This is a genomic window from Pseudomonas sp. HMSC057H01 (assembly GCF_001836405.1).
In the GTDB taxonomy this organism is placed as follows: domain Bacteria; phylum Pseudomonadota; class Gammaproteobacteria; order Pseudomonadales; family Pseudomonadaceae; genus Pseudomonas; species Pseudomonas aeruginosa.
The window spans coordinates 309,135-362,990 of the sequence record NZ_KV828512.1 but is presented as its reverse complement, the minus strand read 5'-3'; the positions used below and the strand labels follow the sequence as shown (position 1 = coordinate 362,990).

Genomic DNA, 53,856 nt, shown 5'->3' with positions numbered 1-53,856 from the left:
GCAGCAGAGCGCTTTCGCCAGCCGGCCCTGGCCGACCCTGCGGCTGGCCGGCGGGCTGTTGCTGCAGGCGCTGCCGCTGATGCTCCTGCTGTTCCTGTTCTTCCCCCGCCTGGGGCCGCTGTGGTCGTTGCCGATGCCCGGCAACAAGGGGGTCACCGGACTCTCGGAGAGCATGGCGCCAGGGGATATCGCCGAGCTTGGGCGCTCCGCCGAACTGGCGTTCCGGGTCCGCTTCGAGGGCGCACCGCCGCCGCGCGAGCAGCTCTACTGGCGCGCCTTGACCATGGAGCGTTTCGACGGACGACGTTGGGCTCAGGCGCCGCAATGGTCGGGCGAGGATGCTCTGCACTGGCAGAAGCGTGGCCCTGAGCTGCGCTACGACGTGATCATGCAGCCCAGTTCGCAGCCCTGGCTGTTCGCCCTCGACGTGGCGCAGACCGACCAGACCGACACGCGCCTGATGAGCGATTTCCACCTGCAGCGACGGCAGCCGGTCGAGCAACGTCTGTTCTACCGAGTCAGTTCCTGGCCACAGGCGCTGCGCGAGTCCAGCATCGATCCGCGCATGCGCTGGCGCAACCTGCAGTTGCCGATGCACGGCAATCCGCGCGCGCGCGCCCTGGCCGAGCAACTGCGCCAGGCACATGCGCAACCGCAGGCACTGGTCGCGGCCCTGTTGCAGCGCTTCAACCACGAGCCCTTCGCCTACACCCTGAAACCGCCAGCGACCGGCGCCGACGGGGTGGACGATTTCCTGTTCGACACGCGCAGCGGCTTCTGCGCGCATTACGCCGGGGCGATGGCTTTCGTCTTGCGCGCCGCGGGCATTCCTGCGCGAGTGGTGGCCGGTTACCAGGGCGGCGAGCTGAATCCGGCGGGCAACTACCTGCTGGTGCATCAGTTCGACGCCCACGCCTGGGTCGAGTATTGGCAGCCGGAGCAGGGCTGGCTGAGCGTCGACCCGACCTACCAGGTGGCGCCCGAACGGATCGAACAGGGGCTGGAGCAGGCCCTGGCCGGAGACAGCGAGTACCTCGCCGACGCGCCGCTGTCGCCGTTGCGCTACCGTGGCCTGCCCTGGCTCAACGACATGCGTCTGGCCTGGGACAGCCTGAACTACGGCTGGCAACGCTGGGTCCTGGCCTACCAGGGTGAGCAGCAGGGCGCCTTCCTGCAGCGCTGGTTCGGCGGGCTCGATCCGACCCGACTGGGCCTGTTGCTCGGTGCCGCGGCGATATTGTCGGTCGGTCTGCTCGCGCTGTTCCTGCTCAAGCCCTGGCAAGGCCGTGGCGATCTACGCAGCCGCCAACTGCGCCGCTTCGAACGCCTGCTGGAGATGCATGGCCTGCGCCGTTCCCCCGGCGAAGGGCTACGCTCCTACGGCGAGCGCGCCGCCCGCGTCCTGCCGGCGCAGGCGCCAGCCATCGCGGCCTTCGTCGGCGCGTTCGAAGCGCAACGCTATGGACACGGCGGTGCCGATGATCCAGGGTTGCGTCTGCGCGCATTGCGCCGGGCGCTGCCCTGGCGCCTGGTGCGTGCGCCCACGCGGGATGGCCGGGGAGAGGAGAAGGCATGACGGGGTTCATCGATGAACTGCTGGCCGAGGTGATCGGCCAGCAGGTGGCGTTGATGTCGGCGGTCGCCCGCCTGGAGGCGCGCACGGATGGCGAGGCACTGCACGACCTGCGCATCGCCCTGCGCCGTCTGCGCAGCCTGCTGCGGCCGATCCGCGGGGTTCCCGGCGTCGAGGAACTGGAGCATGCCGCCGCCGAGATCGGGCGGCTCAGCGGGCCGATCCGCGACCTGGAGGTGCTGCTGCCGGCGCTCGCCGCCGAAGGGCTGCGGGATGCGCTGGCGGTGCGCCGGCCGGTGCTGGAGTCCGGCTACGTGGCGGTTCTCGCCAGCCAGCCGCTGCACCGCCTGCAGCTTTGCCTGGACGTATGGCCGGCCCTGTTGCGTACGGCCCAGCGGCATGCCGTGCTGGATGGCTTGCACGGCCGGGTGCGCAAGCGCCTGCGCCGGCAATGGAAGACCCTGCGCGCCGAGCTGGCGGACACCACCTACGAGCACTGGCACCCGCTACGGCTGCGGATCAAGCGCGTGCGCTACGGGCTGGAGGCCTATCCGCACGATTGCAGCATTCCCGGCTCGCTGCTGGCGCCGCTCAAGGCGGCCCAGTCGGCGCTGGGCGATTGGCACGACCTCGAACAGTGGCTGTTGCGATGCCAGCGCGAGCCGGATCTGGCGCCCGTGCGCGAGGTCTGGACGGCACGCTTCGAACTGGCCCGGGAGCGTGCCGGACGGGCCCTGTCGAGATTGCAGCAGGCGCTTGCCGGGCACTGACGCCGCCGGTATTCCGATCGGCTTTTTCCCAAGGATCGCCTCGCCTAAGATGGGCCCTCGAATCCCCTCGCGAGGCACACATGAATTTTTCCGAATTGATCCAGGCGGTCCGCCGTGACCCTTCCTCGGTGGTAGTACCGGCCAGTTGGGGCCAGGGCCGCGCCACCTTCGGCGGCCTGGTGGTGGCGCTGGCCTACGAGGCCATGCTTGCGGTGGTCGAGGCGGGGCGTCCGTTGCGCTCCATCGGCGTCAGCTTCGTCGGACCGCTGGCCCCCGAGCAGCCGGCGAGCTTCAGCGCCCGGCTGTTGCGCGAGGGCAAGGCGGTGAGCCAGGTACAGGTCGAGGTCCGTCAGGGCGAGCAGGTGGTGACGCTGGTCCAGGCCAGTTTCGGCGTCGCCCGCGCGTCGGCGGTGGCGGTGGAAGCGTTGCCGGCGGCCGGGATGAAGGGCCCTGAAGAGAGCCAGGAGCTGCCCTATATCCGTAACGTGACCCCGGAGTTCACTCGCTACATCGCCATGCGCTGGGCAGTGGGCGGCCTGCCGTTCTCTTCGAACAAGTCGCGCCAGATGGGCGGCTGGATGCGTTTCCGCGACGAACCCGAGGGAGAGACCATGGAGGTTTCCCACTTGCTGGCGCTGCTCGACTCCTGGCCGCCGGCGCTGTTGCCGCACCTGGGCACCCCGGCGATGGCCAGCTCGCTGACCTGGACCGCCGAGTTCCTCCAGCCGCTGCCGCAGCAGCGCAGCGGCGACTGGTGCCGTTACCTGGCGGAGATCGAGGAGGCGCGCGACGGCTACGGCCACGTGGCGGCGCGGATGTGGAGCGCCGACGGCCAGTTGCTGGCGATCAGCCGGCAGATGGTCACGGTGTTCGGCTGAGGCGCATGTCAGGCGGGCGCGTACTCGGTGCGGTTGCGCCCGCCGCTCTTGGCCTGGTAGAGCGCGCTGTCGGCGCGCACCAGCAGGCTTTCCAGGTCGTCCCCGGCGTCCCTGCGCAGGGCGACGCCGATGCTCACGGTCATTCGCAACGGTTCGCCGTCGGGATTGCTCACCCGTAGCGCCTCGACGCCGGCGCGCAGCCGTTCGGCGACGTCCAGCGCCTGGTCCAGGCTGACCTCCGGAAGCAGCGCGGCGAATTCCTCGCCGCCCAGGCGACCGAGCAGGTCCACCTCGCGCAGGCCCTGGCGCAGGGTCTCGGCGACACGTTGCAGGGCGCGGTCGCCGGTCAGGTGGCCGTGGCTGTCGTTGATGTTCTTGAAATGGTCGATGTCCAGCATCAGCGCCACGCAGGGGTGGCGGAAGCGTTCGGCGGCCTTGAGCATGAGTTCCGCCTGGTGCAGGAACGAGTGGCGGTTGTGCAGGCCGGTCAGGGTATCGGTGCTGGCCAGCAGGCGCAGTTCCTGTTCCATGGCCTTGCGCCGGCTGATGTCGTAGCACCAGATCAGGGTCGCCGGCTCGCCGTCGATTTCCAGGTGGCGCGCGCAGATCACCGCCCAGCAAGGCGTTTCCCCGCATAGCTGGGCTTCCCAGCCATCCACCTGGCCGCGCGCCTCCAGGGCGTTCTGGAGGCGGCTGTATTCGCTGGCGCTGGCGAACAGCCGGGGCAGGTTGAAGTCGTCCTGGGCCTGGCAACCCAGGCGCTTGAGCAGGCGCGGGCTGACGTAATGGATGCTGGCGCCGCAGGCGCTGAGCAGGACCACGTCGCTCGGGCTGGCCTCGAGGATGAAATGCAGCAGCGCCTTGCCTTCGCTGAGCTGGCGGGTGCGCTCGCCGACGCGTTTCTCCAGGGTGGCGTTAAGCTCGATCAGATGCCCGGCCAGTTGCTGCGCGCGCTTGAAGTCAGCGACCAGGCGCAGCACCAGCAGGGCACCGCCGGCACCGATCCCGAGCAGCGCCCAGAACAACGCGTAGAACGCCCGGTGCAGGCGCTTGCGGTCGACGTCCAACTGGTTGGTCAGGGCGATGTTGCTGGCGACGACGATCTGGTGGGTCGGTTCGAGCAAGGGCGGGACCTGCTGGACGATCTCCGCGGCCAGGCGGCGCGCGGCGACGGGATCGCCCCAGGGGGCCTGGTCCGACCAGCGATCGCTGAGCTCGATCAGGCGTTGCAGGGTGGCCTGTACCTCCGGACGCGGTTCGGCGAGATGCCTGAACAACGACTGGCGGCGCAGCGGCGCGATCAGGCTGGCGAGGACTTCGAGACGGATCGCCAGGTCGTCGGCTTGGCCTTCGCCGCTCTCGGTGTGCCGCGCGGCGTCCAGCGTGCGATCCAGTTCGGCGCGCAGCGAGTAGGTCTGCCACAGCTCGTTGTGCAGGTTCGGCTGGGCCAGTTGCTGGGCCTGGCGCACCGCCAGCCACAGCGCAGCCCCGGCGATCAGCGCCATGAGCAGCACCAAGCCGAGCAACAGCCCCATGATCTGGCGTTGCCGGCGCAGCTTTGTCGGATCGAGCAGCGGCACAGTCATGTCCGTTACTTACTCAAGAGTGATGGAGCTGACCTGCCAGACGGTACGGTTGTAGTAGACCTGGTTTCTCAACTCAGGATAGCGGGCCATCGGGTAGATGATGAAAAGCGGTCCGCGTTCGCGGATCGCCATGTAGGCGCCGTTGCGGCGATAGGCGAGGATGGGCTGGTAGCTGTCGAGGTCGCTGTACGGGATGATCGCCGAGTAGTCGTTCAGCGCCAGCACGCGCAGGCGCTTGGGCGGCGCCAGGTCCAGGCGGCGCAGCAACAGGCTGAGGCGCACGCCTTGCCAGCGGGCGTTGGCCTCGCCGGGGAGCTGGGCTTCCAGGGTCTCGCTGGGCAGGGCTTCGAGGTCGGACAGGGTCAGCCGTACGGGAGCGCCGCCGGACCGCTGCAGGGTGACGATCGGACGTCCGCCCAGCGGCACGGGTTCCGCGGCCTGGGCAAGAGGCAGCCCCAGGCAACAGGAAAAGACGATTAATTGACGCATTGACGGCATGTTGTCGGTCCACGACAGGATTCCGTCGATTATATCGGCAGCGTCGCACTAAAACTGAAGGGCTGTGCAAAATCCCGGACGAACTGTCACTTATGCCGTTCGCGCCAGGCCCGCCACCAGGCGCCGCTGAGGACGAAGCGGGGGAAGGTGACGAACTGCTCGACGAGCAGGCGACTGACAGCGTCGCGCCGATCGCTGAATGGCTCGGGTGCCTGTTCCTCCAGCGCGTGTCCCTTGGCCTGGATCGCCAGGCCGGCACCGATGCCGATGACACCGAGTACCACCTGCAGCAGGTCCAGGCCGAACAGGCCGCCGAGCAGCAGGATCGCAGCGACGATGAACAGCGGCACGGCGATCAGGTGCAGGACCAGGTTGGTCGGGTTGCGGTGGTTGGCGGCATAGCCGCGCCATTGCCAGGCGAGCAGGTTGGGATGACGTTTGCCCATGTTCTCGGTACTCCGTGACGGCGACCCGCGGGGCGGGTCGTTGCATGTCGTCGAGTCTAGGCGGGGTGCGGCAGCGCGGCGAATGATTCCTGCCTATCCGGGCGATAGGCAGGTGCGCCTGCGGATCAGAGGCGTAGCTGGCCGATGGCGCGGGTCAGATCGCCCGCCAGGTCGACCAGTTGCTGACTGGTGGCCGCCGACTCGACGGTCTGCTGCACGGTGAGTTCGGTGACGTCGCGGATGCCCACCACCGAACGGGTCATCTCTTCCGCGACCTGGCTCTGCTGTTCGGCGGCGACGGCGATCTGCGTGTTGCTTTCACGCATCTGCGCCACCGCGTTGGCGATCGCCGCCAGCGCCTCGCCGGCGTCGCCGGCCTGGCTGACGCAACCGTCTGCCTTGAGCGAGCTTTCCTGCATGAACTCCACGGCGTCGCGGGTGCCCGACTGCAAGGCGAGGATCATCTGGGTGATCTCGTCGGTGGAGTCCTGCACGCGACGGGCGAGGTTGCGCACCTCATCGGCCACAACGGCGAAGCCGCGGCCCATTTCCCCGGCCCGCGCGGCCTCGATGGCGGCGTTGAGGGCAAGCAGGTTGGTCTGTTCGGCGATGCCGTGGATCACGTTGACCACGCCGCTGATCTTCTGGCTGTCCTCGGCCAGCTTCTGGATCATCTCGGCGGTGTCCTGGACGCCCTGGGACAACCCGGCGATCGACGCGCTGACCCGGCTCACCGCCTGCTGGCCGGCGCCGGCCAGGCGGTCGGCTTCCTGCGACTGGTCACGGGTATCGGCGGCGTGCTGGGCGATATGGAAGACCGTGGTGGACATTTCGTTGATCGCGGTGGCGGTCTGGTCGGTCTCGCTCTGCTGGCCGAGCATGCCCTGGCGTACCTGGCCCATGCTGCGGGCCAGCGCCTGGGCGCCTTCGTCGAGCTTGGTAGCGGCCGCGGCGACGGTGCCGACGATGCGCTGGTAGCCGGCCTGCATGGCGTTGAAGGCGCTGGCCATCTGGCCGACTTCGTCGCGTCCCTGCAGCGGTACGCGAGCGGACAGGTCGCCGCTCTTTTCGACGTGCAGCATCACGTCCTTGAGGGTATGCAGGTGGGTGAGGATGAAGCGGATCAGCAGTTGCGAGGCCGCCAGCAGCGCCAGCATCAGCACCAGCACGGCGACGGCGTAAGCGCCGGCCCGGTCGGCGAAGACCTGCCACAGGTCGCTGGCCGGGGCAAGCACGGCGAAGCGCTGGCCGGAGCCGGTCTGGCCGACCCAGGCGCCGAGCAGCGGGGTATCGCCCTGGCGCGCGCCGGACAACTCGATCCAACCCTGCCCCTTGCCCAGCGCCTGGGCAGCGGTGCCGCCCAGGCTCGCGGCCTGTTCCAGCGGCAGCAGGTTGCTGCGGGCGGGCAGGGCGCTGCCGGCCGGCCAGCTCTGAACCAGCTCGCCCTCGGCGGCGGCGGCGCGCTGGGCGGAAGCGTTGCGCCCGGCGGCTTCCTGCTGCATGGCGAACAACACCAGCAGCAGGGTGGTGAAGAAGGCCACCGCGTTGACGGCCCAGAACTTGTATTTCAGTGGAATGTCGCTGATCCAGGTGCCCATAGGGGGATTTCTTCTTATCGGCAAGCTAATGGCAAGGCGCCATTATCTTGAAAGCTGAGTAAGGGGCAATCGTTGATGCGGGTCAACGAGACCGTTCGTCAGCTTAGCGGCCGATCCGCCGGGAGCTTGAGGGCGATCTCAGTCGATCGTCGGCAGGCCGAAGAACGCCCGCGCCGCGGCGCTGGTGTGAGCGGCCAGGCGCTCCGCGCTCTCGCCGCGATGGCGGGCCACGCAGTCGAGCACCTCGACCAGGTAGGCTGGCTCGTTGCGCCCGTTCTTCGGCTTCGGCCGCAGGCTGCGCGGCAGCAGGTAGGGCGCGTCGCTTTCCAGCATGAGACGGCCGACCGGGATCTCGCTTACCAGATCATGCAGGTGGGTGCCGCGGCGCTCGTCGTTGATCCAGCCGGTGATGCCGATGTGCAGGTCGAGGTCGAGGTAGCCATACAGCGCCCGGCGCTCGCCGGTGAAACAGTGTACGACGGCGGCCGGCAGGCGATCGCGGAAGTCGCGCAGGATCGCCAGCAGGCGCTCGCTGGCGTCGCGTTCGTGGAGGAACACCGGACGCTGTAGCTCGACGGCCAGTGCCAGTTGTTCCTCCAGAGCCTTTTCCTGGGCCGGACGGGGAGAGAAGTCGCGATTGAAGTCGAGACCGCATTCGCCCACCGCGCGTACCCGCTGGTCGTCGAACAGGGCGCGCAGGCCGCGAGCGGTGTCGCCGTTCCAGTGGCTGGCCTCGTGGGGGTGGACGCCGGCGGTGGTAAACAGCCGGCCGCCCTCGTCGAGTTCGCCGCAGAGCTGCAGCGCCTGTTCGCTGTCGGCCAGGCTGGTGCCGGTGATCACCATCTGCACCACCCCGGCGGCGCGCGCGCGGGCGAGCAGTGCTTCACGTTCCAGGGCGAAGCTGGCGTGGGTCAGATTGACGCCGATATCGATGAGTTGCATGGTGCCTTCCTGGAATTCGCAGCGAGGCGGCGCCCCCTCGATCGCGCCGGACCCGCCGGGGGATGGGTGGCAAACCGCTTGTAGAACAATCCGTTATAATCGCAGATCGGGTTCTTCGGCGCCCGGATTATCTACCCAATGCCTCCGTTTGCAGCCGCTGTCGGAGAGGAACTTGCCAAGACTGCCATGCTCTGATTGATCCGGTCCCCCGGAGAGGGACATCGAGCCTGGCCTCTGGAGACCTGGATGACGCGTCTGTTGCTGCTTTCGCTTTGCCTGCTGGTGCTCGCACCCTTGCCGGCGGCTGCGCGCATCACCGGCCAGCCGGACAACTGGCACAAGGAACAGCCGGAGACCCGCGACCTGGCGAGCATCCGCCGCGCTGGCGTGCTCAAGGTGCTGGTCAACCAGAGCCGCAACAGCTCGGGCGAGGTGAAGGGCGAGCCAATCGGCGTCGAGTACCGTCGCCTGCGCGCCTTCGAGCAATACCTCAACAGCCGCTCGCCGTCCGCGCGGAACCTCACCCTCAAGCTCATACCCAAGCCCAAGGACCAGTTGCTTGCCGCCCTGCAGCGTGGCGAAGGCGACCTGGTCGCCCCCGGCGAACTGCTGCCGGCGCACGACGGCCTGCAGGTCAGCCCGAGCGCGCCGGTGCGCGCCGATGTGCCGCTGGTGCTGGTGGCGCGCAAGGGCAACCGGCGCTACACGCGCCTGGAGCAGTTGTCCGGGCGGACCATCCCGCTGCCGGCCGGCAGCGCCGCCGAGGGCGCCATCGAACTGGTCAACCAGCGCCTGGCGCAACGCCGCATGGCACCGATCCGGATCGAAAAGCTGGACGCTTCCCTGGCCGTCGAGGATGTGATGGAAATGGTCCAGGCAGGCATCCTCGGCTTCACCGTGGTCGAGCAGCCCATCGCCGAACGCTGGGCCAAGGTGCTGCCGAAGCTGCGCGTCGACCGCCACCTGGTGCTGGACAATCGCGCCGACATGGCCTGGTACGTGCGCCGCGATGCCAGCACCCTGCGCGCGACCATCGACCGCTTCCTCGCCGACTACCGCGCGCCGGCCGACCAGGACGTGGCTTTCCAGCGCGTCTACCGGCGCGCCTACAAGGTCCGCAACCCCCTCGGCGCGGCGGACCGCAAGCGCCTGGAAGCGGTCCGTCCACTGCTGCAGCGCTACGCGCAGCAGAGCAGCATGGACTGGCTGGCGCTGGCGGCGGTGGCCTACAAGGAGTCGCACCTGAACCCGAAGGCGCGCGGTTCCGGCGGCGCCAGCGGGCTGATGCAGATCACCCCGGCGGCGGCGCGCAGCGTCGGGGTCGGCAATGTGCACGACAAGGACAGCAACGTGCTGGCCGCCAGTCGCTACCTGACCAAGATCCGCAAGCAGTTCTTCTCCAGCAAGCACCTCGACGAACGCGAGCGCCTGGCGTTCACCCTGGCGGCCTACAACATGGGCCCGGAGCGGGTGCAGAACCTGCGCACCCAGGCGCGTCGCCGGGGGCTCGATCCGAATCGCTGGTTCTTCCAGGTAGAGCGGGTGGCTGCGGAAGAGATAGGCATGGGTGTGGTGAGTTATGTCAGCAGCGTCAACAAGTACTACCTTGCATATGAACGCGAACGGGTTCGCCTGGAGCCCGGGGTACGTGCGAAGACGGCGACGGCTCAAAAATAATCTATAAATTCGATATTGATAACGCGTTTTTTACGGTTTTAATATCGAATTATCTTGCCTATAGTGTGCCCATCTTATCCCACACCTGAGGACGCACCATGAATCCACTGATCAAGACCATCCTGTCGACCAACGCCGGTGCCGGCCTGGCCATCCTGCGTATCGTCACCGGTCTTACCCTGATGTCCCACGGTTCGCAAAAGCTCTTCGGCATGTTCGGCGGCGCCGGCCTGAACGGCATGGCGCAGTGGTTCGAATCCATCGGCCTGACCCCTGGCTACCTGCTGGCGACCCTGGCCGGCAGCGCCGAGTTCTTCGGCGGCCTGGCGCTGGTGATCGGCCTGCTGGTGCGTCCGGCGTCGGTGGTGGTGGGCTTCACCATGATCGTGGCGATCTTCAGCGTGCACATCGGCAATGGCTTCTTCATCACCGACAACGGCTATGAATATGCCCTGACCCTGCTGATGATCAGCGTGGCGCTGCTGATCGATGGCGCCGGCAAGTTCTCGCTGGACGGCAAGCTGTCCCGCTGAACCGGGCTGGCGACGAAAAAGGGCGGACACCTTCGGGTGGCCGCCCTTTTTCGTTGCGGCGCGGAGCACAAGGTTTCCGCCTCGCCGGCCACGCCAGGGCTGCACCCCTGAGGGTAGCGTTATCCGCCGAAGCGCCCTTCGCCGCGTTCTTGGCGTTTCCGTGTCGGTCAGCGCTGCTCGGCCTGGCGCATCTGTTCCAGCGCGCCCAGGCGCAAGCGTTCCTGTTCGCTGAAGCGCTCCTCGGCCAGGCGTTCGACCGCCGCGCGGCGGTCGGCTTCGCTCAGCCCGGCATTGCCTTCGATCCGGCTCTTCTCGGCGAAATAGTCGTCCAGCCGGCCCTTCCAGGCCGAGCGTTGCCGATCGAGTTGCTCCAGGCGGGTGGTGGCTTCGGCGCCCACCAGTTGCTGACGCATCTGGCGGATGGCTTCCGGGCCGGCGCCAGCGGCCTGGAGGGCGGCGGTCTGCTGCTGCAGTTCGCTTTGCAGTTGCGGCAGCACGCTTTCCTGCTGGTCTTCCGGCAGGCTGGCGCGCAGGCGGTCGATGGCGGCGGCCTTTTCCTCGGCGCTGAGCTTGCCGTCCTGGCGGATCGCCAGGCGCTCCAGGGTGAACTGGTTGTAGGTTTCCTCGTCGGCGAAGAACGCCACGTGCGCTTCGTTGCTGAAGATCCGCGCGCGCAGGGCTTTCACCGCGGCTTCCCGCTGGCGCAGGGCGTCGAGGTCGGCCAGGCGCGGCAGGTCGCGTTCGAGCAGCACCAGTTCCTTCTTGTAGTCGATGTATTGCTGCATCAGCGCCAACGCCTGGCCGCGCGCCGGCTCCTGGAGTTCGGCGGCGATGTAGGCGCGCAGGCGGTCCAGGCTTTGCTGCAGGGGCTCTTCGCCGACGGCGCTGAGGAAGTAGTCGAACAGGTTGCGGATGTCGCGGGTGATCAGCAGGTTGCCGCTGGCGTCGACGCTGAAACTGCCATCGACGCTGGTGCCCCTGAAGGAGGTTGGCAGCGGCGCGACCTTGGCCGGCATGACCTGGGGGGCCGGCACCGCTTCTCCCGCGGAGGCTGCTGGCGGGGCGTGGTCTGCGCCCGCCTGCGCGCTGGCCGGGGGCGCCGTCTCGGGTGCGGGGGAAGGTTCCAGCCAGACGAACCAGGCCAGGCTGGCGGCGAACGCCAGTGGAATCAGCAGGAGGATTTTCTTCACGCGAGGGGGCTTCCGGGAAAGGGCCGGGGCCGAGGCCCCGGCCGGGGTCCTACAGGCTGGCGTTCTTCAGGCGGTTGGCGTGCTGGCGGTAGACGCTGACCGGGCTGGTCTCGAACAGGCTGGTGAGGCCGAAGACCTGGTTCACCTCGTCCAGGTGGTTCATCCGGTAGTTGTCGCGGATCACCATGCCCAGGTGCGAACTGCAGGTGCCGACCAGGCCGTCGTTGGCGGTGCCGTTCTTGAAGGTCAGCGACGAGGCGCCGAGGAAGGCGTCGCTCGGATCGAGGAAGTTGGTCAGCGGCGAGGAACCGCTCCAGGAGTAATAGCTCACGCCGTTGACCTTGTAGGCGCCTTCGCCGCAGGCCGAGGTGGGGATGCCCTGCGGGTACTTGGCGTTGAAGCGCGCGGCACCCTCGCTGTTCAGCGACTCCAGCGAGCCCAGTGAATTCTGCGTACCGGTGCTGCCGCTGGAAAGGAAGCTGATCAGCGCGCCGAGGCTGTTGACCAGCCCGGAGAGGACTGCCTCGCCGGCCGAACCCGGAGGGATCTGGCGCAGGAAGTCGGCGGTGTCCGAACCCTTGTGCGGGGCGCCGACGCTGGTGGCGGAAGCGATCAGGTCGGGACGTACGGCGGCGACGTAGCGGATGGTCGGCCCGCCGTGGCTGTGGCCGATCAGGTTGACCTTGGGCTGGCCGCTGAGGGCGACGATTTCCTCCACCTGTTGCAGCAACTGCTCGCCGCGGACTTCCGAGGTGTCCAACTGGCTGACTTCGGTGACGTAGACCTGGGCACCGTCACGGCGCAAGGCGCTGGGAATGCCGAACCAGTAGTCGACCCCGAGGATGTTGTCGAAGCCGAGCATGCCGTGGGCCAGCACGATGGGGTATTTGGTCTGGGTGTAGGTGCTGGCCTGGATCAGAGGGCTGGCAGCGAGAGAGGCGAGGCCGATGGCCAGGCCGAGGGGGAGCAGAGACTTCTTCTTCATGTTGTTCTCATCTCAGGTTGATGGGGCCGAGGGGCGCGTCCTGCCAGCCATCGCCCGAATCCTTCCGGGAGAACCGCTTCGCTGTCCCTTGCGCAGGAACCGTGCCAGCTTCGGCTTTTTTCCTCCAGGCCAGGAAATCCGCGGCTTCCTGGCGGCCGGTCATAACCTGCGTGGCAGAGCGGAAGAGGCGGGTTGTTACGGCGCGAAACGCTCGTTTGAATCTTCCCCGCACAACGCCCAGCGACCGAGTGTGCGGTAGCGCACGCCCGCGGCGTCGTTTTGCGAGCAAAACAGGCTGAAATGGTCGACCTGCCATACGAAGGTTGGGGGTGGCGGGATGTCCTCCAGCGGCGCGGCATCGCGAGCCAGGGTCAGATGGGCGCTGAATGGGCGGGTTTCCACGGGCAGCTCCAGTTCGGCAAGGCCTGAGCGCAGGGCGCGGCGCAGGCGCAGGAGGGCGCCGGGCGGTTGGCTGGGGGCCAGCAGCAGGATGCCGTTCCTCCAGCGCAGCAGGCGGTCGAGACACAGGTCGAAGGGCGCGGCTTCGATGGCCGCGGCCATGTCCAGCAGGGCCTCGAGCCGAGCGGACGGGACCTGCCCGAGGAAGGCCAGGGTCAGGTGCAGGTTCGCCGTCGCCACCTGGCGTCCGGGCAGTGGCTGGTCATCGCGCCACCGGCCGATCCGCTCGGCGAGGGGAGGTGGACAGGGCAGGGCGAAGAACAGGCGAAGAGAGCGATCGGGCATGGGCGCCTCCGCGTGTTTCTTGACAGTCTCCATGCGGCTTTTCTAGGATGCGCGTGCGCCGATTTAAACAGCAACTTGCGGGGCGCCCGGCAGCAGCCGAAATACCGCTAAAGCGCTGGCTCGGTGTTGCCTCTCACCGCTGTCCAGCGGGACCGAAGAGGCGGAGACATGACGTCATGACCTGTCCCAGCACGCAATTGCGCCTGGCACCCATCACCACCGGCCTGGTCCGGCGGAACCCGAGGATTCTCCTCAGCGGGCCGCACCAGCCGACCCTCGTCCGTTACCTCGAAGGCTGGCCGAAGCGCTGGAACGGTTCGCGTACCTTCCTTATCCAGTTCGCCCAGGACGGCAAGGACCTGGCGCGCTTCCCCAGCGACGCGTTCGACTTCGCCGTGGTCCAGACCCCCGGGGCGGAAGACCTGGATCTGGTGGTCCGGCAACTGATCCGGGTCGCCCGCCAGGGCCTGATCACCCGCCGTATCCTGCGCTGAGCGCGTGGCCCCTCAGGGCGCCGGTGGATACTCGATCTCGACGACGAACCAGAGCTTTTCCCCGGCCGGGGTGCGCACCAGCACCTCGGCGTCCAGCTCCTTGCCGACCAGTGCGCGGGCGAGCGGCGAGTCGATGCTGATCTGGTTGTTGCGCAGGTCCAGTTCGTCGGGGCCGACGATGCGATAGCGGGCCTGCTCGCCGTCTTCGTCTTCCAGGGTCACCCAGGCGCCGAAGTACACCCGGTTCGGATCCGCCGGCCGCTCGCCGACCACTTTCAGGTTCTCCAGGCGCTTGCGCAGGAAGCGCACGCGGCTGTCGATCTCGCGCAGCATCTTCTTGCCGTAGATGTATTCGGCGTTTTCCGAGCGATCGCCGAGGGCGGCGGCTTCGCTGACCGCCTGGGTCACCTGGGGACGGCGCACGTGCCAGAGTTCATGCAGCTCTGCGCGTAACCGCGCGGCGCCCTCCGGAGTGATCAGCGGGGTGCCGGCGGTGCGCGGTGGACGATAGCGACTCATGGTTCGGGTGGTTCCACAAATGAACGGATGAAAGCCTGCCAGTGTATCCGATCAGCCCTCGCGCAGGACCCGCAGCGGGCTGCTGTTGAGGGCGCGACGGGTACCCAGCAGGCCGGCGCCGCCTACCAGCACGGCGCCTACCAGAGGCAGCGCGAGCAACCAGGGGTGCGCTTGCCACGGCAGGTCGAAGACCAGTCGGTAGAGCAGCAGGCTGACCGCCTCGCAGCCGAGCGCCGCGAGCAGGCCGCTGACTGCGCCGAGCAGGGCGAACTCGACCCGCCGGGTACGTTGCAGCAACTCGCGCTCGGCACCCAGCGCGCGCAGCAGGGCACCCTGGCGCACGCGCTCGTCGAGGGTCGCCTGGAGACCGGCGAAGAGCACCACGAAGCCCGCCGCGAGAACGAACACCAGCACGTACTCCACGGCCAGGGTGACCTGGTCGAGGATGCTCCGCAGCTGGCTCAGCAGGGCGTCTACCGGCAGCAGGGTGACGGTGGGGAAGGCGCGGGCCAGTTCGATCAGGTCGCGTTCCTGGCTGGCCGGCAGGTAGAAGCTGGTCAGGTAGGTCACCGGCAGGTCGGTCAGGGTGCCGGGCTGGAAGACCATGAAGAAGTTCGGCTGGAAATTGTCCCACTTCACCTTGCGCAGGCTCTGGACCTGGACCTCGCGATTCTGCCCGGCGACGCTGAAGGTGAGCCGGTCGCCGACCTGGATACGCAGGTTGGCGGCCAGCTTCTCTTCCACCGACACGCCCGGCAGGGCCCCCGGCTGCGGCGCGCTCCACCAGCGTCCGGCGGTGAGCTGGTTGCCGGAGGGCAGTCGCTCCGACCAGGTCAGGCCGAGGTCGCGCTGCAGGGCACGCTCGCTGCGCACGTCTTCGTCGAGCGCCTGGACCGGCTTGCCGTTCACCGCTACCAGGCGCCCGGGAACCATGGGGAACAGCGGCTCGGCGCCGGGGGAGAGCTTTTGCACGCGACGTTCGAAGGCGTCCTTTTCCGTCGGCAGGATGTTCAGGGCGAAATGGTTGGGGGCGTCCGGCGGCAACTGGGCCTGCCAGGTATCCAGCAGTTCGCCGCGAAGCAGGGCGATCAGGGCCATGGCCAGCAGGATCAGGCCGAAGGCCAGGCTCTGTCCGGCGGCGGCCAGCGGGTGCCGCAACAACTGGCCGAGTCCCAGCCGCCATGACAGGCTGGCACGCGCCAGTGCCCGGCGCAGGCCGTTCAGGCCGAGCAGCAGGAGGGCGCCGAGCACCAGCGTGGCGACCAGGCCGCCGCCGAGCAGGGCGAGGGTCAGCTTCAGGTCGAGACTCAACCGCCACATGATCAGGCCCAGGGCGAGCAGGGCGCAGGCGTAGGCCATCCAGGTGCGCATCGGCACCGGCAGCAGGTCGCTGCGCAGGACCCGCAACGGCGGTACCCGGCCCAGGGCTGCCAGCGGCGGCAGGGCGAAGCCGGCCAGCGCTACCAGGCCGGTGGCGATCCCGGCGAAGGCGGGGAACAGGCCGCCGGCCGGTACGTCCGGCGGCAGCAGCGTGGCGAGCAGGCGGAACAGGCCGAGCTGCGCCAACCAGCCGAGCAGGGCGCCGATGGCGCTGGCGAGCAGGCCCAGCAGCAACAGTTGCAGCGCGTAGAGGAGCAGGGTTTCGCTGCGCGACAGACCGAGGCAGCGCAGCAGTGCGCTGGCGTCGTAGCGCCGTGCAGCGAAACGGGCGGCGGACAGCGCCACGGCGACGCCGGCGAGCAGCACCGCGGCCAGGCTGGCCAGGTTCAGGTAGCGCTCGGCGCGGCCGAGGGCATCGCCCACCTGGCGGTTGCCGTCGCGGGCATCCTGCAGGCGCTGGTTGGCGGCGAGGCTGCCCTTGACCTGCTGGCGATAGGCCTGGAGGGCTTCCGGCGGGCCTTCCCACAGATCGCGGTAGCGCACCCGGCTGCCCGGCTGGACCACCCCGGTGGCATCGAGGTCGGCCAGGCTCATCATGGCGCGGGGCGTCAGGCTGTAGAAGTCGCCGGCGCGGTCCGGCTCGTAGGTAAGGATGCGCGCGATGCGCAGCGGCTTGCGGCCGATCTCGATGCTGTCGCCGACCTTCAGGTCGAGGCTGACCAGCAGGCGCGATTCGACCCATACCTCGCCCGCCTGCGGACGACCGCCGGCCTGCTCGGCGGCGAACGGCGCGGCAGCGCTCTTGAGCTGCCCGCGCAGGGGGTAGCGGTCGCCGACCGCCTTGATGCTGCTGAGCTGGATGCCCTGGTCGGTGGCGATCACGCTGGAAAACTCGACGCTGTCGGCGTGGCGCAGGCCCAGACGGGTGCCGCGTTCGATCTGTTCGGCGCTTGCCGGCTGGGTACCGTTGAGCACCAGGTCGGCGCCGAGGAACTCGGCGGCGCGGGTGAGCATGGCGCCGTTCAGGCGGGCGCTGAAATAGCCGATGGCGGTGCTCGAGGCGACCGCGATCAGCAGGGCGAAGAACAGCACGCGCAGCTCGCCGCTGCGCGACTCGCGGAACAATTGGCGACCGGCGAGGCTCAGCAGGCGGGAGAGGGGCACCGGCTTCATCAGGGTTCGACCCGGTCGATCAGGCGTCCGCTTTCCAGACGGATCAGGCGCCGGCAGCGATGCGCCAGACGCTCGTCGTGGGTAACCAGGACCAGGGTGGTACCGCGTTCGCGGTTGAGTTCGAAGAGCAGGTCGCTGATCCGCTCGCCGGTGGCGCTGTCGAGGTTGCCGGTGGGTTCGTCGGCGAACAGCACGTCCGGCTCCGCCGCGAAGGCACGGGCAATGGCGACCCGCTGCTGCTCGCCGCCGGAGAGCTGGCGCGGATAGTGGCCCAGGCGTTGGCCGAGGCCGACTCGCTCGAGCAGTTCTCTGGCGCGCTGGCGAGCGTCGGCGCGGCCTTCCAGCTCCAGGGGCAGCATCACGTTCTCCAGCGCATCGAGGCTGTCGAGCAACTGGAACGACTGGAACACGAAGCCTACATGGGCCGCGCGGACGCGCGCACGCTGGTCCTCGTCGAGGTCGCCGAGGGCGTGCCCGGCGAGACGGACCTCGCCGCCGCTGGGCTGGTCGAGCCCGGCGAGCAGGCCGAGCAGGGTCGACTTGCCGGAGCCGGAACTGCCGACGATCGCCAGGCTGTCGCCGCGGGCGAGGTCGAGGGAGAGGTCGTGGAGGATGGTCAACTTGCCTTCCGCGCTACCGACAACCTTGCTAAGGTTCTGCGCGTTGAGAATGCTGGCGCTCATGGAGGTTCCGATGCGTGCATTGCTGTTGAGCGGCTGCCTGGCCCTGGTCCTGCTGACCCAGCAGGCCGCGGCGCAGACGCTGTTGGTCGTGGGCGATAGTATCAGCGCCGCTTTGGGACTGGATACCAGCCAGGGCTGGGTCGCCCTGTTGCAGAAGCGCCTCGCCGACGAAGGTTACGACTACCGGGTGGTGAACGCCTCGATCAGCGGCGACACCTCCGCGGGCGGCCTGGCGCGCCTGCCGGCGCTGCTTGCCGAGGAGAAGCCGGCGCTGGTGGTGATCGAGCTGGGAGGCAACGACGGGCTGCGCGGAATGGCGCCGGCGCAATTGCAACAGAATCTTGCCAGCATGGCGCAAAAGGCCCGGGCGGAAGGGGCGAAGGTGCTGCTGCTGGGTATCCAGTTGCCGCCGAACTACGGCCCGCGCTACATCGAGGCCTTTTCCAAGGTCTACGGCGCGGTCGCGGCGCAGGAAAAGACCGCCCTGGTGCCGTTTTTCCTCGAAGGGGTCGGCGGGGTCCAGGGGATGATGCAGGCGGATGGCATCCATCCGGCGCTCGCCGCCCAGCCGAGGCTCCTGGAAAATGTCTGGCCGACGCTGAAACCGCTGCTTTGAGACTTCCCCGGGAAACCGCTTTCGGCTAAGGTTGCGCACCCCTCAGGAGCCCCCCATGCCGCGTCCCGCCTGGACCCTCTACGCCTATCAACTGATCGAGCCCGACGATCAGCTGGACCTGTTCGCCTGTCGCGAGGTCCGGGTGCATGTGGTGGCGCGTCAGCTGGAGCTGGATACCCCGGCGGACCGCACGCTTTGCGGCAAGCTGCTGCCGGCCCAGCCGCGCTGGCAGCCGCTGGAACGGGCGCGTCTGCGCGACCGGCTGCTGTGTCCCGATTGCCGGAAACAACTGGAGGCGGAAAAGCGCGGGGAGCGCCTGTCCTGGTTGGTCTGAGCCCTCCCGGTGAAACCTGGCGGGGTGTTACACTGTCTTTCCTACTCCTTCATCGCACTCGCCAAGGATTCTCCGGAATGTTGTCGCGCGTACCCGTTGTCTCACTGTCTTTCGCCGCGCTGCTTTCGGCCGGCTCCGCATCGGCCCTGGAACTGCAGCTCCCGCCTCCGGGCGAGGACGTCGTCGGCCAGGTCCAGGTGATCAAGGCCAAGTACGAGGACACGTTCGCCGACCTCGGCGAGCAGTACAACCTGGGCTACAGCGAAATGGTCGCCGCCAACCCGGGCGTCGATCCCTGGCTGCCGGGCGTCGGCACCGAGGTGATCATCCCGACCCGCTTCGTGCTGCCGCCTGGCCCGCGCGAAGGCGTGGTGATCAACCTGGCCGAGTACCGCCTGTACTACTACCCGAAAGGGCAGAACGTGGTGCACACCTATCCGCTGGGCATCGGCCGCGAGGGCTGGGGTTCGCCGATCGCGAACACCCGCATCACTGCCAAGACCAAGGACCCGGCCTGGTATCCGCCGGCCTCGATCCGCGCCGAGCACGCCGCCGATGGCGATCCGCTGCCGACCGTGGTGCCGCCGGGCCCGGACAATCCGCTGGGGCCGTACAAGCTGACCCTGGGCGTGCCGGGCTACCTGATCCATGGTTCGAACAAGAAGTTCGGCATCGGCACCCGCACCAGCCATGGCTGCTTCCGCATGTACAACGCCGACGTGACCCACCTGTTCTCGATGATCAGCGTCGGCACCAGCGTGCGTATCATCAACGAGCCCTACAAGTTCGGCGTGAGCAACGGCAAGGTCTACCTGGAGGCGCATACGCCGCTGAACGACCATGGCGACCCGTCGGTGGTGGACAAGCACACCGCGGTGATCAACACCCTGCTCAAGCGCGACGACCTGGCCAAGCGTATCCAGTTGAACTGGGACGTGGTCCGCGAAGTGGTGGCCTCGGAGGATGGCGTGCCGGTGGAAATCGCCCAGGAATCGGCGCCGGCGATGACCGCGACGGTGGATAGCGATCCTACCCAGCTTACGCCCTGACGGAGAGCGTCGAGGCAGAGGCCCGCGTACCCGCAAGGGACGCGGGTTTTTTCATGCCCGGCGAAACGCAGGCATAAAAAAACCGGCCCCGAGGGACCGGTTTTCAACAGGTCGTGAGACCTATTACTTGCGGCTGGCTTTTTCCAGCATGCGCAGGGCACGCTCGTTAGCCTCGTCAGCGGTCTGCTGAGCTTTCTGAGCAGCGCCCAGAGCTTCGTCAGCCTTGCGATAGGCTTCGTCAGCGCGAGCCTGAGCACGAGCAGCTGCGTCTTCGGTAGCGGTCAGACGAGCTTCGGTTTCTTTGGAGTGGCTGCTGCAACCGGTGGCCAGAACAGCAGCCAGAGCCAGAGCAGAGAATTTCAGAACGTTGTTCATCGTGTTCCCCTTAAGGTGGACATTTCCATAACAGCAATCTCCCCAGCCGGGGAAATTAGCCGGCTACATACTACCCATTACTTGTAGTAAGTAAACTGACCAAGCGCAAGCCGAGCAACTTTTTTTTTAGTCCCCCCGACTTTAGCAGTAGTTGGAGTGTCGTTTGTTCAAAAAATATCCAGCGTGCGGCGCAAGTAAGCAATTTCCCGGACCTTGGGTAGAGTTGCTGCAAGAGGCGGGGGATGAGGGCTGCCGGGTTGTCGAGAATGTTCCGCCGGAGTGGCTGGCGCTTATCGACTTGGCGGGGAGTGGCAAGTAACAACTAAGTTGCCAGCATGTTGCCGGAAATGCCGTAAGTATTGGTGCGGAAATGAAAAAGGCCCGGTTAACTTGATTAGCCGGGCCTTCTTGCGATCTGGCGGTGAGGGAGGGATTCGAACCCTCGATACGGTTTCCCGTATACACACTTTCCAGGCGTGCTCCTTCAACCACTCGGACACCTCACCAGGTTCTCGACAGCGCCGTGTCTGTCGAGGCGCGCAATTTACTCGAACATTTCCCGCTTGGCAAATATTTTTTTAACTTTTTCATCGGCTTAGGTCGTCGGAGGAAAGTCCGCGGGGTGCCTTGGTAGACTGCCGGGCACGAAGAGGAGAGGCGGATGGCGAGCTGGGAGATTTTCTGTAGCGTGGTCGACAACTATGGCGACATCGGCGTCACCTGGCGCCTGGCTCGCCAACTGGCCGCCGAGCACGGTCAGGCCGTGCGCCTGTGGGTGGACGAGCCGCAGGCCTTCGCCCGGATCTGTCCGCGGGCGGACCCGGCGGCGCACGTGCAGAGCCTGGATGGGGTCGAAGTGCGTGCCTGGGGCCGGCCGTGGGCACCGGTGGCGGCCGCCGACGTGGTGATCGAGGCCTTCGCCTGCGAACTGCCGGAGGCGCACCGGCAGGCCATGCGCGAGCGCGAGCGGCCGTCCCTGTGGCTGAACCTGGAGTACCTGAGTGCCGAGGAATGGATCGGCAGTTGCCACGCATTGCCGTCGCTGCAGGCGTGCGGGCTTTCCAAGTACTTCTTCTTTCCCGGGTTCCGCGAGCCCAGTGGCGGCCTGTTGCGCGAGGCCGGCCTGCTGGAACGTCGGCGCCGTTTCCAGGCCTCTGCCTCGGCGCAGGATGAGTTTCTCGCCTCCCTCGGCGTGCGGCGGAAGGTTGGCGAGCGACTGATTTCGCTGTTTGCCTACGAAAACCCGGCGCTGTCTGGCTGGCTGGAACAACTGCGCGACGCCCGCCAGCCGAGCCTGCTGCTGGTGCCGGAGGGGCGGGTGCTGGCGGATGTCGCCGATTGGCTGCGGGTGGCTACCCTGGCCGTCGGGGACGTCCATGTGCGCGACGCGTTGCGGGTCCAGGTGCTGCCGTTCATGGCGCAGGACGACTACGATCGCCTGTTGTGGTGCTGCGACCTGAACGCGGTGCGCGGCGAGGACTCCTTCGTTCGCGCGCAGTGGGCGGGACGGCCGCTGCTCTGGCACATCTATAGACAGGAAGAGGAGGCGCACCTGGCGAAGCTCGAGGCATTCCTCGAACTCTATTGCGCCGGCCTGCCCGCCGACCTGGCGGAAAACCTGCGCACCTTCTGGCTGGCGTGGAACGCCGGCGGTGGACTTGCCGGGGCCTGGGAGGGGCTGGAGAGGCAACTGCCCGAGTGGCGTAGGGAAGCGCAGCGCTGGGCCGACGAACAGGGCATGCGTCCGGATCTTGCGGCAAGGCTGGTGCAATTTTACGCAGATTGGCTATGATACGCGGCCTGATTTTTTGTCTTTCATCCATCGGATATTCGTATGAAAACCGCTCAAGAGTTCCGCGCCGGCCAGGTTGCCAACATCAATGGCGCTCCCTGGGTCATCCAGAAGGCCGAGTTCAACAAGTCCGGCCGTAACGCTGCCGTCGTCAAGATGAAGCTGAAGAACCTGCTGACCGGCGCCGGTACCGAGACCGTGTTCAAGGCCGACGACAAGCTGGAGCCGATCATCCTCGATCGCAAGGAAGTGACCTACTCCTACTTCGCCGACCCGCTGTACGTCTTCATGGACAGCGAGTTCAACCAGTACGAGATCGAGAAAGACGATCTGGAAGGCGTGCTGACCTTCATCGAAGACGGCATGACCGACATCTGCGAAGCCGTGTTCTACAACGACAAGGTGATCTCGGTAGAGCTGCCGACCACCATCGTTCGCCAGATCGCCTACACCGAGCCGGCCGTCCGCGGCGACACCTCGGGCAAGGTGATGAAGACCGCGCGCCTGAACAACGGCGCCGAGCTGCAGGTTTCCGCGTTCTGCGAAATCGGCGACTCGATCGAGATCGATACCCGCACCGGCGAGTACAAGTCCCGCGTCAAGGCCTGATCCTTTCGCGCGACGAGAAAAAGCCCGGCGAATGCCGGGCTTTTTCGTTTCCGCTGTCCGCCGCCGCGGCGCGGAGAGTCAGAAGCTTCAGACCGACACGTTCAGGCGTACGTCGATATTGCCGCGGGTAGCGTTGGAGTAGGGGCAGACCTGGTGGGCGGCGGCTACCAGCGCTTCGGCGGCTTCGCGCTCCAGGCCCGGCAGGCTGATGTGCAGTTCGACCTCCAGGCCGAAGCCGCCGGGGATCTGGCCGATGCCGACCTTGCCGGTTATCGAGGCGTCGGCGGGAAGGGTCTGCTTGCGCTGGCCGGCAACGAACTTCAGGGCCCCGATGAAGCAGGCCGAGTAGCCGGCGGCGAACAGTTGTTCCGGGTTGGTGGCCGCGCCGCCCTGGCCGCCCAGTTCGCGCGGAGTGCTGAGTTTCACGTCGAGCACGCCGTCCGAGGATACCGCACGGCCGTCACGGCCTCCGGTGGCGGTTGCGCTTGCGGTGTAGAGAGCCTTGATGGTTTGCATGAGGGTCACCTGTCTAGATTGTTCGTTAATTTCTTGCGCGCTAAGTAAGTGCGTGAAATGAAATTTATCGTCATGTTATTTGGTTCGCAAGATAAATCGTTGGAAGATTTGGCGATAAAAACCAGACAGGTAGGTATAAGCCCCTCAGTCCGGTGCTTGCAGGTTGCCGCGCAGGGCCAGCAGCTCATCCTTGAGGGCGACCAGCTGTGGCAAGTCGAGGCCGGTACTCTCCAGGATGCAGGCGGGAATGCTCTCGGCCTGTCGCTGCAGGGCGCGGCCCTTGTCGGTCAGGCGCAGCAGGACTACGCGTTCGTCTTCGCTGCTGCGAGTGCGGGTAATCAGACCTTCGCCCTCCAGGCGCTTGAGCAGAGGCGTGAGCGATCCCGGGTCGGTAAGCATGCGTGCGCTGATTTCGCCCACGGTCAGGCCGTCGCGTTCCCATAGCACCAGCATGGCGATGTACTGCGGATAGGTGAGGCCGAGCGCTTGCAGCAGGGGCTTGTAGACCTTGGTCATCTGCAGCGAGGTGGAATACAGGGCGAAGCACAGCTGGTTGTCCAGCTTGAGCTGCTCGCAAGGGGTGGTGGGCAGTCGGGACATGGCTGTCTTCCAAGTAAGTAGGGCGCTGTGCATGAATTTAGCGTAGTGGCTATTGGCTTTCCAGGTTTCCCGCCGGGTGGTGTCTTCAGCGCTCGCCGAGACGCTGCTGCAGGGCTTGGTCCCAGGGTGGCGGAAAGCCGAAGCGCTCGCGGAGGAAAGCCAGCAGCAGGCGGGTTCGCGAACTGGCTTCGCGTTCCAGGCGCAGGGCATAGATGCAGGTGGGCTCGGCGGCGGGCAAGCCCTCGTCGCAGAACAGCGCCTGCAGTTCGCCGCGCAGCAAGTACTCGCTGCACAGCCAGGTCGGCAGGTGGGCGATGCCGAGGCCGGCCAGCGCCGCGTCGACCATCGCTTCGGCGTTATTGGTGGCCAGCCGCGCCCGTTTCGGCCGCAGGTGCTGGAGCTTGCCGTCGTGCTGGAAGCGCCAGGCATAGGGTGGCGACAGGTTGTCCCAATCGATGCCGGCATGCTCCGGCAGTTCGCCGGGGGATGCGGGAACGCCATGTTCGCGCAGGTACTCCGGGCTGGCGCAGACGACCCGCACCATCGGCGCCAGCGAAGTGGCCACCAGGCGGCTGTCGGGCAGCGGGCCGGCGCGCAACACCAGGTCGACCTCGCCGAGATGTTCGCCCTGCAGGTCGATGAAGCTGCCGATCAGGCGCAATTGCACGTCCAGCCCGGGGTTGGCCTTGAGGAAGTCGGCGATCGCCGGGGCCAGGTGGCGGCGGCCGAAGGGCACCGGCGCATCGATACGGATCAGGCCCTGCGGCGCGGTGCTCAGGGACACCGCTTCGGCGCGGGCCAGGCGCAGTTCGGTGACGATCCGCCGGGCGCGGTCGGCGAAGGCCAGGCCGGCCGGCGTGGCGCGGACCGCATGGGTGGTGCGCACCAGCAGGGTGCTGCCGACGGCGCGCTCCAGGGCGTCCATCCGGCGCGCTACGGCGGACGGGGTGAGCGGGTGCTTGCGGGCAGCGGCGGAGAAGCTGCCGCCATCGAGGACATCGAGGTAGAGAACGAACTGTTCGCTGAGGGTATCGGGCAACATGCTCATGCCTTTGCGTGATTGGCATAGCCATTGTGCTTTCTTGTGCGTTTCCCATCCAGCCACGCTTGCCTAGCATGGAGGCGTCGAAAGAGGGGCTGACATGCTGGATGTATTTCTCGATTTCCTGCTGGGGATGGTGCTCGGTTGCCTGGGCGGTCTGTTCGGGATAGGCGGCGGCCTGCTGGCGATCCCGGCGCTGGGGGTGATCTTCGGCCTCGACCAGCAATTGGCGCAGGGTACCGCGCTGGTGATGGTGGTACCGAACGTGGTGCTGGCGTTGTGGCGCTACCACCAGCGCAACCGCATCGATCCGCGCCAGGCCGGAGTCCTTGCCCTGACCGGCCTGCTTTGCGCGTTCCTGGCGTCCAGCGTGGCCGCGCGGATCGATGCGGCGCGGATGCGCGAAGCGTTCGTGATCTTCCTCCTGGCGCTGGCCGGCTACATGTTCTGGCGCCTGTTCCGGCGCCCGCCGCAGGGCGGCGCGACGCCGCGCTACGGTTTGCCCTGGATGGGCGTGCTGGGCCTTGGCGCAGGTTCGCTCGGCGGGCTTTTCGGGGTGGGCGGCGGGGTGCTGGCGACACCGGTGCTGACTTCGGTGTTCGGCCTCGCCCAGGTCGTCGCACAGGGCCTCGCGCTGGCCCTGGCCGCACCGAGCACGGCGGTGGCGCTGGGGACCTACGCCATGCACGGTCATGTCGACTGGCGGATGGGGATCCCCCTGGCGCTGGGCGGCCTGCTGAGCATTTCCTGGGGCGTGAGGCTGGCCCACGCCTTGCCCGAGCGCAGCCTGCGCATGGCCTTCTGTGCCTTCCTCGCGTTGTGCGCGGTGCTCCTGCTGGTGCGCGGTTGAGTCAGAGACGGAAGCCCTCGCCGATGTATTCGGCGAGCTTCTCGGTGACCGGCGACTGGCTGTGCGGGTTGCGCATCAGCATGATGCTGGCCGAGGGCAGGGCGGGCAGGCCCTCGCTCTCGTCGAGGATGCGCAGGTTGCCGGTGAGCAGGCTACGCAGTTGCACGGTCACGGCGAGGCCGGCGCTGACCACCGCGAACAGCGCCGACAGGCTGGGGCTGCTGTAGGCGATGCGGTAGTCCAGTTCCGCCGCCTCCAGGGCGTTGCAGGCCCAGGCCCGGCAAAAGCAGGTGGTGTTGAACATGGCCAGCGGGATCGGCCGCTGGTCGTGGGGGCAGAAGCCCTCGGCGGCCATCCAGACGAAGGGCTCCTGGCGCAGCAACTGGCCGATCTCGGTGCCCGGCTCACGGGTGACGATGGACAGGTCGAGGTCGTTGCGCGCCAGCAGGTTGAGCGAGGTGTCGCAATGCACCTCGACCTGCACCAGCGGATAGGCTTCGGCGAAGCGCGACAGGATCGCCGGGAGGAAGCGCATCACGTAGTCGTCCGGGGTGCCGATGCGCACCGAGCCGACCATGTGCGGGCGGCGCAGGGTGTTGAACACCTCGCCGTGCAGCTTGAGGATCCGCCGGGCATAGCCGAGCAGCACCTGGCCTTCGGCGGTGAGGCGGGTCTGCCTTCCGTCGCGCTCGAACAGCGAGCGCTGCAGGACGTCCTCCTCTAGCCGCTTCATCTGCATGCTGACCGCCGACTGGGTGCGATTCAGCGCCTCCGCGGCGCGGGTGAAACCACCGTGCTCGGCGATGGCGACGAAGGTGCGGAGCAATTCCGTATCGATGCCGGGCTGGTAGCTCATTCATCAATCTCCAAGATGCATTGCATAAGAATGATTCGTTGGATTGATCCTATGCCTGGCGGGAGACTGTGCCTATCCCGAACGGAGGGCAAGACGATGAAAGGTCAACAGGATTATTTCGGCAGTCACTGCCACGCTGCATCCCATCCCGCCTCGACCGCTGCGCCGTCGTTGTGGCGTCGCTGGCGGCGCTGGTTGCAGTTGGCCCGCGAGCGCCGGGAACTGCTGAGGATGAGCGACGAAGCGCTGAAGGACCTCGGCCTGAGTCGGGCGGATATCTTCCAAGAGGGCGAGCGGCATTTCTGGGACGACCCGCTGCGTCGGCATTGAGCGAACCGCAGCGGCGCGCCGGGCTGGCGCGGCGGCGGGGGCACGATAGACTCGCAGTCTCCTTCATCGACTGGGGCGCTCCATGAGTCTTTCGCTTTCCCTCGCCGAAGCCCGCCGCCTGGCCCTGGCCGCGCAGGGCTTCGACGGCCGGCGGACGCGCCGCAGCGTGCAGCGGCGGCATCTGCGCGAAATGCTCGCGCGCCTCGGCCTGCTACAGATCGATTCGGTGAATGCGCTGGTGCGCTCGCACTACCTGCCGCTGTTTTCCCGCCTCGGTCCCTACTCCATGACGCTGCTCGACGAGGCAGCCTGGAGTGTCGGCCGTCACCGCCAGTTGTTCGAATACTGGGGGCACGAGGCCTCGCTGCTGCCGCTGGAGCACTACCCGCTGATGCGCTGGCGGATGCGCCAGGCCGCCGACGGCCAGGGCATCTACCAGCAACTGGCACGTTTCGGCCGGGAACAGCAGCCACTGATCCGCCAGGTGTTGCAGGCGGTGCGCGAGCAAGGCGCGCTGGGTGCCGGCAGCCTGAGCACGCGGCAGGAGCGGGCCGGTCCCTGGTGGGACTGGAGCGCGGAAAAGCATGCGCTGGAATGGCTGTTCGCCGCCGGTGAGCTGACGGTGGCCGGACGGCGCGGTTTCGAGCGGCTCTATGATCTGCCGGAGCGAGTGTTTCCCGCGGAATTGCTGGCGCGTCCCGAGCTTTCGGAGGCACAGGCCCAGCGCGAGCTGTTGCGGATGGCGGCGAGCGCCCTGGGCGTGGCCACCGAAAAGGACCTGCGCGACTACTATCGGCTGAGCCCGGCGCAGAGCCGCGCGCGCCTCGCCGAACTGGTGGAGGCTGGCGAGCTGCTGCCGGTCCGGGTCGAGGGCTGGAGCCAGCCGGCCTACTGCCCCGGCGAACCGCAGGTGCCGAGGCGGCTAGGCGCCAGTGCCTTGCTCTCGCCCTTCGACTCGTTGGTCTGGGAGCGGGCGCGGGCCGAGCGCCTGTTCGATTTCCGCTATCGTCTGGAGATCTACACGCCGAAGGAAAAACGCGTGTACGGCTACTACGTGCTGCCATTCCTGTACAACGGCCGTCTGGTCGGCCGCGTCGACCTCCGCGCCGAGCGGGCGCGGGAGCGCCTGGCGGTGCATGCGCTGCATGCCGAGGCGAACGGCATGGACGATGCCGCCCTGCACGATCTGGCCGAGCAGTTGCGCAGCATGGCCGCCTGGCTGGGCCTGGCGACGGTGGCGATCGAGGGGCGCGGGGAGTTGGCGGTGCGCTTGCGCGGGGTGCTGCTCTAGCGAACGCTCCCGCCGGGCGGCGGGAGCGGCCGCGGCGCGCTCAGCGGCGTACCTGCTTCAGGGTTTCGGCGATCAGGAAGGCCAGCTCCAGCGACTGGTCGGCGTTCAGCCGCGGGTCGCAGTGGGTGTGGTAGCGGTCGCTGAGGCCGTCTTCGGTGATCGGTCGCGAACCGCCGATGCATTCGGTGACGTTCTGCCCGGTCATCTCGATGTGGATGCCGCCGGCGTAGCTGCCTTCGGCCTGGTGCACCTCGAAGAACTGGCGGACTTCGGCGAGCACGCGGGCGAAGTCGCGGGTCTTGTAGCCGCTGGAGGCCTTGATGGTATTGCCGTGCATCGGGTCGGAACTCCACAGCACCTGGCGGCCCTCGCGCTGGATGGCCTGGATCAGGCGCGGCAGGTGGTCGCCGACCTTGTCGGCACCCATCCGCACGATCAGGTTGAGGCGGCCCGGATCGTTGTCCGGGTTGAGAATATCGATCAGGCGGATCAGCTCCTCGCTGTCCATGCTCGGTCCGACCTTGACCCCGATCGGATTGCCTACGCCGCGCAGCATCTCGACATGAGCGCCGTCGAGCTGGCGGGTGCGGTCGCCGATCCAGAGCATGTGCGCCGAGCAGTCGTACCACTCGCCGGTCAGGCTGTCGCGGCGGGTCAGGGCTTCCTCGTAGTTCAGCAGGAGCGCTTCGTGGGCGGTGAAGAAGCTGGTTTCGCGGAGCTGCGGCGCGCTGTCCAGGCCGCAGGCGCGCATGAAGGCGAGGGTCTCGTCGATGCGGTCGGCGAGTTGCTGGTAGCGCTCGGCCAGCGCCGAGTTGGCGATGAAGTCGAGGTTCCAGCGGTGCACCTGGTGCAGGTCGGCGAAGCCGCCCTGGGCGAAGGCGCGCAACAGGTTGAGGCTGGCGGTGGACTGGTGGTAGGCCTGCAACAGGCGCTCCGGGTCCGGCACGCGGCTCTTCTCGTCGAAGCCGATGCCGTTGACTATGTCGCCGCGATAGGCAGGCAGGGTCACGCCGTTCTGCGTTTCGTCGCCGGAGGAGCGCGGCTTGGCGAACTGGCCGGCCATGCGCCCGACCTTCACTACCGGGCAGCCGGCGGCGAAGGTCATTACCACCGCCATCTGCAACAGTACCTTGAAGGTATCGCGGATCTTCGCCGCGGAAAATTCGGCGAAGCTTTCCGCGCAATCCCCGCCCTGGAGCAAGAAGGCGCGTCCGGCGGTGACTTCGGCGAACTGCCGGCGCAGCTCGCGAGCCTCGCCGGCGAAGACCAGCGGCGGGTATCCGGCGAGGGTCTGCTCGACCCTGGCCAGGTGCGCGGCATCGGGGTACTCGGGTTGTTGCTGGATCGGCTTGGCCCTCCAGCTCTCGGGGCTCCAGGACTGGCTCATCTACGACTCTTGGCAATGCTCGGGAAAGCGGATTGCGGCATGGTAGAGCAGCTCGCCGCAGCGCCGCCAGCGATCGTTGCAATAGCGGAAATCCATCGTCGGGCCGGCTTTGCTATGCTGCGGTGCTTTTGCCGGAGCGCCTGGCGATAGCCGGCGAAGCGGCGGGGGGAGGTGAGTGGTGAGCGAAGAACGTCTGCTGGTCGAGGAGCGCGACGAATACGGGGTCATCCGGGTCATCGAGTCCGGCGACTATCGCTTCCTCGAGTTCGGCGACGGTGTCGAGCAGAGCTGCGTGTTCATGCCCGATCCGGCCTGGCTGGAATACGACTACACCCGCGCCATGCTGCTCGGCGGGCTCTGCCATTCGCAACCGCGTCGCGCGTTGTTCCTCGGTTTCGGCGCCGGTAGCCTGACCCAGGCCTGCCTGCGTCACCTGCCGCTGGAGGAGGCCGAGGCCATCGAGCTGCGCCCGGCGATTCCGCGCCTGGCCCGTGAGCATCTGGGGCTGCGCGACGACCCGCGCCTGCGATTGCGCATCGGCGACGCACTGGAGAGCCTGGGCGAATGCGCGGAGGCCGACCTGATCTTCCTCGACCTCTATACCGATACCGGCCCGTCGGCCGCGCACCTGGCCTGGAATTTCCTCGGCGCCTGCCAGGAGCGCCTCGCCGAGGATGGCTGGCTGGTGATCAACCAGTGGAGCGGCACCGATGGCAAGCCGCTGGGCGCGCCGCTGCTGCGCGGGCGCTATCACCATCATTACTGGGAGTGTCCGGTGGCCGAGGGCAACGTGGTGATGCTGGTGCCGGCGAACCTGGCCCTCGAACTCGACCAGGAAGCCCTGCGGACGCGTGCCGCGGCGCTGGAGCCGCAACTCGGCTATTCGTTGCAGGGCTATATCGACAGCCTGCGCCCGGCCCAGTAGCCAGGGCGCGCGGACAAGGGCCCGGCCTAGCGTCCTTCGAAGCGTCCCGGGCGGCGTTCCTGGAGCGCGCGCAGGCCTTCCTTGGCGTCCTCGCTGTCGAGCAGGCGCCTGGCGGCTTCCGGCAACGCAGCGGCGGCGACCGCTTCGCCTTCCAGCAGGGCCTGGCGCGCCGAGCCGAGGGTGGCGCGCACGCCGAGCGGCGCCTGGGCCGCGACCCGTTCGGCGAGAGCGACGGCGTGGTCGAGGAGGTCTTCCGGGGCGGTGACTTCCTGCACCAGGCCGAGACGATAGGCTTCGTGGGCGTCGAATTCGTCGCCGGTGAGCAGCCAGCGCATGGCGTTGCCCCAGCCGGCGACCTGGTGCATGCGCAGTGTCGCGCCACCGAACGGGAGGATTCCGCGCTGCACTTCGAGCTGGGCGAAGCGCGCGTTGCTGGCGCAGAGGTTGATGTCGGCCGCCAGCATCAGTTCGATGCCGATGGTGTAGCAGTAGCCTTGCACGGCCACCACCAGCGGCTTGCTTGGACGCCGGCCGCCGAAGGTGCCCCAGGGATCGACGGCGCCTTCGGGGAGTTTCCAGCCCTGGCGGAAGGTCTCGCCGACATTGGCCAGGTCCAGCCCGGCGGTGAAATGCTCGCCGTGGGCGAAGAGCAGGGCACAGCGCAACTTGTCGTCGGCCTCGTATTCGCCGAGCGCGGCGACCAGGTCGTCGAGCATCGGCAGGTCGAAGGCGTTGCGCTTGGCCACGCGGTCGAGGCCGAGCAGCAGCAGGTGGCCGCGCCGTTCGCGGCTGATGCGTCCTGGGAGGGTGTCGTTCATGCGGCGGTTTCCTGGCGGGGGGCGGGCAACGTCGGTATAGACGTCTGGAATCGGGATGTCCATTGTCAGTCTCTCCGATGACGCATGTCGGAAAAAACGCACACAAACGTCAAAATTCCGGTATGATGCGCGCCGGTCAAAACTGACCCCGTTCAGGACCTGCATTTTTCGGAGCGCTGTGCTCTGGCTGTGTATCCGCTCTGCGGATTTCCTTTACGTAATCTTCTAATTCAAAAGCAATCTCGCAAATCCCCGCCCCAGCTGCCTGGGTGGCCGTTTCGGCCGTACAGGGCATGAGCAGCCATGGGTCATGGGTCTTTGCGGATGTATACGAGGCAAACCCATGACTCAGGAAACCGTCGGCTTCGCCGCGCTCGGTATTCACCCCAATGTGCTCGCGGCAATCGTCGCCGTAGGCTACGAAGAGCCTTCGCCTATCCAGGCTCAATCGATTCCGCTGATCCTCGAAGGCCACGACATGATCGGCCAGGCGCAGACCGGTACCGGCAAGACCGCCGCGTTCGCCCTGCCGCTGCTGTCGCGCATCGACCCGAGCCGTCGCGAGCCGCAGATGCTGGTGCTGGTGCCGACCCGCGAGCTGGCCCTGCAGGTCGCCACCGCCTGCGAAACCTATTCCAAGCAATTGCCGGGCGTCGGCGTGGTCGCCGTCTACGGCGGCGCGCCCATGGGGCCGCAACTGAAGGCCCTGCGCCAGGGCGCACAGATCCTCGTCGCTACCCCCGGCCGCCTGTGCGACCACCTGCGCCGCGACGAGAAGCTGCTGGCCACCGTCCAGCGCCTGGTGCTCGACGAAGCCGACGAGATGCTCAAGCTCGGCTTCATGGACGACCTGGAAGTGATCTTCGAGGCGCTTCCCGAATCGCGCCAGACCGTGCTCTTCTCGGCGACCCTGCCGGCGTCCATCCGTGGCATCGCCGAGCGCCACCTGAAGCAGCCCAAGCACGTCAAGATCGCCGCCAAGACCCAGACCGTGGCGCGCATCGAGCAGGTCCACCTGATGGTCCATGCCGACCAGAAGGCCGGTTCGATCCAGCGCCTGCTGGAAGTCGAGCAGTTCGACGCGCTGATCGCCTTCGTCCGCACCAAGCAGGCCACCCTCGACTACGCCGAATTGCTCGAGCGCCAGGGCTACCGCGCCGCCGCGCTCAACGGCGACATGCCGCAGGCCCAGCGCGAGCGGGTCATCGAGTCGCTGAAGGACGGTTCGCTGGACATCGTCATCGCCACCGACGTTGCTGCCCGGGGCCTGGACGTACCGCGCATCACCCACGTGCTGAACATCGATATGCCCTACGACCCCGAGTCCTACGTGCACCGCATCGGCCGTACCGGCCGTGCCGGTCGGGAAGGGCGCGCGCTGTTGCTGGTGACTCCGCGCGAGCGGCGCATGCTGCAGGTGATCGAGCGGGTCACCGGGCAGAAGGTCGGCGAAGTCCGCCTGCCGGATGCCGAGACCGTACTGGAGGCCCGCCTGGCGCGCCTGGCCGCGAGCCTGACGCCCTTGCTCGACAGCGCCGTCGAGCAGCGCGGCGCGGTGCGCGACGAGCTGTGCCGTCGCCTCGGCTGCGATGCCGAGACCCTGGCCGCCGCACTGCTGGCGCGCCTGACCGCCGGCAAGGCGCTGGACCTGGAGTCGGTGCGCCGCGAACAGCCGCTGACCCCATCGGCACCGCGCGAGCGTGCCGACCGTGGCGAACGCGGCGAGCGTCCGGAGCGCAGCGGCGAGCGTCGTCCGATGGCGCCGCCGAGCGAAGGCCGTGCCCGCTGCCGCACCGCCCTCGGCGCGCGCGACGGGGTCGCGGCGAAGAACCTGCTGGGCGCGATCCTCAACGAGGGCGGCCTGTCCCGCGAGGACATCGGCCGCATCCAGATTCGCGATACCTTCAGCCTGATCGAACTACCCGAGGCCAACCTCGAGCGCCTGCTGACCAAGCTCAAGGACACCCGCGTCGCCGGCAAGGCCCTGCGCCTGCGCCGCTATCGCGAGGACTGAGGTCCAGCGCGATGAACAAAAGCCCCGCTTCGGCGGGGCTTTTTCATGGGCTTGATGTTTGCTGGCCGGGCTGTTTTTCGCGCCTGCCCCGGCTTCTCGTTTCGTCACCCCGGGCGAGCCCCTCTGGCAAGCGTCTAAAGGAAACAAAAGACTCGCCCAGCCGCCAGGGCAGGCACCACGTCGTGCATGCCAGACCTGCACATACCGAAGCCCTGATCCGCCGCCTATCCATGACATCGCGGATAACGCCTATGGCGTTATTCGCGCTACAGGACTATATCGCTCGCGATTTCCTGGCTGCCAGCCGAGTCCACCCAGCTTGCGGCGGGAAGCCAATGCTCTCCGCCAGTCCCACGAGAAGTTCTGTCAATCGAAGCGATAGATATCCATCCCCAACGAGCCCAGGGTAAAGCCGCTGTGCTCGACGCGCATCCCGCCGCCGCCCGCGCCGCGGGCGAAGAACAGCGGCAGCAGGTGCTCGTCGCTGGGGTGGTTGCGCGCCGCCCAGGGCGCCTGCCGGCGGTAGTCGTGAAGCGCGGCCTCGTCGTCGGCCTGGAGCTTTTCCACCATCCAGTCACGGAACTCCCGCGCCCAGGGCGCGATGGCTTCCGGTCCGGCGTGCCAGTCCAGTTCGCCCAGGTTGTGGGTGATGCTGCCGGAACCGATCAGCAGCACGCCTTCCCCGCGCAGTTGGCGCAGGGCCTGGCCGACGCGGCTCTGCAGGGCCGGACCGAGGCGGCTCGGCAGGGACAGCTGGAGCACCGGGATGTCCGCCTGCGGGTACATCAGGCTCAGCGGCACCCAGGTGCCGTGGTCGAATGGTCGCTGTGGGTCGGCCTGGGCCGGCAGGCCGGCGGCCTGGAGCAGTTCGATCGTCCGCTGCGCCAGCGCCGGCGCGCCCTTGGCCGGGTAGCGCACGGCGTAGAGGGGCGGCGGAAAGCCGTAGAAGTCGTGCCAGATATCCGGCGCCGCGGCGCCGGTTACTCGCAGGTCGTCGCTTTCCCAGTGCGCGGAAACCACCAGGATCGCCTTCGGCCGCGGCAGCTCTGTAGCCAGGCGGCGCAGTTGTACGCCGCTGGCGCCCGGTTCGAGGGCGAGCATCGGTGAGCCGTGGGAAATATAGAGAGTCGGTAGCATGATTCACCTCATGACTCGGATGAGCCATGTTCCTCCCTCGATCAATCGAAAACCAGTATATGTTTTTGAGGATACCTATCGATCCAGACGTTAGGTCGCGGTCTCGCGCGCTACGCCAGTTGGGCTTTCCGCCCAGTAGCGCCGATCGTCGAGGATCGCCCGGTCACGCTCGAACGCCAGGGGCAGGCGTTCCCTGAGGAAGTCCACCCAGGTGCGGATCTTGGCGTCCAGGTAGCGCCGCGAGGAGTACAGCACGAACACCTCGCGGACATGCAGTCGATGGCCCGGCAGTAGCCGCAACAGGCTGCCTTCCTGCAGCGCGCGGGCGGCGACGAAGCCGGGCAGCAGGCAGACGCCGAGCCCGGCCGCGGCGGCGGCGCAGGCGGCCTCGGGGAGGTTGACCTTGAGCGCCTCGTCGAGATCGAGCAGCGTTTCGCCGCGTTCGCCGACGAAGACCCAGCCCTGCGGGCAGGACGGCGCGGCCACGTTCAGGCAGCGATGCCGCAGCAGGTCCTCCGGCGTGCGCGGCACGCCATGCCGTGCCAGGTATTCCGGCGCGGCACAGACCACGCTGAACACCTGGCCGAGATCGCGGGCGACCAGGGTCGAGTCCGGCAAGGTTCGGCCGAGGGTGATCAGCACGTCCAGGCCTTCCTCGAGCAGGGCCGGGGTGCCCTGGGCCAGCGTGAGGTCGACGGAGACGTCCGGGTGGCCGTCCAGGTAGTCCACCAGTAGCGGCATCAGGTGCTCGAGGCCCAGTTCGGTCACCGCGTGGAGGCGCAGGCGACCACTGGCGTGGGACTGGCTGTCTTCGACGTCCGCCGCGGCGGCGGCGACCGTACGCAGGATCTGCTTGCAATGCTCGTAGTAGCGCAGACCGCTTTCCGTCACCACGACGCTGCGCGTATTGCGTTGCAGCAGGCGCGCCGAGAGCGCCTGTTCGAGCCCGGCGACCTGGCGCGAAACGGTCGCCGGAGAGGTGCCCAGCGTCTGGGCGGCCTGGGTGAAGCTGCCGTGCTCCACCACGCGGACGAAGGTCCGGATACCGTGCAGCAGGTCCATTTCCAACTCCTTCGCCGGTCCGCGCCCGGCGTCGTCTCAGCCCGACGCCGGGTCGGACGTTGGGCTCCAGCCGCCGCCCAGCGCCTTGTAGAGGTTGACCAGGGTCAGAGACACCGCTTCGTCGCTGGCGACCTGCTGTTCCTGGTTGTCCAGCAGTTGCCGCTGGCTGTCGAGCACGCTGAGGAAGTCCACCGCGCCGGCGCGGTATTGCTCGCGGGCGCTCTGCAGGGCGCGGCGGTTCTGCGCCACGGCTTCGCCGAGGCGCTCCTGGCGGCGCTGGTTGGCGGCGTAGTCGTGCATCGCGTCGTCGACTTCCTGCCAGGCACGCAGCACGGTGCGCTGGTAGTCGATGGCGGCTTCCTGCTGCTGTGCCTCGCGTAGCTCCAGGCGTCCGCGCAGGCGTCCGCCTTCGAAGATCGGCAGGCTGAACGCCGGGCCGATGGCGAACTGGCGATGGTCCCAGTCGCCCAGGCTGGACAGTTGCAGGGATTCGAAACCGAAGTTGCCGTTGAGCGTGATGCGCGGATAGAAGTCCGCCTTGGCCACGCCGATGCTGGCGGTAGCGGCGTGCAGGCGCGCTTCGGCACGACGGATGTCGGGGCGGCGCTGGGCCAGTTCGGACGGCAGGCCGACCGGCACGCTGCCCGGCGGACGCGGAATCTCCCGCGCCGGGCCGAGTTCGGCGAGCAGGCTGCCGGGGCTGGCTCCGACCAGGTAGCCAAGGGCGTTGACCAGGTGCGCCTGGTTCTTTTCCACCTCGGGCAGGCGTGCCTCCATGCTGGCCACCTGGGCCAGCGCCTGGGCTACCTCGAGGTCGGTGGCGACGCCGTTGGCCAGGCGCGTGCGGGTGAGTTCCAGGCTGTGCCGTGCGGTCTCGAGGTTGTCACGGATGATCGCCGCACGGCTCTGTTCGCCGCGCAACTGGATATAGTCGCGCGCGGCTTCCGCCAGCACCGAGACCTGCACGTCGCGCAGTTCGTTCTCGCTGGCTTCCACCGTCGCGTCGGCGGCTTCCAGCTCGCGTCGCACGCGGCCCCAGAAGTCCAGCTCCCAAGAGGCGTCGAAGCCGGCCAGGGCGTGGTTGTAGTTGCCTTTGCCGGCCTTGCCGGAAGGATCGAACAGGCCGGCGCTGGTGGTCCGCTGGCGCTGGTAGTTGCCGCTGGCGTCCACCGAGGGCAGGGCGTCACCGCCGAGGCTGCGACGGATCGCGCGGCTCTGCTGCAGGCGCGCCGCGGCGCTGCGCAGGTCGAGGTTGGCACGCTGGACCCGTTGCAGCAGGGCGTTCAATTGCGCGTCGTCGAACAGCGTCCACCATTGTGCTGCGAGTGGCGCGGCGGCGAGGTGGCTGGGGTTGCCGGTAGCGGCCTGGAGCGACCAGTCGCCGGGCGCAGGGCGGTTCGGGCGGGTGAAGTCGGGACCGAGGCTGCAGGCGCCGAGCGCAAGGCTGGCAATAAGCAGGAGCGGAGTGCCTTTCATTGCTGGGCGACCTCGGCGGAGTGGGTGCCGGTCGCGGTGTCGATCCGTGCTTCCACCGACATGCCCACACGCAACTTGCCCGCCATGGCCTGGCGCGGCTCGAGAACGATCTTCACCGGGATCCGCTGGACCACCTTGGTGAAGTTGCCGGTGGCGTTGTCCGGGGCGATCGGCGCGAAGCTCAGGCCGGTGGCCGGTGCGATGCTGTCGACATGGCCGCGCAGAACCTCGCCGGGGAAGGTATCGACGCGGATCTCCACGGCCTGTCCGGGAGAGACGTGGGTCAGTTGGGTTTCCTGGAAATTGCCGACCACGTAGGCCTGCTGCAGGGGCACCACCGCCAGCAGCGCGCTGCCCGGCGTGACATAGGCGCCGACGCGCAGTTGGCGGCGGCCGACCAGGCCGTCGAAGGGCGCGCGGAGTTCACAGTAGGAGAGGTCCAGGCGGGCCTGGTCGCGTCGCGCCTGCATGCGTTGCAGGTCGCCACGGGCCTGGCCGACGCGGGCTTCGAGGACGCTCACCTGCTTGCGCGTGGCATCCACCGCGGCCTGGCCCTCGGCCAGCCGGGCGCTGGCGGTATCGATCCGCGATTGCGCCTGCTGGGCGTTCTGCAGGCTGCCGGCGCCCTTGCTGGCGAGGGTCTGGTAGCGGCTTTGCTCGTGACGGGCGAAGACCAGCTCGGCCTGCTCGGCGCGGACCTTGGCCCGCGCCTGTTCGATCAGCGCCTGCTGGCGTTGCAGGTTGGCCTCGGCATTGGCCAGGTTGGCCTCGGCACCGAGCACGTCGGCTTCGGCGGCGGCCAGGGCGGTGCGGAAGTCGCGGTCGTCGAGGCGGGCGAGCAACTGGCCGGCCTTGACCGGCTGGTTGTCCTCGACCAGGACGTCCTGGACGAAGCCGGCGACTTTCGGCGCGACCAGGGTGAAATCGGCGTGCACATAGGCGTCGTCGGTGCTCTGCACGACCCGTGGGGCGAGCAGGTGGAACAGCAGGTAGACCAGTAGGATCAGGACCAGCAGGGCGGCGAGCAGCAGGCTGCCCTTGCGCGAAGTGATGAACGACATACAGCGACCTTTCAGTGTGTGGGAGCGACCGGGCGGGGCGGGTAGGCCCGTTGCGGCAGGATCGGAATCAGGATCAGCAGGGCGCAGGCCAGGCCGGTCATCGCCAGCAGCACGTCGGCGTTGCCCAGCACCTGGGCCTGTTGGCGGGCCTGTTCGGCCAGGTGCTGCCAGTGCGCGCCGGAGTCGGCGCCCGGTTGCAGGCCGGCGATCTGTTGCAGGCGCAGTTCGACGGCCTGGGACGCATTGCCCAGGTGATCCACCAGGCGGTTGGAGTGGTAGTGCTCGCGGGCGGTGCCGAGGGCGCCGATCACCGCGGTGGCGACTACCCCGGAGAAGCCGCGGACGGTGTTGAACCAGGCTGAGGCGAAGGGCCCCTCGATGGGCGCGATGACGCTGGTGGAGAGCATCAGCAGCGGAATCACCGCCATCGGCTGGCCGACCACCAGTAACAGCATCGGCAGGTAGAAGTCCTCGCGCACCCAGTCCGCCGTCAGTTGGCTGAAGCTCAGGCAGGCACCGGCGCACAGGCACAGGCCGCAGGCCAGCACCCAGCGGCAGTCGACCCGCGGGATGTTGCAGAGGGCCGCCACCAGCGGCAGCGCGACGAGCTGCGGAAGAGCCACCAGCAACACCATGGGTACGCTCTGCAGGGGGCGGTAGCCGCGGATTTCGGCGAGGAATTCGGTCGGCACGCCCATGCTCGCGCCGAGCACCACCAGCACGCCGGCCAGGGTGATCAGGGCGAAGGTCAGGTTGCGCCGCTTCAGCAACTGCAGGCGGAAGAACGGCAGCGGGTGGCTCCATTCGTTGACCAGGAACAGCCCCAGCAGGAGGCTGCCGCTGCCCAGCAGCAGGCAGATCAGCGGCGACTCGAACCAGTCCAGGCGTTCGCCTTGCAGCAGACCGATCACCAGGGCGCAGATCGCCGGGAAACCGGTGAGCAGGCCGATGCCGTCGAACTGGCGGAAGCGTTCCAGGCGCACCGGGTCCTGGGGCAGGCCATGGGACACCGCGGCCATCGCTACCAGGCACAGCGGAATGACCTGCCAGAACACCCACTGCCAGCCGACGTATTCGAACCAGAACGCCGCCAGCGGCAGGCCCAGGTTGGGCCCGAAGGTCGCGGTGAGGGCATAGGCGCCCAGGCCGTAGAGCTTTATCCCCGGCGGCAGGAAGCGTAGCGCCACGGTCATCAGCATCGGCGGCAGGCAGCCGGCCATCAACCCTTGCAGGGTGCGCAGGACCAGCAGGCTCTCGAGGTTCGGCGCGAACGGACAGAGCAGGGCCAGCAGGGCGAAGCCGCCGATGGCGAAGAGCGTGAAGCGGCGCAGGGAAAAGGTCACCGAACACCAGGGCGCGAATGCCATGGCGGCGACCTGGGTGGCTTCGTAGAGCACGGTCAGCCAGGTGCCTTCGTCATGGCCGATGGCGAGTGCGCCGCGCACATCGGTCATGGCGATCTCGGTGACATGACCATTGAGACCGGCGGTGAGCGAGGCGAGCAGCACGCCGAGCAGGCCGACCACGATGCGCGCGCCGAAAGGCTGGGCGGCGGGGGCTGAGGTTGGCGTCGGCTGGCCGAGCGGGGTGGCGAGCGAAGTCATCGCGACCTCGCTACGGCGAGGGTGGGGAAACAAGGCATGGGCGGAAACTCTTCTGATTTCCGCCGCAGTCTAGGAGCGTCCCGGTAGTGTGAAAATTGAAATGATCGAAATGAATCAGTGCATTACACGCATCTATATCAGTTGGAGCCCAGCAGCGGATGGGGATCGTTCTGCACTTCCTCGCAAAGCCGCTTGACCGTTTGCCGGAACCAGCGGTGCGCGGGATCGTTGTCGAAGCGTGGATGCCAGGCCTGGACCACCATCACGGTCTTCAATGGCACCGGGATGTCGAACTGGCGCAGGCCCAGGCCCAGTCGGTTGGCCCGCCACAGGGAGTGCTCGGCGATCGGCAGCAGCAGGTCGGAACCGGGCAGGGCGAAGATCGCCGAGTGGAAGGTTGCGCAGACCAGCTTGACCTGGCGGGTCACCCCCAGCTCTCCCAGGGCTTGGTCCAGCGGGCCGTGGTGGAGTCCGCGGCGCGAGACGCTGATGTGGGGGAAGGCGGCGAAGCGCTGCGGGGTGATGTCGTCGTCGAAGATCGGATGCCCCTGGCGGGCCAGGCCGACGAAGCGGGTGGTGAGCAGTTGCTGGGTCTTGACCTCGGGCTCCATCCAGGACGAGGCGCCGATGTAGAGGTCGATGCGGTTCTGCCGCAGGGCTTCGTCGTCTATGTCCGATTCCGGGGCGAAGCGCAGGGTACAGCGTGGCGCTTCCTTGCTGAAGATTTCCAGTATGCGGGTGGCCAGACCGCCGACCAGGGTGTTGTTGGAACGCAGGGTGAAGCAGCGCTCCAGCTTGTCCAGTTGGATGGTCTCGCGGGTGTTGAACAGGTCGCGGGCCTGGTCCACCAGTTGCCGGACCTGCTCTTGCAGTTCCAGGGCGCGGGGCGTGGGCACCAGCTTGCGGCCGGCGCGGACCATGATCGGGTCGCCTACCGCCTCGCGGATCCGCGACAGGGTACGGCTCATCGCCGGTGGGCTGAGGTGCATGCGGCGCGCGGCTCCGACCACGCTGCCCTCTTCGAGAAGAACGTTGAGGGCGACCAGGAGATTCATATCGGGAAGATGCATGGAGTGGAAGTATAAGCACCCTTGAGTGCGCAAGGTGCAGTCTTTTGCTCTCCCAGGCGTGCGTTCGCTGCATTGCTGGATTGCGTCCGCGATGCCTTTACGCGCGCCGGTGGCTACCGAAGAATGCCGGTGTACGCCCTGTCCGAGGATTTGCCGATGTTCCATACACTCCTGGTCGCCATCGACGGCGGCCCGCAGACCCGTCGCATTGCCGAGCTGGCGCGGCAGGCCGCCGCGCCGGGCGCGAGGGTCCACCTGCTGTGCGCGGTGGACGCCGGCTATGCGTTGCCGGGCCGGCCGACGCTGCTCGACTATCCGCCCGCCGCGCACGAGTGTGAAGAGGCCCGGCAGGTGCTCGACGAGGCCCGTGCGCTGCTAGCCGGGTGCGAGCTGGAGGTACGGGCCGAGCTACGCGCCGGCGACCCGGTGCAGGTGATCCTGGGCGAGGCGCGGCGCCTGGGCTGTGAGCTGATCGTCATCGGCCATCGGCACCTGGGACGGCTGGAGCGCCTGCTCGATCCTTCAGTTGGCGACCGGGTGATCCGCGAGGCGCCGTGTCCGGTGCTGGTGGAAGTGCGCGAGGAAGATGCGCAGGGGAGTTGACCTGCCGGCCGATTGTCGCCACCTTGCGGGTTTTTCCACGAATGCGGAGGGCAGGATGCAGGCGGATTTTTGGCACGCCCGCTGGGCGAACAACCAGATCGGCTTCCACCTGGACGAGATCAATCCCTACCTGATGCGCCACCTGTCGCGGCTGCGATTGCAAGCGGGCGAACGGATCCTGGTGCCGTTGTGCGGCAAGACCCTGGACCTGGCCTGGCTGGCCGCCCAGGGGCTGGAGGTGCTGGGGGTGGAGCTTTCGGAAAAGGCCGTGAGCGACTTCTTCGAGGAGCACGACCTGCGCCCCGAGATCGATCAACTGGGTGGTTTCCGCCGCTACCGGGTCGCCGGCATCACCCTGCTGCAGGGTGATTTCTTCGCCTTGCAGGCAGAGCACCTGGCGCAGTGCAGGGCGTTCTACGACCGCGCCGCGCTGATCGCCCTGCCGCCGGAGATGCGCGAGCGCTATGCCGGGCATCTCCAGGCGGTCCTGCCGACGCGCAGCCTCGGCTTGCTGGTCACCATCGACTACCCGCAGGCGGAGATGGCCGGTCCGCCGTTCGCCGTGCCCGACGAGGAGGTGCGTGGCTACTACGCTGGCGGTTGGCGGATCGAGGAACTGGAGCGCGGCGACGTGCTCGGCGTCAACTGGAAATTCCTCGAGCGCGGGGTGTCCTGGCTGAACGAGGCCGTCTACCTGCTGGAGAGAGGCTGAAACGGGGCGCCGCGCGGCGCCCCGTCCATTTTCAGCGGAGTTCGTCGACCAGCACCGCAAGGGTGCTCAGGACGTCCTGGCCGAGCCGCTTGGAGCGGGCGCCGGACCAGCCGGTCCCGGGCTCCGGGTTGTCGTCGTGGTCCTTGAACGGCATCTCGATGGTGAACGCCAGGCAGTCGTAGGTCTGCCCGACGAAGTTGCAGGCCAGCGCCAGGTTGGCCTGGCCCGGCGCACTGCGTGGGTAGCCATGGCGGATCTGGAATTCGCCGCGCGCCATCAGTTCCTCGCGGAAGCGTTGCTCGAGCCGTTCCAGGCGGGGCGTATAGCCCGGGTTGCCCTCGCAGCCGGCGGCGAATACGTGGGGGATCTCCTCGTCGCCGTGGATATCGAGGAACAGGTCGACGCCATGGTGCTTCATCTCCTGCTGGACGAACCAGACTTCCGGGCTGCGCTCGGCGCTCGGCTCCAGCCAGGCCCGGTTGAGATCCTGGCCGGCGGCGTTGGTGCGCAGGTTGCCGTGGAACGCGCCGTCCGGGTTCATGTTCGGCACCAGGTACAGGTCGGCCTTTTCCAGCAGGCGCTGCATTTCCGTGTCGTCCGGCCGCTGCAGGCGCTCGATCAGGCCTTCCATGAACCATTCGGCCATGTGTTCGCCGGGATGCTGCTGGGCGATGATCCACAGCTTCAGGTGGCTGTCGGGATGGCGCCTGACCCGCAGCAATTCGATGTCGCGGCCTTGCACGCTGGTGCCGACGGCGAGCCGTTCGACGCCCTCGATACCGAGCGCACGTTCGACCAGGCGGGCATGCCGTTCGCGGCTGTAGGGCTTGAAGTAGGCGAAGCGGACTTCGCTTTCCTCCGGTTCCAGCTGGAAATGCAGGCCGTCGGCGTCGTATTGCGACGGTACGCGGAACCAGCGTTCGCCATCGTACGAGGCGACTGCCTGGTAGCCGCTCCAGGCATGGCTGTAGGCCGACTGGCCGGCGTTGACCAGGGTGAAGCGGTGCTCGGTGGCGGGAGCCATGCCCTCGACCTTGAAGTGGAACCACTGGAAATGCTGGCTGGCCAGGTCGGGACGGATCGCCAGGCGGATCCGGCGGGGATCGCTGGCATCGATGACCTGGATGTTGCCGCTGTCGAAATCGGCGCGGATCTGCATGGGAACCTCATCGGGCGAAATCACGGACCCGCATGTTCCGGGGCTGGCCCGCGGCTGTCAAAGCGACCATGGATAGGTGGCTTTCCCGGGCATAAAAAAGGGCGACCGATGGTCGCCCTGTCCCAAGTGTGAAAGCGGATCAGCGTGCGCTGGCGCGCAGCGCTTCGATACGATCTTCCAGCGGCGGGTGGCTCATCAGCAGGCCGGCCAGGCCGTGCTTGAGGCCGCCATTGATGCCGAAGGCGTTCAGGGTGTCGGGCATCTGCACCGGCACGCCCTGTTCCGAACGCAGGCGTTGCAGCGCGGCGATCATCGCGCCGGTGCCAGCCAGGTGGGCGCCGGCGGCGTCGGCGCGGAACTCGCGGCGGCGCGAGAACCACATGACGATGATGCTGGCGAGGATGCCGAGCACCAGTTCGGCGAAGATGGTCGCGACGAAGTAGCCGATGCCCGGGCCGTCCTCGTTCTTCAGGATCGCCTTGTCGACGAAGTTGCCGAAGATTCGCGCGAAGAACATCACGAAGGTGTTCACCACGCCCTGGATCAACGCCAGGGTGACCATGTCGCCGTTGGCGACGTGGCCGATCTCGTGGGCGAGGACGGCTTTCACCTCATCGGGCGAGAAACGTTCGAGCAGGCCCTGGCTGACCGCGACCAGCGCGTCGTTCTTGTTCCAGCCGGTGGCGAAGGCGTTGGCCTCGTAGGCGGGGAAGATGCCGACCTCCGGCATCTTGATGCCGGCTTCGCGGGACAGCTCTTCGACGGTCTGCAGCAGCCACTGTTCGTGACGGGTGCGCGGCTGGCTGATGACTTCGGTACCGGTGCTCATCTTCGCCATCCACTTGGAGATGAACAGCGAGACCAGCGAACCGGCGAAACCGAACACGGCGCAGAAGACCAGCAGGCTGCCGTAATTCTGGCCGGTGAAGCGGTCCACCCCGAGCAGTTTCAGGGTGATGCTGGCAATCACCAGGACTGCCAGGTTGGTGGCCAGGAACAACAGGATGCGCATCATGGTGTAAAGCTTCTCCTCACGGCTGAAGGCACGGAGCGCGGTTCGCAGGCCGCCGGGGCGGGCGAACGGGCTCCTGATAATCATGCGGGGTTATATAAGGGGCGGTCCATGGCGATTCAATCGAGGGACTATTTCAAACTGTGTCGCCTTGCGCGCCCAGGTTGCCCTCGAACAGCAGGCGGGTCAGCCCGGCCAGGCGTTCGCCGTCGCCCTGCGCCAGCGCCTGGCGCAACTGGTTGGCCAGGCTGGCCTGTTCGCGGCGCACGCTGGCCGGCGCCTCGGCCAGCGCCGCCGCGGCCCGGGGGACGATACGGGTAAGTCTTAGGAAGGCCTTTTCGCTGAGCACCGCCTGGTCGAGAGCCTCGTAATGAATGGTGTTGGCGAAGCGCAGGTAGCCTTCCTCGGCGAGCCAGAGCAACGCGCCCAGACAACTTTGGTGACGTTTGCTCGGCAGGCCGAACTCGTCCGGCGCCTCGCGGCCGATCAGGTCTTCGACGTAGAGCGCGGTCTTGCGCGGAAACGCCTGGTAGAGAAGCAGGAGGCCGCCAGCGGCGTCCTTGTGGAAGTCGTCGATCTGCAGGTCCATGGATGGGTCGCCGGGTAGGGCGGCGCCAGCGGCGCCGCGGGAGCGGGGGGTTACTGCTGGTAGCCCTTGAGGAAGCTGCCGATGCGCAGGATCGCCTGCTCCAGGTCATCGACGCGGGGCAGGGTGACCACCCGGAAGTGGTCGGGCCACGGCCAGTTGAAGGCGGTGCCCTGGACGATCAGCAGTTTTTCCGAGAGCAGCAGGTCGAGGACGAACTTTTCGTCGTTGTGGATCGGGCAGACCTTCGGGTCGATCCGCGGGAAGGCGTACAGCGCGCCCATCGGCTTCACGCAACTGACGCCGGGGATGTCGTTGAGCAGTTCCCAGGCGCGGTTGCGCTGCTCCAGCAGGCGCCCCGGCGGCAGGACCAGATCGTTGATGCTCTGGTAGCCGCCCAGGGCGGTCTGGATCGCGTGCTGCGCCGGGACGTTGGCGCACAGGCGCATGTTGGCGAGGATGTCGAGACCTTCGATATAGCTCTGTGCCCGCTGCTTGGGTCCGGAGATCGCCACCCAGCCGGAGCGGAAGCCGGCCACCCGGTAGGATTTGGACAGGCCGTTGAAGGTCAGGCAGAGCACGTCCGGCGCCAGCGAGGCGGTGGAGACGTGGACGGCGCCGTCGTAGAGGATCTTGTCGTAGATCTCGTCGGAGAACAGCACCAGGTTGTGCTGGCGGGCCAGCTCGACCATGCCTTCCAGCACTTCCCTGGAATACACCGCACCGGTGGGGTTGTTCGGGTTGATGATCACCATCGCCCTGGTGTTCGGCGTGATCTTCGCCTTGATGTCTTCGAGGTCCGGCCACCAGTTGGCCTGCTCGTCGCACAGGTAGTGCACCGGCTTGCCGCCGGCGAGGCTGACCGCGGCGGTCCACAGCGGGTAGTCGGGAGCGGGGATCAGCACCTCGTCGCCGTTGTTCAGCAGCGCCTGCATGGACATCACGATCAGTTCCGACACGCCGTTGCCGAGGTAGATGTCCTCGATGCCGACGCCCTCCACCTGCTTCTGCTGGTAATACTGCATCACTGCCTTGCGCGCGCTGAACAGACCCTTGGAGTCGCTGTAGCCCTGGGCGGTCGGCAGGTTGCGGATGACGTCCTGGAGGATTTCCTCGGGAGCTTCGAAACCGAACGGCGCCGGGTTGCCGATATTCAGCTTGAGGATGCGGTGACCCTCTTCCTCTAGGCGTTTGGCGTGCTTGAGCACCGGCCCGCGAATGTCATAGCAGACGTTGGCGAGCTTGTTCGATTTGCTGACCTGCATGATGTGTCGAGTCCCGAAGTGAGCGAACACCGTGGAACAGGCTGCGAAAAGCCCGCTGGATCGCGGCTTGGCAGGCTGTAACGCGGATGACAGACTGGCGTCTATAAGGAGCACGCATGATACGTGCGGCCCGTCCCCCGGAAAAGGGAGCGCCGGGCATTTTTCAGATCGCGAGGTAGAGCCGATGAGCAAGATCGACAAACCCCTGGACTCCTGGCGCGAGGAGTTGACCGAAGAGCAGTTCCACATCTGTCGCCTGGGCGGTACCGAACGCGCCTTCAGTGGCGAATACCACGCCACCAAGACCCCCGGGATCTATCATTGCACCTGCTGCGGCACGGCGTTGTTCGACTCCGACGCCAAGTACGACTCCGGCAGCGGTTGGCCGAGCTATTTCCAGCCGGTGGACGCCGAGGCGGTCCGCGAACTGGACGACTTCAGCCACGGCATGCACCGCATCGAAGTCCGCTGCGGCCGCTGCGATGCCCACCTGGGGCACGTCTTCCCGGATGGCCCCCGGCCCACCGGGTTGCGTTACTGCATCAACTCGGCCTCGCTGAAGCTGGTGCCGCGGGAGAGCTAGAGAGCGACGACCCGTCTTTGGTTCGGGTCGTTTTTCATTCAATCAAGTTGTGTGCAATTGAATTGCGAGCTACTTTGTTTCGAGACCTACCCTCAACAAGGAAGACAAGCCATGAGCGATTCTCTGCTGAGCATTCCCTGCACCACCATCAAGGGCGAACAGAAGACCCTGGCCGATTTCGGCGGCAAGGCGCTGCTGGTGGTGAACACCGCCAGCAAGTGCGGCTTCACCCCGCAGTACCAGGGGCTGGAGGCCTTGTGGGAAAAATACCGTGAGCGCGGACTGGTGGTGCTCGGCTTCCCCTGCAACCAGTTCGGCAAGCAGGAACCGGGCGACGAGGGCGAGATTTCGCAGTTCTGCGAGCTGAACTACGGGGTGAGCTTCCCGCTGTTCAGGAAGATCGAGGTCAACGGCGCCGGCGCCCACCCGTTGTTCGTCAGCCTGAAGAAGCGCGCGCTGGGCCTGCTCGGCAGCCAGGGCATCAAGTGGAACTTCACCAAGTTCCTGATCGGCCGCGATGGCCAGGTGGTGAAGCGCTACGCGCCGACCACCAAGCCGGAGGAGCTGAGTTCGGCGATCGAGGCGCTGCTTGAATGAGCACCCGGGGAAAAGTCGCCAGACCGGATGGCGTCGAAGAATCGCTGCTGCTCGACAACCAGCTGTGTTTCAAGCTGTACGCCGCCTCGCGCGCAGTGATCCGCGGCTATCGGCCGCTGCTCGAACAGATCGGCCTGACCTATCCGCAGTACCTGGTCATGCTGGTGCTCTGGGAGTGGCATGCGAGCCCGCCGGAGCAGCCGACGGTGAAGGCCCTGGGCGACCGCCTGCTGCTCGACTCGGGAACCCTGACGCCCTTGCTCAAGCGCCTCGAACAGCTCGGCCTGGTGGATCGCCGTCGCGCCAGCCACGATGAGCGGGAGGTGCACCTGGCGCTGACGGTGCCAGGGATCACCTTGCGCGAACGGGTCATTCCGCTGCGCCAGCAACTGATCTGCAGCACCGGTTTCGACCTCAACGAGATGTTCGACCTGCACCAGCGCCTGGGCGGGTTGCTGTCGCGTTTTCGCCTGGTGGTGGGAGGCTAGCCGTCGTCGCGAGACCGGCTAGTCGCCCGCGGTGAGCGGGCACCAGCGGTCGAGGATGGCCTTCAGTTCGTCGCGGTGGAAGGGCTTGGCCAGGTAGTCGTCCATGCCGGCGGCACGACAACGTTCGCGCTCGTCCGGCAGGGCGTTGGCGGTCAGCGCGATGATCGGCAGGCCGCCCCAGCGTCCGCTGTCGCGGATCTGCCGGGTCGCTTCGTAGCCGTCCATCACCGGCATGTTGCAGTCCATCAGGACCAGGTCGATGGGATGCTCCTCCAGCATCTTCAGGGCATTCAGCCCGTGTTCGGCGATCCATACCTGGCAGCCGAGCTTGTGCAGCAGGCCCTTGGCGACCAACTGGTTGACCGGGTTGTCCTCCACCAGCAGGACCCGGGTGTCGCGCTGTTCTCCCGCGGTGTCCGAGGCGCTCGACGGGGCTATGGCGGTGTGTTCGAGCACGTGTTTCAGGGCCTGGTACAACTGGTTGCGACTCAGCGGCCTGGCCAGTTGGCGCAACGGCGACAGGCGGCGGGCCAGCTCCGGTTCGAGGAAACTGCCGTAGGCGGTGACCAGCAGGATCGGCGTACCGATGCTCGGACGCAGTCCCATCAGGCAGTCCGGGCAATCCGATATCAGTACGTCGAGCGAGTGGCCGAGCAGGCTGTCGTCGGTCTCCAGACGCTTGTACTCCAGGCCCCAGCGCGGCAGCCAGGTTTGCAGCAGCTGCGCCAGCCCGCTGTTGGCCGAGCATTGCGCGATCACCCGGCCGCGCAGCGGCAGCGCCTGTAGCGGAGGGCTGACCGGCGCCAGCGGCAGGCCGACGCTGAACAGGCTGCCCAGGCCGACCGTCGACTCCACCGTCAGTTCGCCCTGCATGGCCTCGCACAGCTTGCGCGTGAGGGCCAGGCCGAGGCCGGTGCCGCCGTATTGGCGGGTGATACCCGCGTCGGCCTGGGTGAACGGTTGGAAGATGCGATCCAGCGCCTCCTGGGCGATGCCGATGCCGGTGTCGCGCACACTGATGCGCACACCCTCGGCGGTGGCTTCCACGCGAACGTCGACCCGCCCCAGGCGGGTGAACTTCAGCGCGTTGGACAGCAGGTTGCTGACGACCTGGCGAATCCGCGTCGGGTCGCCGGAAACCTGGGCGGGCAGGGCGGGGTCGACCAGGCAGGTCAACTCCACGCCGGCCGCGGCGTTCTGCGAGAGGAGGCTGGCGGTGTCTTCCACCAGGACGCCCAGGTCGAACGGGATCTGTTCCAGGACCAGTTGCCCGGCCTCGAACTTGGAGAGGTCGAGCACGTCGTTGAGCAATTCCACCAGCACCTTGCCGGAGTCGTGGGCGATCGACAGCTGTTGGCGCTGTTCCGGGGTGAGCGGGCCGTCGAGGCTCAGCGAGAGCATGCCGAGCAGGCCGTTCAGCGGCGTGCGGATCTCGTGGCTCATGTTGGCCAGGAAGCTGGCGCGGGCCTGGGCCATGTCGAGGGCGGTCTGGCGGGCTTCTTCGAGTTCCTGGTTGGACAGCGTCAGGCGCGCGTTGGCGGCCTTCAGCTCGGCGGTACGGGCGGCGACGATGCTTTCCAGCTCCTCCAGATACTGGGTCAGGCGGTTCTCCGCCTCCCTGCGCTGTTCGATCTCTACCGAGATGCGCCCGAGCTGGCGGTTGATGACTTCCACCAGCACGCCGATCTCGTCGCGTTCGTGGCCCTTGGGGCAGGGCAGGCGCATGCGTGCCGGCGAGCGTGGATCGTGTCCGCTGAGGGCCTGGATCAGGCTGACCAGGGGCTTGGTCAGCAGGGTGTAGAAGAGCACCAGCAGGATCAGCGACAGCAGCAGGCTGCGCACGAAGCCGGAGAGCAGGGTGATGCCGGCGCGACGGAGGAAGTCGTTGCCGAACACGAAGGTGTCGATTTCCAGCTGCAGTACGCCGAGGGCCTCGCCCGGCGCATGGTCGACATGCAACGGGTCCTCGTAGACCCGCTTGTGGCCGAAGAGGAAGTCGCTGAGCGGCCGCAGGCGGCTTTCGGCGGGTTCGCGCGAGGCGCTGGCCAGCGGCAGGCCGGAGGTGTCGATGATTTCCGCGCGGACTACGGCGGGCGAACGCAGCAGGCCGAGGACCAGCTCCTGGGCCAGCTCCGCATCGATGTTGTAGGCGATTCGCGCGGCGGGGTTGTGGCTGACGTCCAGCAGCGCGCGCACTTCGCGATTGATGGATGCGTCCTGGCTGGCATAATCGACGCCAACCTGAATCAGGCTGAGCAGGGTTCCCAGGATAAAGGCCACCAGCACGGTGAGGCTGGCCTGTTTGAACGACAGGCGATGGGTCAGCGCTATATCCATGGGGGCGGGGATCAGCCTTGGCGAGGTTCTGCCGCCTAGCATAGCCCATCCCGACCGTCTGTCGGGGTTCCTGGGCGCAACCGATGATCGATCCGTGACGTCAGTCCGATCCGAGGAGAACAGAGTGGATTCCCGATTGAGCGATTTTCTTGCCCGCGCCGAAAGCGTGCTCGCGCGCCTGGAGCCGCTGCTGCCGGCCGTACGCGAAGCCGTCGACTGGGAGCGCAGCCTGGCGGCGCGCTGGCACCGCGACGGCCGCAGTGGCTACCTGCAGCCGCTGGAGGTCAGCCTCGACCTGCGCCTGGCCGACCTGCTGGGCGTAGAGCGGCAGTGCGAGCAACTGGAACGCAACACCCGCCAGTTCGTCGCCGGCCAGCCGGCCAACCACGCGTTGCTCTGGGGGGCCCGCGGGACCGGCAAGTCCTCTCTGGTTCGTGCGCTGCTGGCCGAGCTGGCCGGCGCCGGGCTGCGCCTGATCGAGATCGAGCGCGACCACCTGGCCGACCTGCCGCGCGTGGTCGAGCAACTGCAAGGCCTGCCGCAGCGCTTCGTGCTGTTCTGCGACGACCTCTCGTTCGATGCCGGGGAAGGCGACTACCGGGTACTCAAGAGCGTGCTCGACGGCTCGCTGGAGCAGGCGCCGGACAATGTGCTGCTCTACGCCACCTCCAACCGCCGGCACCTGGTTTCGGAGAAGCAGAGCGACAACGAGAACTGGAAGATGGTGGACGGCGAGCTGCATCCCAACGAAGCGGTGGAGGACAAGATCGCCTTGTCCGACCGTTTCGGCCTGTGGCTGTCGTTCTATCCCTTCACCCAGGAGCATTTCCTCAGCGTGGTTCGCCACTGGGTGGACGTGCTCGCGGAGAAGGCCGGGCTGGCCTGGAGCTGGAGCGAGGAGCTGGAGAAGGAAGCGATCCGCTGGGCGCTTGGCCGCGGCAACCGCAACGGCCGTTGCGCCTATCAGTTCTCCCGCTACTGGGTGGGCAAGCAACTGCTGGAGCGCCAGGTATGATCGATCTGCAGCAATCTGGCGCCGGGCTGGCCGGCTACGCCCTGCTGGCGGCGCAGGCCGAGGCGCTATTCGCCGACGAGCGTGATTTCATCGCCAACGCCGCGCAGTTCTCCGCCTTTCTCTTCCATGAGCTGGGCGACCTGAACTGGGCCGGCTTCTATCTGAACCGCAACGAGGAACTGGTCCTGGGGCCGTTCCAGGGCAAGGTCGCCTGCGTCCGCATTCCCTTCTCCAAGGGCGTCTGCGGCGCCGCGGCGCGTACCCGGCTGACCCAGCGGGTCGACGACGTCCACGCGTTTCCCGGCCACATCGCCTGCGACAGCGCTTCCAGCAGCGAACTGGTGGTGCCCCTGCTCAAGGACGGCCGCCTGGTCGCTGTGCTCGATCTGGACAGCCCGAGCGTGGGACGCTTCAGCGCCGAGGACCAGGCCGGGATCGAAGGCCTGGTGGAGATATTCCTGCGCCTGACGGACTGCTGAGCGACGCGTTCAGGCTTTCGCTGCGAGCTTGTCGAGGGTCCGTCGTTCCCCCGGCAGCAGCGCTTGCATCGCCGGGCGTTCGAGCATCCGCGCGAAATGCGCGGCGAGGGCCGGCCAGCGTTGCTCGTCCAGGTTTTCGCCGGCGTGACGCAGGTTGACCAACTGGCTGGCGATCGCCAGGTCGGCGAGGGTCAGCCGCTCGCCGACGAAGAAGGCCCGGCCGTCGAGATGGTTTTCCAGGTAATCGAAGTGCGCTGGCAGCTTTTCCTCCAGCGCGCGACGCACGTCGTTCTCCTCGCAGGCCTGGCCCATCGCCGGCTTGAGTATCCGGTTGCGGAAGATCGTCAGCGTGGCCAGGGGAGCGATCTCGTAGTCGGCGTATTTTTCCAGCCAGCGCACCGCTGCGCGGCCGGCGGGGGCGTCGCCCTGGAGATTCGGCGGTTCGGGATAGCGTTCTTCCAGGTACTGGCAGATCACGCTGGAGTCGGCGAGGGCCAGGTCGCCGTCGCGCAACGCCGGGATGCGGCCCAGCGGGCTGATCTCGCGATACCAGGCCGGCTGGCCGAACGGGGCGATCGCTTCCAACTGGTAGTCGAGGCCCTTTTCGGCCAGGAGCAGGCGGACCTTGCGGACGAACGGAGACAGCGGGGCTCCGTAGAGTGTCAGGCTCATAACGATTTCCTCGGTCGATATGAGCCTGGGTTATAGCACGGCTGCCGTGGGCAGGCCGGAATCAGTCGTAGACGTTCTTCTTCTTCCACAGGTCGTCTGCATCGAGGGCCTTCAATCCCTCGTTGAGTTCGCTGGGCTCCTCGCTCGCCGGCTGGCTGTTGTTCAGCACCATCGCGTTGGCGCGGGCCAGCTGCGCTTCCATCTGCTGCAGCTCCGCCTGGTAGCGCGCCAGCTCGGGCTGCTTGCGCAGGTACTGGGCGCCGCGCTCGAAGGCCAGGCGCGCCTGGCGCGGTTCGTTCTGCTGCAGGGCCTGCTGGCCGAGATTGCCGAAGAACTCGATATGCAGGCGCACCAGGAGGTGGCGAATCTCCTTGACCCAGATCTGCGCCTCGCTGCGCGGCAGGTGGCCGTCCTGGGTGAAACGGGTGAGCTGGGCATGCAGGGCTTCGAAGAGGAAGCGGACTTCCTTGGCCTTGTCCTCGGTCAGGATCGCCTGGGGCGGATTGCGCACCGGGATCGACTCGCCCTTGGCGACCAGCGCGCGCAACTCTTCTATGCGAGCCTTGAGCCCGGCATCGGCTTTCTTCTCCAGCGCCAGTTGCTGCTCGCTGAGGCTGAGCTCGATCTGGCTCATCAACAGCTTCAGCGACGGGCTGACGAACTGGCCGGGAAGGCTCTCGGAAATCTGCGCGCAGCGCCGGACCCGGTCGTTGAGTTCGGCTTTCAGGCGCGCTTTCTCCAGCTTGCTGTTTTCCACCACGTGGTTGATATAGCCAATGGCGATTAGGAGGGCGATCCCGCCGATGATGAGGGCGGTAATGAGGAGTGGCGACACCTTGGGACTCCGCTGTAAGAATTTTCTCAGTCTAATGTCTTGGTGCTACCACTGATAGCAGCAGCTCATTATTTGCACAGAAGTCTTTGATTTAAAAAAATTTTCTCAGAAGGGTTGACGCCTCCCCGGACGCTCCATAAAATGCGCGCCACTTCCAGCGTGAAGCCAAGCGCGAAACACTGGAAGCCGGAAAGATCTGTTGTAAGTTCCGGGCCGCGTCCCCTTCGTCTAGTGGCCTAGGACACCGCCCTTTCACGGCGGTAACAGGGGTTCGAGTCCCCTAGGGGACGCCATTGCGGGAATAGCTCAGTTGGTAGAGCACGACCTTGCCAAGGTCGGGGTCGCGAGTTCGAGTCTCGTTTCCCGCTCCAAATTCTACAGCCTGGCTTCGGCGGGGTTGGTGAAAGTTAGGCGTCAAAGGTTCGGTTTCGGCCGAACGGGCAACAAGTTGTAACGCGGGAATAGCTCAGTTGGTAGAGCACGACCTTGCCAAGGTCGGGGTCGCGAGTTCGAGTCTCGTTTCCCGCTCCAAACATGATCCAGGTTTCGGCCTGGGTCGAAGAGAAAAGGGCCTTCGGGCCCTTTTTTCGTTTCTGCGATCCGCACCGCCCTGGTGCTTTTCCCGATTCCCCCCATGTTCCCCTCGGCAGGCCGCTGTCCCGCCGCATCTGCTCGCTCGATCGTCGAGACGAAAAAGGCCACTCGTGGAGTGGCCTTCTCTGGTGTAGCGACGGCGGCGATCAGGGCAGCGCTTTGAGCACCGTCAGCAGGCTGGTGAGGTTGTCGGCCACGCCCAGCTGGCCGATCTTCTCGGTGGCGCCGCCGGCGGCGCTGGTATCCAGACTGTAGATCTGCATCACGCCCATGTTGGAAGCGGCCAGGGCAAGGGCGTTCTGCTGTTGCTGGGCAGCTACCGAATTCTCGAACAGGATGCCGGTGGAGTGGGCCATGGTCTGGAAGATCGAGCCCAGCGCCATGGCCGGGGCTTCACCGATCACCTTGACGTTGGACTGGGTGACGGCATCGGTGA

55 protein-coding genes and 4 tRNA genes are annotated in these 53,856 nt (G+C 67.1%); 26 read left to right on the top strand and 33 right to left on the bottom strand.

Translation table 11 applies throughout. The features are described from left to right. The 3 genes from tgpA to HMPREF2581_RS26565 form a co-directional block, all read left to right on the top strand. On the top strand, positions 1-1,576 hold a 1,576-nt coding region (gene tgpA / locus HMPREF2581_RS26575), incomplete at its 5' end, for a protein-glutamine gamma-glutamyltransferase TgpA (RefSeq protein ID WP_070867395.1). Next, on the top strand, positions 1,573-2,343 hold the full coding sequence (locus HMPREF2581_RS26570) for a CHAD domain-containing protein (RefSeq protein ID WP_003138724.1): 771 nt from the start codon (positions 1,573-1,575) through the stop codon (positions 2,341-2,343). The genes tgpA and HMPREF2581_RS26570, both read left to right, overlap by 4 nt. Before the next feature lie 80 nt (positions 2,344-2,423). After that, positions 2,424-3,221 (top strand): acyl-CoA thioesterase, encoded by a 798-nt coding sequence (locus HMPREF2581_RS26565; RefSeq protein ID WP_003138725.1) that lies wholly within the window; start codon positions 2,424-2,426, stop codon positions 3,219-3,221. An 8-nt stretch (positions 3,222-3,229) separates the two neighbouring features. On the opposite strand, the gene HMPREF2581_RS26560 is transcribed toward HMPREF2581_RS26565, so the two are convergent. The 5 genes from HMPREF2581_RS26560 to HMPREF2581_RS26540 all read right to left on the bottom strand — a co-directional run bounded on the left by HMPREF2581_RS26560 (position 3,230) and on the right by HMPREF2581_RS26540 (position 8,291). Next, the gene (locus tag HMPREF2581_RS26560; protein WP_003114745.1) at positions 3,230-4,807 is read right to left on the bottom strand and encodes a GGDEF domain-containing protein; all 1,578 of its coding nucleotides are present in this window, start codon (positions 4,805-4,807) and stop codon (positions 3,230-3,232) included. Positions 4,808-4,816: 9 nt separating this feature from the next. Beyond that, complete coding sequence (locus HMPREF2581_RS26555; protein WP_003138726.1) at positions 4,817-5,305, bottom strand: putative pterin-binding protein; 489 nt, start codon at positions 5,303-5,305, stop codon at positions 4,817-4,819. A gap of 86 nt (positions 5,306-5,391) precedes the next feature. After that, positions 5,392-5,751, bottom strand: a complete 360-nt coding sequence (locus HMPREF2581_RS26550; protein WP_003101677.1) for an Mpo1-like protein — start codon at positions 5,749-5,751, stop codon at positions 5,392-5,394. 125 nt (positions 5,752-5,876) lie between these two features. After that, the gene (locus tag HMPREF2581_RS26545) at positions 5,877-7,349 is read right to left on the bottom strand and encodes a methyl-accepting chemotaxis protein (protein ID WP_003110283.1); all 1,473 of its coding nucleotides are present in this window, start codon (positions 7,347-7,349) and stop codon (positions 5,877-5,879) included. Between the two features lie 138 nt (positions 7,350-7,487). After that, positions 7,488-8,291 carry a TatD family hydrolase gene (locus HMPREF2581_RS26540; RefSeq protein WP_003138727.1) on the bottom strand — a complete coding sequence of 268 codons (804 nt, stop codon included), beginning with the start codon at positions 8,289-8,291 and terminating at the stop codon, positions 7,488-7,490. Between the two features lie 246 nt (positions 8,292-8,537). Here HMPREF2581_RS26540 and HMPREF2581_RS26535 point away from each other — a divergent pair, with 246 nt between their 5' ends. Together HMPREF2581_RS26535 and HMPREF2581_RS26530 are read left to right on the top strand one after the other, a co-directional pair. Continuing rightward, positions 8,538-9,968: an MltF family protein gene (locus HMPREF2581_RS26535; protein WP_003138728.1), complete on the top strand. Its 1,431-nt coding sequence runs from the start codon at positions 8,538-8,540 to the stop codon at positions 9,966-9,968. A gap of 98 nt (positions 9,969-10,066) precedes the next feature. After that, positions 10,067-10,501, top strand: a complete 435-nt coding sequence (locus HMPREF2581_RS26530) for a DoxX family protein (RefSeq protein ID WP_003090958.1) — start codon at positions 10,067-10,069, stop codon at positions 10,499-10,501. Between the two features lie 167 nt (positions 10,502-10,668). Here the strand turns inward: HMPREF2581_RS26530 and HMPREF2581_RS26525 are convergent, their stop codons facing one another. From HMPREF2581_RS26525 to thpR, 3 genes are all read right to left on the bottom strand, one after another. Then, on the bottom strand, positions 10,669-11,691 hold the full coding sequence (locus HMPREF2581_RS26525) for a lipase secretion chaperone (RefSeq protein ID WP_016254235.1): 1,023 nt from the start codon (positions 11,689-11,691) through the stop codon (positions 10,669-10,671). Between the two features lie 49 nt (positions 11,692-11,740). Then, positions 11,741-12,676 carry a triacylglycerol lipase gene (lipA, locus tag HMPREF2581_RS26520; protein ID WP_003090955.1) on the bottom strand — a complete coding sequence of 312 codons (936 nt, stop codon included), beginning with the start codon at positions 12,674-12,676 and terminating at the stop codon, positions 11,741-11,743. Positions 12,677-12,871: 195 nt separating this feature from the next. Then, positions 12,872-13,420, bottom strand: a complete 549-nt coding sequence (gene thpR, locus HMPREF2581_RS26515; protein ID WP_003138730.1) for an RNA 2',3'-cyclic phosphodiesterase — start codon at positions 13,418-13,420, stop codon at positions 12,872-12,874. A 176-nt stretch (positions 13,421-13,596) separates the two neighbouring features. Here thpR and HMPREF2581_RS26510 point away from each other — a divergent pair, with 176 nt between their 5' ends. After that, on the top strand, positions 13,597-13,914 hold the full coding sequence (locus HMPREF2581_RS26510) for a hypothetical protein (protein ID WP_016254234.1): 318 nt from the start codon (positions 13,597-13,599) through the stop codon (positions 13,912-13,914). A 12-nt stretch (positions 13,915-13,926) separates the two neighbouring features. On the opposite strand, the gene greB is transcribed toward HMPREF2581_RS26510, so the two are convergent. From greB to HMPREF2581_RS26495, 3 genes are read right to left on the bottom strand one after another with little or no spacing between them, the layout of a single operon-like run. After that, positions 13,927-14,433: a transcription elongation factor GreB gene (greB, locus tag HMPREF2581_RS26505; RefSeq protein ID WP_003090951.1), complete on the bottom strand. Its 507-nt coding sequence runs from the start codon at positions 14,431-14,433 to the stop codon at positions 13,927-13,929. A gap of 51 nt (positions 14,434-14,484) precedes the next feature. After that, positions 14,485-16,977, bottom strand: a complete 2,493-nt coding sequence (locus HMPREF2581_RS26500; RefSeq protein WP_003138733.1) for an ABC transporter permease — start codon at positions 16,975-16,977, stop codon at positions 14,485-14,487. 8 nt (positions 16,978-16,985) lie between these two features. Beyond that, positions 16,986-17,669 carry an ABC transporter ATP-binding protein gene (locus HMPREF2581_RS26495; RefSeq protein WP_003090949.1) on the bottom strand — a complete coding sequence of 228 codons (684 nt, stop codon included), beginning with the start codon at positions 17,667-17,669 and terminating at the stop codon, positions 16,986-16,988. Between the two features lie 10 nt (positions 17,670-17,679). On the opposite strand from HMPREF2581_RS26495, the gene tesA reads away from it, so the two are divergent. The 3 genes from tesA (at position 17,680) to HMPREF2581_RS26480 (ending at position 19,668) form a co-directional block, all read left to right on the top strand. Continuing rightward, complete coding sequence (gene tesA / locus HMPREF2581_RS26490) at positions 17,680-18,285, top strand: esterase TesA (protein ID WP_003119867.1); 606 nt, start codon at positions 17,680-17,682, stop codon at positions 18,283-18,285. A gap of 55 nt (positions 18,286-18,340) precedes the next feature. Continuing rightward, positions 18,341-18,619: a hypothetical protein gene (locus HMPREF2581_RS26485; RefSeq protein WP_003090947.1), complete on the top strand. Its 279-nt coding sequence runs from the start codon at positions 18,341-18,343 to the stop codon at positions 18,617-18,619. Between the two features lie 77 nt (positions 18,620-18,696). Further along, on the top strand, positions 18,697-19,668 hold the full coding sequence (locus HMPREF2581_RS26480) for a L,D-transpeptidase family protein (RefSeq protein WP_003090946.1): 972 nt from the start codon (positions 18,697-18,699) through the stop codon (positions 19,666-19,668). A 123-nt stretch (positions 19,669-19,791) separates the two neighbouring features. On the opposite strand, the gene oprI is transcribed toward HMPREF2581_RS26480, so the two are convergent. Together oprI and HMPREF2581_RS26470 are read right to left on the bottom strand one after the other, a co-directional pair. Further along, positions 19,792-20,043, bottom strand: coding sequence for an outer membrane lipoprotei OprI (oprI, locus tag HMPREF2581_RS26475; RefSeq protein WP_003090944.1), 252 nt, complete (start codon positions 20,041-20,043; stop codon positions 19,792-19,794). 416 nt (positions 20,044-20,459) lie between these two features. Then, a tRNA-Ser gene (locus tag HMPREF2581_RS26470) sits at positions 20,460-20,549 on the bottom strand. Positions 20,550-20,704: 155 nt separating this feature from the next. Here HMPREF2581_RS26470 and earP point away from each other — a divergent pair. Beyond that, positions 20,705-21,835, top strand: a complete 1,131-nt coding sequence (gene earP, locus HMPREF2581_RS26465; protein WP_003138736.1) for an elongation factor P maturation arginine rhamnosyltransferase EarP — start codon at positions 20,705-20,707, stop codon at positions 21,833-21,835. 42 nt (positions 21,836-21,877) lie between these two features. Beyond that, positions 21,878-22,444, top strand: a complete 567-nt coding sequence (gene efp, locus HMPREF2581_RS26460) for an elongation factor P (protein WP_003090942.1) — start codon at positions 21,878-21,880, stop codon at positions 22,442-22,444. Between the two features lie 87 nt (positions 22,445-22,531). Here the strand turns inward: efp and ohrR (HMPREF2581_RS26455) are convergent, their stop codons facing one another. From ohrR (HMPREF2581_RS26455) to HMPREF2581_RS26445, 3 genes are all read right to left on the bottom strand, one after another. Next, positions 22,532-22,960, bottom strand: coding sequence for an organic hydroperoxide resistance protein OhrR (gene ohrR, locus HMPREF2581_RS26455; protein WP_003090941.1), 429 nt, complete (start codon positions 22,958-22,960; stop codon positions 22,532-22,534). Positions 22,961-23,104: 144 nt separating this feature from the next. Next, the gene (gene ohrR, locus HMPREF2581_RS26450; RefSeq protein WP_003090940.1) at positions 23,105-23,560 is read right to left on the bottom strand and encodes a hydroperoxide stress response transcriptional regulator OhrR; all 456 of its coding nucleotides are present in this window, start codon (positions 23,558-23,560) and stop codon (positions 23,105-23,107) included. 85 nt (positions 23,561-23,645) lie between these two features. Continuing rightward, positions 23,646-24,602 carry a LysR family transcriptional regulator gene (locus HMPREF2581_RS26445; protein ID WP_016254232.1) on the bottom strand — a complete coding sequence of 319 codons (957 nt, stop codon included), beginning with the start codon at positions 24,600-24,602 and terminating at the stop codon, positions 23,646-23,648. A 100-nt stretch (positions 24,603-24,702) separates the two neighbouring features. Here HMPREF2581_RS26445 and HMPREF2581_RS26440 point away from each other — a divergent pair, with 100 nt between their 5' ends. Further along, positions 24,703-25,452 (top strand): sulfite exporter TauE/SafE family protein, encoded by a 750-nt coding sequence (locus tag HMPREF2581_RS26440; RefSeq protein WP_003114755.1) that lies wholly within the window; start codon positions 24,703-24,705, stop codon positions 25,450-25,452. A gap of 1 nt (position 25,453) precedes the next feature. Here HMPREF2581_RS26440 and HMPREF2581_RS26435 read toward each other — a convergent pair whose 3' ends face one another. Further along, positions 25,454-26,308 (bottom strand): LysR substrate-binding domain-containing protein, encoded by an 855-nt coding sequence (locus tag HMPREF2581_RS26435; protein WP_003114756.1) that lies wholly within the window; start codon positions 26,306-26,308, stop codon positions 25,454-25,456. A 96-nt stretch (positions 26,309-26,404) separates the two neighbouring features. Here HMPREF2581_RS26435 and HMPREF2581_RS26430 point away from each other — a divergent pair, with 96 nt between their 5' ends. After that, positions 26,405-26,638, top strand: coding sequence for a DUF1127 domain-containing protein (locus tag HMPREF2581_RS26430; protein WP_003090935.1), 234 nt, complete (start codon positions 26,405-26,407; stop codon positions 26,636-26,638). Positions 26,639-26,720: 82 nt separating this feature from the next. After that, on the top strand, positions 26,721-27,929 hold the full coding sequence (locus tag HMPREF2581_RS26425) for a winged helix-turn-helix domain-containing protein (protein WP_003138742.1): 1,209 nt from the start codon (positions 26,721-26,723) through the stop codon (positions 27,927-27,929). A gap of 40 nt (positions 27,930-27,969) precedes the next feature. On the opposite strand, the gene HMPREF2581_RS26420 is transcribed toward HMPREF2581_RS26425, so the two are convergent. Then, positions 27,970-29,316 (bottom strand): class II 3-deoxy-7-phosphoheptulonate synthase, encoded by a 1,347-nt coding sequence (locus HMPREF2581_RS26420; protein WP_003117352.1) that lies wholly within the window; start codon positions 29,314-29,316, stop codon positions 27,970-27,972. A gap of 175 nt (positions 29,317-29,491) precedes the next feature. On the opposite strand from HMPREF2581_RS26420, the gene HMPREF2581_RS26415 reads away from it, so the two are divergent. Then, positions 29,492-30,241 carry a spermidine synthase gene (locus HMPREF2581_RS26415; protein WP_003119872.1) on the top strand — a complete coding sequence of 250 codons (750 nt, stop codon included), beginning with the start codon at positions 29,492-29,494 and terminating at the stop codon, positions 30,239-30,241. Between the two features lie 26 nt (positions 30,242-30,267). Here the strand turns inward: HMPREF2581_RS26415 and HMPREF2581_RS26410 are convergent, their stop codons facing one another. Next, the gene (locus HMPREF2581_RS26410; RefSeq protein WP_003090929.1) at positions 30,268-31,059 is read right to left on the bottom strand and encodes a crotonase/enoyl-CoA hydratase family protein; all 792 of its coding nucleotides are present in this window, start codon (positions 31,057-31,059) and stop codon (positions 30,268-30,270) included. A 310-nt stretch (positions 31,060-31,369) separates the two neighbouring features. On the opposite strand from HMPREF2581_RS26410, the gene HMPREF2581_RS26405 reads away from it, so the two are divergent. After that, a complete protein-coding gene (locus tag HMPREF2581_RS26405) occupies positions 31,370-33,073 on the top strand; it encodes a DEAD/DEAH box helicase (protein ID WP_003119873.1) in 1,704 nt (567 codons plus the stop codon). 366 nt (positions 33,074-33,439) lie between these two features. Here HMPREF2581_RS26405 and HMPREF2581_RS26400 read toward each other — a convergent pair whose 3' ends face one another. The 6 genes from HMPREF2581_RS26400 to HMPREF2581_RS26375 form a co-directional block, all read right to left on the bottom strand. After that, a complete protein-coding gene (locus tag HMPREF2581_RS26400; protein ID WP_003109673.1) occupies positions 33,440-34,210 on the bottom strand; it encodes a DODA-type extradiol aromatic ring-opening family dioxygenase in 771 nt (256 codons plus the stop codon). A 90-nt stretch (positions 34,211-34,300) separates the two neighbouring features. Then, positions 34,301-35,272, bottom strand: a complete 972-nt coding sequence (locus HMPREF2581_RS26395; protein WP_003138744.1) for a LysR family transcriptional regulator — start codon at positions 35,270-35,272, stop codon at positions 34,301-34,303. A 36-nt stretch (positions 35,273-35,308) separates the two neighbouring features. Beyond that, the gene (locus tag HMPREF2581_RS26390) at positions 35,309-36,748 is read right to left on the bottom strand and encodes an efflux transporter outer membrane subunit (RefSeq protein WP_003138746.1); all 1,440 of its coding nucleotides are present in this window, start codon (positions 36,746-36,748) and stop codon (positions 35,309-35,311) included. After that, entirely contained in the window at positions 36,745-37,809 is a 1,065-nt protein-coding gene (locus HMPREF2581_RS26385; RefSeq protein ID WP_003109676.1) for an HlyD family secretion protein, read from the bottom strand. The genes HMPREF2581_RS26390 and HMPREF2581_RS26385 overlap by 4 nt, the downstream gene beginning before the upstream one ends. Before the next feature lie 11 nt (positions 37,810-37,820). Continuing rightward, positions 37,821-39,413: an MFS transporter gene (locus HMPREF2581_RS26380; RefSeq protein WP_003130821.1), complete on the bottom strand. Its 1,593-nt coding sequence runs from the start codon at positions 39,411-39,413 to the stop codon at positions 37,821-37,823. Positions 39,414-39,550: 137 nt separating this feature from the next. Beyond that, positions 39,551-40,483: a LysR family transcriptional regulator gene (locus HMPREF2581_RS26375; RefSeq protein WP_016254231.1), complete on the bottom strand. Its 933-nt coding sequence runs from the start codon at positions 40,481-40,483 to the stop codon at positions 39,551-39,553. Positions 40,484-40,639: 156 nt separating this feature from the next. Between HMPREF2581_RS26375 and HMPREF2581_RS26370 the strand changes: the two genes are divergently transcribed. Both HMPREF2581_RS26370 and HMPREF2581_RS26365 read left to right on the top strand, forming a co-directional pair. Beyond that, positions 40,640-41,086: a universal stress protein gene (locus HMPREF2581_RS26370; RefSeq protein ID WP_003138749.1), complete on the top strand. Its 447-nt coding sequence runs from the start codon at positions 40,640-40,642 to the stop codon at positions 41,084-41,086. 55 nt (positions 41,087-41,141) lie between these two features. After that, a complete protein-coding gene (locus HMPREF2581_RS26365) occupies positions 41,142-41,798 on the top strand; it encodes a thiopurine S-methyltransferase (RefSeq protein WP_003109680.1) in 657 nt (218 codons plus the stop codon). Between the two features lie 31 nt (positions 41,799-41,829). Here the strand turns inward: HMPREF2581_RS26365 and HMPREF2581_RS26360 are convergent, their stop codons facing one another. From HMPREF2581_RS26360 to HMPREF2581_RS26345, 4 genes are all read right to left on the bottom strand, one after another. Continuing rightward, positions 41,830-42,957, bottom strand: a complete 1,128-nt coding sequence (locus tag HMPREF2581_RS26360) for a M14 family metallopeptidase (RefSeq protein ID WP_003138752.1) — start codon at positions 42,955-42,957, stop codon at positions 41,830-41,832. Positions 42,958-43,096: 139 nt separating this feature from the next. After that, positions 43,097-43,972: a protease HtpX gene (gene htpX, locus HMPREF2581_RS26355; RefSeq protein WP_003090915.1), complete on the bottom strand. Its 876-nt coding sequence runs from the start codon at positions 43,970-43,972 to the stop codon at positions 43,097-43,099. A 133-nt stretch (positions 43,973-44,105) separates the two neighbouring features. Beyond that, a complete protein-coding gene (locus tag HMPREF2581_RS26350; protein WP_003115276.1) occupies positions 44,106-44,558 on the bottom strand; it encodes a hypothetical protein in 453 nt (150 codons plus the stop codon). Between the two features lie 50 nt (positions 44,559-44,608). After that, the gene (locus tag HMPREF2581_RS26345) at positions 44,609-45,820 is read right to left on the bottom strand and encodes a pyridoxal phosphate-dependent aminotransferase (protein WP_003090913.1); all 1,212 of its coding nucleotides are present in this window, start codon (positions 45,818-45,820) and stop codon (positions 44,609-44,611) included. A gap of 184 nt (positions 45,821-46,004) precedes the next feature. Here HMPREF2581_RS26345 and msrB point away from each other — a divergent pair, with 184 nt between their 5' ends. The 3 genes from msrB (at position 46,005) to ospR (ending at position 47,488) form a co-directional block, all read left to right on the top strand. Then, on the top strand, positions 46,005-46,403 hold the full coding sequence (gene msrB / locus HMPREF2581_RS26340) for a peptide-methionine (R)-S-oxide reductase MsrB (protein WP_003090911.1): 399 nt from the start codon (positions 46,005-46,007) through the stop codon (positions 46,401-46,403). A 111-nt stretch (positions 46,404-46,514) separates the two neighbouring features. Then, complete coding sequence (locus tag HMPREF2581_RS26335; protein ID WP_003138755.1) at positions 46,515-47,000, top strand: glutathione peroxidase; 486 nt, start codon at positions 46,515-46,517, stop codon at positions 46,998-47,000. Then, positions 46,997-47,488 (top strand): hydroperoxide stress response transcriptional regulator OspR, encoded by a 492-nt coding sequence (gene ospR, locus HMPREF2581_RS26330; protein ID WP_003090908.1) that lies wholly within the window; start codon positions 46,997-46,999, stop codon positions 47,486-47,488. Before HMPREF2581_RS26335 ends, ospR begins: the two co-directional genes overlap by 4 nt. An 18-nt stretch (positions 47,489-47,506) precedes the next feature. Here the strand turns inward: ospR and sagS are convergent, their stop codons facing one another. Next, positions 47,507-49,867, bottom strand: a complete 2,361-nt coding sequence (gene sagS, locus HMPREF2581_RS26325) for a two-component system sensor histidine kinase/response regulator SagS (protein WP_003138758.1) — start codon at positions 49,865-49,867, stop codon at positions 47,507-47,509. Between the two features lie 82 nt (positions 49,868-49,949). On the opposite strand from sagS, the gene HMPREF2581_RS26320 reads away from it, so the two are divergent. After that, positions 49,950-50,840 carry an ATP-binding protein gene (locus tag HMPREF2581_RS26320; RefSeq protein ID WP_003138759.1) on the top strand — a complete coding sequence of 297 codons (891 nt, stop codon included), beginning with the start codon at positions 49,950-49,952 and terminating at the stop codon, positions 50,838-50,840. After that, complete coding sequence (locus HMPREF2581_RS26315) at positions 50,837-51,319, top strand: GAF domain-containing protein (protein WP_003090905.1); 483 nt, start codon at positions 50,837-50,839, stop codon at positions 51,317-51,319. Before HMPREF2581_RS26320 ends, HMPREF2581_RS26315 begins: the two co-directional genes overlap by 4 nt. A gap of 9 nt (positions 51,320-51,328) precedes the next feature. Here HMPREF2581_RS26315 and HMPREF2581_RS26310 read toward each other — a convergent pair whose 3' ends face one another. Both HMPREF2581_RS26310 and HMPREF2581_RS26305 read right to left on the bottom strand, forming a co-directional pair. Continuing rightward, complete coding sequence (locus HMPREF2581_RS26310; protein WP_003098798.1) at positions 51,329-51,991, bottom strand: glutathione S-transferase family protein; 663 nt, start codon at positions 51,989-51,991, stop codon at positions 51,329-51,331. A gap of 61 nt (positions 51,992-52,052) precedes the next feature. Further along, on the bottom strand, positions 52,053-52,826 hold the full coding sequence (locus tag HMPREF2581_RS26305; protein WP_003090903.1) for a hypothetical protein: 774 nt from the start codon (positions 52,824-52,826) through the stop codon (positions 52,053-52,055). 217 nt (positions 52,827-53,043) lie between these two features. On the opposite strand from HMPREF2581_RS26305, the gene HMPREF2581_RS26300 reads away from it, so the two are divergent. The 3 genes from HMPREF2581_RS26300 to HMPREF2581_RS26290 all read left to right on the top strand — a co-directional run bounded on the left by HMPREF2581_RS26300 (position 53,044) and on the right by HMPREF2581_RS26290 (position 53,357). Beyond that, positions 53,044-53,119 (top strand) — tRNA-Glu (locus HMPREF2581_RS26300). A 2-nt stretch (positions 53,120-53,121) separates the two neighbouring features. Continuing rightward, positions 53,122-53,197: transfer RNA gene (locus tag HMPREF2581_RS26295), tRNA-Gly, on the top strand. Positions 53,198-53,281: 84 nt separating this feature from the next. Continuing rightward, positions 53,282-53,357: transfer RNA gene (locus HMPREF2581_RS26290), tRNA-Gly, on the top strand. A gap of 209 nt (positions 53,358-53,566) precedes the next feature. Here HMPREF2581_RS26290 and HMPREF2581_RS26285 read toward each other — a convergent pair. Further along, positions 53,567-53,856: RebB family R body protein (locus HMPREF2581_RS26285; protein WP_070867393.1), on the bottom strand; the 290-nt coding region annotated here is incomplete at its 5' end.

Coding starts and splice junctions, on each gene's coding strand:
- HMPREF2581_RS26570 (WP_003138724.1), top strand. CDS start 1,573: ATGACGGGGTTCATCGATGAACTGCTGGCCGAGGTGATCGGCCAGCAG.
- HMPREF2581_RS26565 (WP_003138725.1), top strand. CDS start 2,424: ATGAATTTTTCCGAATTGATCCAGGCGGTCCGCCGTGACCCTTCCTCG.
- HMPREF2581_RS26560 (WP_003114745.1), bottom strand. CDS start 4,807: ATGACTGTGCCGCTGCTCGATCCGACAAAGCTGCGCCGGCAACGCCAG.
- HMPREF2581_RS26555 (WP_003138726.1), bottom strand. CDS start 5,305: ATGCCGTCAATGCGTCAATTAATCGTCTTTTCCTGTTGCCTGGGGCTG.
- HMPREF2581_RS26550 (WP_003101677.1), bottom strand. CDS start 5,751: ATGGGCAAACGTCATCCCAACCTGCTCGCCTGGCAATGGCGCGGCTAT.
- HMPREF2581_RS26545 (WP_003110283.1), bottom strand. CDS start 7,349: ATGGGCACCTGGATCAGCGACATTCCACTGAAATACAAGTTCTGGGCC.
- HMPREF2581_RS26540 (WP_003138727.1), bottom strand. CDS start 8,291: ATGCAACTCATCGATATCGGCGTCAATCTGACCCACGCCAGCTTCGCC.
- HMPREF2581_RS26535 (WP_003138728.1), top strand. CDS start 8,538: ATGACGCGTCTGTTGCTGCTTTCGCTTTGCCTGCTGGTGCTCGCACCC.
- HMPREF2581_RS26530 (WP_003090958.1), top strand. CDS start 10,067: ATGAATCCACTGATCAAGACCATCCTGTCGACCAACGCCGGTGCCGGC.
- lipA (WP_003090955.1), bottom strand. CDS start 12,676: ATGAAGAAGAAGTCTCTGCTCCCCCTCGGCCTGGCCATCGGCCTCGCC.
- thpR (WP_003138730.1), bottom strand. CDS start 13,420: ATGCCCGATCGCTCTCTTCGCCTGTTCTTCGCCCTGCCCTGTCCACCT.
- HMPREF2581_RS26510 (WP_016254234.1), top strand. CDS start 13,597: ATGACCTGTCCCAGCACGCAATTGCGCCTGGCACCCATCACCACCGGC.
- greB (WP_003090951.1), bottom strand. CDS start 14,433: ATGAGTCGCTATCGTCCACCGCGCACCGCCGGCACCCCGCTGATCACT.
- HMPREF2581_RS26495 (WP_003090949.1), bottom strand. CDS start 17,669: ATGAGCGCCAGCATTCTCAACGCGCAGAACCTTAGCAAGGTTGTCGGT.
- tesA (WP_003119867.1), top strand. CDS start 17,680: ATGCGTGCATTGCTGTTGAGCGGCTGCCTGGCCCTGGTCCTGCTGACC.
- HMPREF2581_RS26485 (WP_003090947.1), top strand. CDS start 18,341: ATGCCGCGTCCCGCCTGGACCCTCTACGCCTATCAACTGATCGAGCCC.
- HMPREF2581_RS26480 (WP_003090946.1), top strand. CDS start 18,697: ATGTTGTCGCGCGTACCCGTTGTCTCACTGTCTTTCGCCGCGCTGCTT.
- oprI (WP_003090944.1), bottom strand. CDS start 20,043: ATGAACAACGTTCTGAAATTCTCTGCTCTGGCTCTGGCTGCTGTTCTG.
- earP (WP_003138736.1), top strand. CDS start 20,705: ATGGCGAGCTGGGAGATTTTCTGTAGCGTGGTCGACAACTATGGCGAC.
- efp (WP_003090942.1), top strand. CDS start 21,878: ATGAAAACCGCTCAAGAGTTCCGCGCCGGCCAGGTTGCCAACATCAAT.
- ohrR (WP_003090941.1), bottom strand. CDS start 22,960: ATGCAAACCATCAAGGCTCTCTACACCGCAAGCGCAACCGCCACCGGA.
- ohrR (WP_003090940.1), bottom strand. CDS start 23,560: ATGTCCCGACTGCCCACCACCCCTTGCGAGCAGCTCAAGCTGGACAAC.
- HMPREF2581_RS26445 (WP_016254232.1), bottom strand. CDS start 24,602: ATGTTGCCCGATACCCTCAGCGAACAGTTCGTTCTCTACCTCGATGTC.
- HMPREF2581_RS26440 (WP_003114755.1), top strand. CDS start 24,703: ATGCTGGATGTATTTCTCGATTTCCTGCTGGGGATGGTGCTCGGTTGC.
- HMPREF2581_RS26435 (WP_003114756.1), bottom strand. CDS start 26,308: ATGAGCTACCAGCCCGGCATCGATACGGAATTGCTCCGCACCTTCGTC.
- HMPREF2581_RS26430 (WP_003090935.1), top strand. CDS start 26,405: ATGAAAGGTCAACAGGATTATTTCGGCAGTCACTGCCACGCTGCATCC.
- HMPREF2581_RS26425 (WP_003138742.1), top strand. CDS start 26,721: ATGAGTCTTTCGCTTTCCCTCGCCGAAGCCCGCCGCCTGGCCCTGGCC.
- HMPREF2581_RS26420 (WP_003117352.1), bottom strand. CDS start 29,316: ATGAGCCAGTCCTGGAGCCCCGAGAGCTGGAGGGCCAAGCCGATCCAG.
- HMPREF2581_RS26410 (WP_003090929.1), bottom strand. CDS start 31,059: ATGAACGACACCCTCCCAGGACGCATCAGCCGCGAACGGCGCGGCCAC.
- HMPREF2581_RS26405 (WP_003119873.1), top strand. CDS start 31,370: ATGGGTCTTTGCGGATGTATACGAGGCAAACCCATGACTCAGGAAACC.
- HMPREF2581_RS26400 (WP_003109673.1), bottom strand. CDS start 34,210: ATGCTACCGACTCTCTATATTTCCCACGGCTCACCGATGCTCGCCCTC.
- HMPREF2581_RS26395 (WP_003138744.1), bottom strand. CDS start 35,272: ATGGACCTGCTGCACGGTATCCGGACCTTCGTCCGCGTGGTGGAGCAC.
- HMPREF2581_RS26390 (WP_003138746.1), bottom strand. CDS start 36,748: ATGAAAGGCACTCCGCTCCTGCTTATTGCCAGCCTTGCGCTCGGCGCC.
- HMPREF2581_RS26385 (WP_003109676.1), bottom strand. CDS start 37,809: ATGTCGTTCATCACTTCGCGCAAGGGCAGCCTGCTGCTCGCCGCCCTG.
- HMPREF2581_RS26380 (WP_003130821.1), bottom strand. CDS start 39,413: ATGACTTCGCTCGCCACCCCGCTCGGCCAGCCGACGCCAACCTCAGCC.
- HMPREF2581_RS26375 (WP_016254231.1), bottom strand. CDS start 40,483: ATGCATCTTCCCGATATGAATCTCCTGGTCGCCCTCAACGTTCTTCTC.
- HMPREF2581_RS26370 (WP_003138749.1), top strand. CDS start 40,640: ATGTTCCATACACTCCTGGTCGCCATCGACGGCGGCCCGCAGACCCGT.
- HMPREF2581_RS26365 (WP_003109680.1), top strand. CDS start 41,142: ATGCAGGCGGATTTTTGGCACGCCCGCTGGGCGAACAACCAGATCGGC.
- HMPREF2581_RS26360 (WP_003138752.1), bottom strand. CDS start 42,957: ATGCAGATCCGCGCCGATTTCGACAGCGGCAACATCCAGGTCATCGAT.
- htpX (WP_003090915.1), bottom strand. CDS start 43,972: ATGATGCGCATCCTGTTGTTCCTGGCCACCAACCTGGCAGTCCTGGTG.
- HMPREF2581_RS26350 (WP_003115276.1), bottom strand. CDS start 44,558: ATGGACCTGCAGATCGACGACTTCCACAAGGACGCCGCTGGCGGCCTC.
- HMPREF2581_RS26345 (WP_003090913.1), bottom strand. CDS start 45,820: ATGCAGGTCAGCAAATCGAACAAGCTCGCCAACGTCTGCTATGACATT.
- msrB (WP_003090911.1), top strand. CDS start 46,005: ATGAGCAAGATCGACAAACCCCTGGACTCCTGGCGCGAGGAGTTGACC.
- HMPREF2581_RS26335 (WP_003138755.1), top strand. CDS start 46,515: ATGAGCGATTCTCTGCTGAGCATTCCCTGCACCACCATCAAGGGCGAA.
- ospR (WP_003090908.1), top strand. CDS start 46,997: ATGAGCACCCGGGGAAAAGTCGCCAGACCGGATGGCGTCGAAGAATCG.
- sagS (WP_003138758.1), bottom strand. CDS start 49,867: ATGCTAGGCGGCAGAACCTCGCCAAGGCTGATCCCCGCCCCCATGGAT.
- HMPREF2581_RS26315 (WP_003090905.1), top strand. CDS start 50,837: ATGATCGATCTGCAGCAATCTGGCGCCGGGCTGGCCGGCTACGCCCTG.
- HMPREF2581_RS26310 (WP_003098798.1), bottom strand. CDS start 51,991: ATGAGCCTGACACTCTACGGAGCCCCGCTGTCTCCGTTCGTCCGCAAG.